This window comes from Ruegeria sp. BHSC026 (assembly GCF_059613065.1).
In genome coordinates this window covers 53,436-107,231 of the sequence record NZ_JBXWRV010000009.1, presented here as the reverse complement: position 1 = coordinate 107,231, position 53,796 = coordinate 53,436, and the positions used below count along the sequence as shown (strand labels likewise).

The 53,796-nt window shown below is 63.3% G+C and carries 63 protein-coding genes (2 of these 63 running past the window's edge); 36 read left to right on the top strand and 27 right to left on the bottom strand.

Features of this window, described 5'->3' with window-relative positions:
* The 8 genes from AC2FME_RS12795 to AC2FME_RS12760 form a co-directional block, all read left to right on the top strand.
* On the top strand, positions 1-350 hold the 3' portion of the coding sequence (locus AC2FME_RS12795) for a universal stress protein (protein ID WP_496800604.1). The gene continues 88 nt to the left of window position 1, outside the view; only the last 350 of its 438 coding nucleotides appear in the window; its start codon lies off the left edge, out of view; the stop codon is at positions 348-350.
* Positions 351-364: 14 nt separating this feature from the next.
* The gene (locus AC2FME_RS12790) at positions 365-1,918 is read left to right on the top strand and encodes an alanine/glycine:cation symporter family protein (protein ID WP_496800603.1); all 1,554 of its coding nucleotides are present in this window, start codon (positions 365-367) and stop codon (positions 1,916-1,918) included.
* A gap of 181 nt (positions 1,919-2,099) precedes the next feature.
* Positions 2,100-2,300, top strand: a complete 201-nt coding sequence (gene rpmI, locus AC2FME_RS12785) for a 50S ribosomal protein L35 (protein WP_039523697.1) — start codon at positions 2,100-2,102, stop codon at positions 2,298-2,300.
* A gap of 14 nt (positions 2,301-2,314) precedes the next feature.
* Positions 2,315-2,680 (top strand): 50S ribosomal protein L20, encoded by a 366-nt coding sequence (gene rplT / locus AC2FME_RS12780; protein WP_093965154.1) that lies wholly within the window; start codon positions 2,315-2,317, stop codon positions 2,678-2,680.
* A 329-nt stretch (positions 2,681-3,009) separates the two neighbouring features.
* Positions 3,010-3,960: an ABC transporter substrate-binding protein gene (locus tag AC2FME_RS12775; protein ID WP_496679430.1), complete on the top strand. Its 951-nt coding sequence runs from the start codon at positions 3,010-3,012 to the stop codon at positions 3,958-3,960.
* 84 nt (positions 3,961-4,044) lie between these two features.
* Positions 4,045-5,082, top strand: a complete 1,038-nt coding sequence (locus tag AC2FME_RS12770) for a quaternary amine ABC transporter ATP-binding protein (RefSeq protein ID WP_496679427.1) — start codon at positions 4,045-4,047, stop codon at positions 5,080-5,082.
* Positions 5,075-6,664, top strand: coding sequence for an ABC transporter permease (locus AC2FME_RS12765; RefSeq protein ID WP_496679425.1), 1,590 nt, complete (start codon positions 5,075-5,077; stop codon positions 6,662-6,664). The genes AC2FME_RS12770 and AC2FME_RS12765 overlap by 8 nt, the downstream gene beginning before the upstream one ends.
* Before the next feature lie 62 nt (positions 6,665-6,726).
* Positions 6,727-7,707, top strand: a complete 981-nt coding sequence (locus tag AC2FME_RS12760) for an arginase family protein (RefSeq protein WP_496800602.1) — start codon at positions 6,727-6,729, stop codon at positions 7,705-7,707.
* Here the strand turns inward: AC2FME_RS12760 and AC2FME_RS12755 are convergent.
* The gene (locus AC2FME_RS12755; protein ID WP_496800601.1) at positions 7,704-8,672 is read right to left on the bottom strand and encodes an agmatinase; all 969 of its coding nucleotides are present in this window, start codon (positions 8,670-8,672) and stop codon (positions 7,704-7,706) included. The genes AC2FME_RS12760 and AC2FME_RS12755 overlap by 4 nt on opposite strands.
* Positions 8,673-8,755: 83 nt before the next feature.
* Positions 8,756-10,273: a trimethylamine methyltransferase family protein gene (locus AC2FME_RS12750; RefSeq protein ID WP_496742025.1), complete on the bottom strand. Its 1,518-nt coding sequence runs from the start codon at positions 10,271-10,273 to the stop codon at positions 8,756-8,758.
* A gap of 185 nt (positions 10,274-10,458) precedes the next feature.
* On the opposite strand from AC2FME_RS12750, the gene AC2FME_RS12745 reads away from it, so the two are divergent.
* Together AC2FME_RS12745 and AC2FME_RS12740 are read left to right on the top strand one after the other, a co-directional pair.
* A complete protein-coding gene (locus AC2FME_RS12745; protein WP_496800600.1) occupies positions 10,459-12,894 on the top strand; it encodes a GcvT family protein in 2,436 nt (811 codons plus the stop codon).
* A 90-nt stretch (positions 12,895-12,984) separates the two neighbouring features.
* Positions 12,985-13,956: a LysR family transcriptional regulator gene (locus AC2FME_RS12740; protein WP_496679415.1), complete on the top strand. Its 972-nt coding sequence runs from the start codon at positions 12,985-12,987 to the stop codon at positions 13,954-13,956.
* 14 nt (positions 13,957-13,970) lie between these two features.
* Here AC2FME_RS12740 and AC2FME_RS12735 read toward each other — a convergent pair whose 3' ends face one another.
* Positions 13,971-14,996: a LacI family DNA-binding transcriptional regulator gene (locus tag AC2FME_RS12735; RefSeq protein WP_496800599.1), complete on the bottom strand. Its 1,026-nt coding sequence runs from the start codon at positions 14,994-14,996 to the stop codon at positions 13,971-13,973.
* A 135-nt stretch (positions 14,997-15,131) separates the two neighbouring features.
* On the opposite strand from AC2FME_RS12735, the gene AC2FME_RS12730 reads away from it, so the two are divergent.
* The 11 genes from AC2FME_RS12730 (at position 15,132) to AC2FME_RS12680 (ending at position 24,139) form a co-directional block, all read left to right on the top strand.
* Positions 15,132-15,314: a hypothetical protein gene (locus AC2FME_RS12730; protein ID WP_170365134.1), complete on the top strand. Its 183-nt coding sequence runs from the start codon at positions 15,132-15,134 to the stop codon at positions 15,312-15,314.
* Between the two features lie 24 nt (positions 15,315-15,338).
* A complete protein-coding gene (locus tag AC2FME_RS12725) occupies positions 15,339-16,484 on the top strand; it encodes a TRAP transporter substrate-binding protein (RefSeq protein ID WP_496679410.1) in 1,146 nt (381 codons plus the stop codon).
* Positions 16,485-16,583: 99 nt separating this feature from the next.
* The gene (locus AC2FME_RS12720) at positions 16,584-17,096 is read left to right on the top strand and encodes a TRAP transporter small permease (protein WP_496679409.1); all 513 of its coding nucleotides are present in this window, start codon (positions 16,584-16,586) and stop codon (positions 17,094-17,096) included.
* Between the two features lie 11 nt (positions 17,097-17,107).
* Complete coding sequence (locus AC2FME_RS12715; protein WP_496679407.1) at positions 17,108-18,436, top strand: TRAP transporter large permease; 1,329 nt, start codon at positions 17,108-17,110, stop codon at positions 18,434-18,436.
* A 12-nt stretch (positions 18,437-18,448) separates the two neighbouring features.
* Complete coding sequence (hisD, locus tag AC2FME_RS12710) at positions 18,449-19,756, top strand: histidinol dehydrogenase (protein WP_496688714.1); 1,308 nt, start codon at positions 18,449-18,451, stop codon at positions 19,754-19,756.
* Positions 19,749-20,510 carry an SDR family NAD(P)-dependent oxidoreductase gene (locus AC2FME_RS12705; RefSeq protein WP_496800598.1) on the top strand — a complete coding sequence of 254 codons (762 nt, stop codon included), beginning with the start codon at positions 19,749-19,751 and terminating at the stop codon, positions 20,508-20,510. The genes hisD and AC2FME_RS12705 overlap by 8 nt, the downstream gene beginning before the upstream one ends.
* The gene (locus tag AC2FME_RS12700; RefSeq protein WP_496800597.1) at positions 20,507-21,487 is read left to right on the top strand and encodes a zinc-dependent alcohol dehydrogenase; all 981 of its coding nucleotides are present in this window, start codon (positions 20,507-20,509) and stop codon (positions 21,485-21,487) included. Before AC2FME_RS12705 ends, AC2FME_RS12700 begins: the two co-directional genes overlap by 4 nt.
* A gap of 22 nt (positions 21,488-21,509) precedes the next feature.
* On the top strand, positions 21,510-21,920 hold the full coding sequence (locus AC2FME_RS12695) for a universal stress protein (protein WP_149776325.1): 411 nt from the start codon (positions 21,510-21,512) through the stop codon (positions 21,918-21,920).
* 49 nt (positions 21,921-21,969) lie between these two features.
* A complete protein-coding gene (gene comD / locus AC2FME_RS12690; protein WP_496679396.1) occupies positions 21,970-22,476 on the top strand; it encodes a sulfopyruvate decarboxylase subunit alpha in 507 nt (168 codons plus the stop codon).
* Positions 22,473-23,027, top strand: coding sequence for a sulfopyruvate decarboxylase subunit beta (gene comE, locus AC2FME_RS12685; protein WP_005981189.1), 555 nt, complete (start codon positions 22,473-22,475; stop codon positions 23,025-23,027). Before comD ends, comE begins: the two co-directional genes overlap by 4 nt.
* Positions 23,027-24,139 (top strand): alpha-hydroxy acid oxidase, encoded by a 1,113-nt coding sequence (locus AC2FME_RS12680; protein ID WP_496800596.1) that lies wholly within the window; start codon positions 23,027-23,029, stop codon positions 24,137-24,139. The genes comE and AC2FME_RS12680 overlap by 1 nt, the downstream gene beginning before the upstream one ends.
* Before the next feature lie 42 nt (positions 24,140-24,181).
* On the opposite strand, the gene AC2FME_RS12675 is transcribed toward AC2FME_RS12680, so the two are convergent.
* Positions 24,182-25,573: an aminotransferase family protein gene (locus AC2FME_RS12675; RefSeq protein ID WP_496679394.1), complete on the bottom strand. Its 1,392-nt coding sequence runs from the start codon at positions 25,571-25,573 to the stop codon at positions 24,182-24,184.
* 222 nt (positions 25,574-25,795) lie between these two features.
* On the opposite strand from AC2FME_RS12675, the gene AC2FME_RS12670 reads away from it, so the two are divergent.
* Entirely contained in the window at positions 25,796-27,424 is a 1,629-nt protein-coding gene (locus AC2FME_RS12670) for an acyl-CoA synthetase (RefSeq protein ID WP_496800595.1), read from the top strand.
* Here the strand turns inward: AC2FME_RS12670 and AC2FME_RS12665 are convergent.
* The 7 genes from AC2FME_RS12665 to hmgA form a co-directional block, all read right to left on the bottom strand.
* Entirely contained in the window at positions 27,421-27,762 is a 342-nt protein-coding gene (locus AC2FME_RS12665; RefSeq protein ID WP_496679392.1) for a DOPA 4,5-dioxygenase family protein, read from the bottom strand. The genes AC2FME_RS12670 and AC2FME_RS12665 overlap by 4 nt on opposite strands.
* A gap of 90 nt (positions 27,763-27,852) precedes the next feature.
* Complete coding sequence (gene maiA / locus AC2FME_RS12660) at positions 27,853-28,491, bottom strand: maleylacetoacetate isomerase (protein WP_496679391.1); 639 nt, start codon at positions 28,489-28,491, stop codon at positions 27,853-27,855.
* On the bottom strand, positions 28,488-28,679 hold the full coding sequence (locus AC2FME_RS12655) for a DUF2783 domain-containing protein (protein ID WP_149776332.1): 192 nt from the start codon (positions 28,677-28,679) through the stop codon (positions 28,488-28,490). Before AC2FME_RS12655 ends, maiA begins: the two co-directional genes overlap by 4 nt.
* 5 nt (positions 28,680-28,684) lie before the next feature.
* The gene (locus AC2FME_RS12650) at positions 28,685-30,295 is read right to left on the bottom strand and encodes an FAD-dependent oxidoreductase (protein WP_496679389.1); all 1,611 of its coding nucleotides are present in this window, start codon (positions 30,293-30,295) and stop codon (positions 28,685-28,687) included.
* Between the two features lie 134 nt (positions 30,296-30,429).
* Entirely contained in the window at positions 30,430-31,380 is a 951-nt protein-coding gene (locus AC2FME_RS12645; RefSeq protein ID WP_496688732.1) for an MBL fold metallo-hydrolase, read from the bottom strand.
* Positions 31,381-31,390: 10 nt separating this feature from the next.
* A complete protein-coding gene (gene fahA, locus AC2FME_RS12640; protein ID WP_496800594.1) occupies positions 31,391-32,647 on the bottom strand; it encodes a fumarylacetoacetase in 1,257 nt (418 codons plus the stop codon).
* Between the two features lie 42 nt (positions 32,648-32,689).
* Positions 32,690-34,045: a homogentisate 1,2-dioxygenase gene (hmgA, locus tag AC2FME_RS12635; RefSeq protein WP_149776335.1), complete on the bottom strand. Its 1,356-nt coding sequence runs from the start codon at positions 34,043-34,045 to the stop codon at positions 32,690-32,692.
* Between the two features lie 56 nt (positions 34,046-34,101).
* On the opposite strand from hmgA, the gene AC2FME_RS12630 reads away from it, so the two are divergent.
* Positions 34,102-34,554, top strand: coding sequence for a MarR family winged helix-turn-helix transcriptional regulator (locus AC2FME_RS12630; protein ID WP_496711197.1), 453 nt, complete (start codon positions 34,102-34,104; stop codon positions 34,552-34,554).
* Positions 34,555-34,614: 60 nt separating this feature from the next.
* Positions 34,615-35,847 (top strand): adenylate/guanylate cyclase domain-containing protein, encoded by a 1,233-nt coding sequence (locus AC2FME_RS12625; RefSeq protein WP_496688736.1) that lies wholly within the window; start codon positions 34,615-34,617, stop codon positions 35,845-35,847.
* On the opposite strand, the gene AC2FME_RS12620 is transcribed toward AC2FME_RS12625, so the two are convergent.
* On the bottom strand, positions 35,844-36,653 hold the full coding sequence (locus AC2FME_RS12620) for a division plane positioning ATPase MipZ (RefSeq protein ID WP_496800593.1): 810 nt from the start codon (positions 36,651-36,653) through the stop codon (positions 35,844-35,846). The genes AC2FME_RS12625 and AC2FME_RS12620 overlap by 4 nt on opposite strands.
* Positions 36,654-36,841: 188 nt before the next feature.
* Here AC2FME_RS12620 and AC2FME_RS12615 point away from each other — a divergent pair, with 188 nt between their 5' ends.
* Positions 36,842-37,159, top strand: a complete 318-nt coding sequence (locus AC2FME_RS12615; protein ID WP_496800592.1) for a Dabb family protein — start codon at positions 36,842-36,844, stop codon at positions 37,157-37,159.
* 59 nt (positions 37,160-37,218) lie between these two features.
* Here the strand turns inward: AC2FME_RS12615 and rpmE are convergent, their stop codons facing one another.
* Together rpmE and rplS are read right to left on the bottom strand one after the other, a co-directional pair.
* Positions 37,219-37,440, bottom strand: coding sequence for a 50S ribosomal protein L31 (rpmE, locus tag AC2FME_RS12610; RefSeq protein ID WP_496679373.1), 222 nt, complete (start codon positions 37,438-37,440; stop codon positions 37,219-37,221).
* A gap of 11 nt (positions 37,441-37,451) precedes the next feature.
* A complete protein-coding gene (rplS, locus tag AC2FME_RS12605) occupies positions 37,452-37,841 on the bottom strand; it encodes a 50S ribosomal protein L19 (protein WP_496679371.1) in 390 nt (129 codons plus the stop codon).
* 380 nt (positions 37,842-38,221) lie between these two features.
* Between rplS and AC2FME_RS12600 the strand changes: the two genes are divergently transcribed.
* A complete protein-coding gene (locus AC2FME_RS12600; protein ID WP_496711199.1) occupies positions 38,222-39,025 on the top strand; it encodes a glycoside hydrolase family 25 protein in 804 nt (267 codons plus the stop codon).
* Here the strand turns inward: AC2FME_RS12600 and trmD are convergent.
* The 10 genes from trmD to ffh all read right to left on the bottom strand — a co-directional run bounded on the left by trmD (position 39,022) and on the right by ffh (position 45,372).
* Positions 39,022-39,825, bottom strand: a complete 804-nt coding sequence (gene trmD / locus AC2FME_RS12595) for a tRNA (guanosine(37)-N1)-methyltransferase TrmD (protein ID WP_496800591.1) — start codon at positions 39,823-39,825, stop codon at positions 39,022-39,024. The two genes, AC2FME_RS12600 and trmD, sit on opposite strands and share 4 nt — an antisense overlap.
* Entirely contained in the window at positions 39,822-40,637 is an 816-nt protein-coding gene (locus tag AC2FME_RS12590) for a hypothetical protein (RefSeq protein ID WP_496711201.1), read from the bottom strand. Before AC2FME_RS12590 ends, trmD begins: the two co-directional genes overlap by 4 nt.
* The gene (gene rimM / locus AC2FME_RS12585) at positions 40,637-41,140 is read right to left on the bottom strand and encodes a ribosome maturation factor RimM (protein WP_496679364.1); all 504 of its coding nucleotides are present in this window, start codon (positions 41,138-41,140) and stop codon (positions 40,637-40,639) included. The genes AC2FME_RS12590 and rimM overlap by 1 nt, the downstream gene beginning before the upstream one ends.
* Positions 41,133-41,282 (bottom strand): hypothetical protein, encoded by a 150-nt coding sequence (locus AC2FME_RS12580; protein WP_496679363.1) that lies wholly within the window; start codon positions 41,280-41,282, stop codon positions 41,133-41,135. Before AC2FME_RS12580 ends, rimM begins: the two co-directional genes overlap by 8 nt.
* 6 nt (positions 41,283-41,288) lie before the next feature.
* Positions 41,289-41,924 (bottom strand): 5,6-dimethylbenzimidazole synthase, encoded by a 636-nt coding sequence (bluB, locus tag AC2FME_RS12575; RefSeq protein ID WP_496711202.1) that lies wholly within the window; start codon positions 41,922-41,924, stop codon positions 41,289-41,291.
* A 12-nt stretch (positions 41,925-41,936) separates the two neighbouring features.
* Entirely contained in the window at positions 41,937-42,314 is a 378-nt protein-coding gene (gene rpsP, locus AC2FME_RS12570; RefSeq protein ID WP_496679359.1) for a 30S ribosomal protein S16, read from the bottom strand.
* A gap of 99 nt (positions 42,315-42,413) precedes the next feature.
* Complete coding sequence (locus AC2FME_RS12565; RefSeq protein WP_496800590.1) at positions 42,414-42,710, bottom strand: chorismate mutase; 297 nt, start codon at positions 42,708-42,710, stop codon at positions 42,414-42,416.
* Positions 42,707-43,258: a GNAT family N-acetyltransferase gene (locus AC2FME_RS12560; RefSeq protein ID WP_496800589.1), complete on the bottom strand. Its 552-nt coding sequence runs from the start codon at positions 43,256-43,258 to the stop codon at positions 42,707-42,709. The genes AC2FME_RS12565 and AC2FME_RS12560 overlap by 4 nt, the downstream gene beginning before the upstream one ends.
* Positions 43,255-43,863 carry a GNAT family N-acetyltransferase gene (locus AC2FME_RS12555; RefSeq protein ID WP_496800588.1) on the bottom strand — a complete coding sequence of 203 codons (609 nt, stop codon included), beginning with the start codon at positions 43,861-43,863 and terminating at the stop codon, positions 43,255-43,257. Before AC2FME_RS12555 ends, AC2FME_RS12560 begins: the two co-directional genes overlap by 4 nt.
* Positions 43,864-45,372: a signal recognition particle protein gene (gene ffh, locus AC2FME_RS12550; RefSeq protein WP_496800587.1), complete on the bottom strand. Its 1,509-nt coding sequence runs from the start codon at positions 45,370-45,372 to the stop codon at positions 43,864-43,866.
* Positions 45,373-45,630: 258 nt separating this feature from the next.
* Between ffh and AC2FME_RS12545 the strand changes: the two genes are divergently transcribed.
* A complete protein-coding gene (locus AC2FME_RS12545) occupies positions 45,631-46,161 on the top strand; it encodes a prolyl-tRNA synthetase associated domain-containing protein (protein ID WP_496800586.1) in 531 nt (176 codons plus the stop codon).
* 70 nt (positions 46,162-46,231) lie between these two features.
* Here AC2FME_RS12545 and AC2FME_RS12540 read toward each other — a convergent pair whose 3' ends face one another.
* Positions 46,232-46,813, bottom strand: coding sequence for an FMN-dependent NADH-azoreductase (locus tag AC2FME_RS12540; RefSeq protein ID WP_496688756.1), 582 nt, complete (start codon positions 46,811-46,813; stop codon positions 46,232-46,234).
* A gap of 121 nt (positions 46,814-46,934) precedes the next feature.
* Between AC2FME_RS12540 and AC2FME_RS12535 the strand changes: the two genes are divergently transcribed.
* The 3 genes from AC2FME_RS12535 (at position 46,935) to AC2FME_RS12525 (ending at position 49,214) form a co-directional block, all read left to right on the top strand.
* Positions 46,935-47,813 (top strand): LysR family transcriptional regulator, encoded by an 879-nt coding sequence (locus AC2FME_RS12535; protein ID WP_496800585.1) that lies wholly within the window; start codon positions 46,935-46,937, stop codon positions 47,811-47,813.
* Positions 47,810-48,724: a DMT family transporter gene (locus AC2FME_RS12530; RefSeq protein ID WP_496688758.1), complete on the top strand. Its 915-nt coding sequence runs from the start codon at positions 47,810-47,812 to the stop codon at positions 48,722-48,724. The genes AC2FME_RS12535 and AC2FME_RS12530 overlap by 4 nt, the downstream gene beginning before the upstream one ends.
* 76 nt (positions 48,725-48,800) lie before the next feature.
* Positions 48,801-49,214 (top strand): universal stress protein, encoded by a 414-nt coding sequence (locus tag AC2FME_RS12525; RefSeq protein ID WP_496688760.1) that lies wholly within the window; start codon positions 48,801-48,803, stop codon positions 49,212-49,214.
* Here the strand turns inward: AC2FME_RS12525 and AC2FME_RS12520 are convergent.
* Positions 49,211-49,546, bottom strand: a complete 336-nt coding sequence (locus AC2FME_RS12520; protein WP_496679344.1) for an ArsR/SmtB family transcription factor — start codon at positions 49,544-49,546, stop codon at positions 49,211-49,213. The two genes, AC2FME_RS12525 and AC2FME_RS12520, sit on opposite strands and share 4 nt — an antisense overlap.
* Before the next feature lie 231 nt (positions 49,547-49,777).
* Between AC2FME_RS12520 and AC2FME_RS12515 the strand changes: the two genes are divergently transcribed.
* The 6 genes from AC2FME_RS12515 to AC2FME_RS12490 all read left to right on the top strand — a co-directional run bounded on the left by AC2FME_RS12515 (position 49,778) and on the right by AC2FME_RS12490 (position 53,427).
* On the top strand, positions 49,778-50,110 hold the full coding sequence (locus AC2FME_RS12515) for an AtpZ/AtpI family protein (protein WP_490359927.1): 333 nt from the start codon (positions 49,778-49,780) through the stop codon (positions 50,108-50,110).
* 2 nt (positions 50,111-50,112) lie between these two features.
* Positions 50,113-50,901, top strand: a complete 789-nt coding sequence (locus AC2FME_RS12510; protein WP_496679342.1) for a F0F1 ATP synthase subunit A — start codon at positions 50,113-50,115, stop codon at positions 50,899-50,901.
* A 69-nt stretch (positions 50,902-50,970) separates the two neighbouring features.
* On the top strand, positions 50,971-51,195 hold the full coding sequence (locus tag AC2FME_RS12505; RefSeq protein WP_005981269.1) for a F0F1 ATP synthase subunit C: 225 nt from the start codon (positions 50,971-50,973) through the stop codon (positions 51,193-51,195).
* 86 nt (positions 51,196-51,281) lie between these two features.
* Positions 51,282-51,827, top strand: a complete 546-nt coding sequence (locus AC2FME_RS12500; RefSeq protein WP_496679340.1) for a F0F1 ATP synthase subunit B' — start codon at positions 51,282-51,284, stop codon at positions 51,825-51,827.
* Between the two features lie 5 nt (positions 51,828-51,832).
* Positions 51,833-52,393 carry a F0F1 ATP synthase subunit B gene (locus AC2FME_RS12495; protein ID WP_496688765.1) on the top strand — a complete coding sequence of 187 codons (561 nt, stop codon included), beginning with the start codon at positions 51,833-51,835 and terminating at the stop codon, positions 52,391-52,393.
* A gap of 173 nt (positions 52,394-52,566) precedes the next feature.
* Positions 52,567-53,427, top strand: coding sequence for a glycosyltransferase family 2 protein (locus AC2FME_RS12490; RefSeq protein WP_496800584.1), 861 nt, complete (start codon positions 52,567-52,569; stop codon positions 53,425-53,427).
* Positions 53,428-53,437: 10 nt separating this feature from the next.
* Here AC2FME_RS12490 and AC2FME_RS12485 read toward each other — a convergent pair whose 3' ends face one another.
* Positions 53,438-53,796: the 3' portion of an FCD domain-containing protein gene (locus AC2FME_RS12485; protein WP_496711208.1), read on the bottom strand. 412 nt of this gene lie beyond the right edge of the window; only the last 359 of its 771 coding nucleotides appear in the window; its start codon lies off the right edge, out of view; it ends in the stop codon at positions 53,438-53,440.

Sequence of the window (53,796 nt, the reverse complement as noted above, 5' to 3'; positions counted from 1 at the left end):
ACGAGTGCGAGTTGATTGTCGCCTATGTCATCGAATGGTCGCCCTACACATTCCAGACGCCCGAGGAAAACGCCCTGCGGCACAAGCGGCGCGAGGAAGAAATCGCCCTTGCCAACAGCCGCGTGGTCGAACCCGCAGTGGCAGCGCTGAAGGCCGAAGGCTTCAACGCACGCGGCATCGTCCGGCATGGTGACGTGGCCGAAACGCTGAACGCGATCACCGTCAAGAACGGCGCATCGCAGATCGTTGTCGGCCGGTCATCCGCCGACGGGTTCAAGAAACGCATCTTCGGCAGCTCGACCCAGAATCTGGTCATGCATGCCGACGTCCCGGTCACGGTCGTAAACTGAGGGGAGGAGCAGACATGAAATTGATCAAAACTCTGGGCCTGTCCGGTGCGGCCGCGGCCCTGCTGGCCAACCCCGCACTTGCGCAGGAGGCCCCCGGTCTGGACGAAAAGATCAACCAGACCTTCTCAAATCTGACGGGCCCCTTCGTCAGCTTCATCTTCGCGCCGCTTCCGGGCACGAGCTTCCCGTGGATCGTGCTGTGGCTGGTCGTGGCCGCAACGGTGTTCACGCTGTACTTCGCCTTTGTGCAGATGCGGTTCTTCGGCCATGCGATCAGCCTTGTCAAAGGTGACTATTCCGACCCCAACGATGCGGGCGAGGTCAGTCACTTCCAGGCGCTGGCAACGGCGCTGTCGGGTACGGTCGGCTTGGGCAACATCGCGGGCGTCGCGGTGGCGATCGGCATCGGCGGACCCGGAGCGACCTTCTGGATGATCCTCGCCGGCCTTCTGGGCATGGCGTCGAAATTCACCGAATGTACGCTGGGCGTGAAGTACCGCAACGAGTACGAGGACGGCACCGTTTCGGGCGGCCCGATGTACTACATGTCCAAGGGCTTTGCCGAGCTGGGGCTGCCCGGGGGCAAGATCCTGGCGGTCCTGTTCTCGATCTTCTGTATCCTTGGCGCGCTGGGCGGGGGCAACATGTTCCAGGCCAACCAGGCGCACCAGCAGATCGCGGGTATCGTCGGCGACTATCCCGGCTGGATCACCGGCCTGGTCTTTGCGACCGTTGTCTTCATGGTCATCGTGGGCGGCCTGAAGTCGATCGCTCGCGTGACCGAGAAGGTCGTGCCGTTCATGGGCATCCTGTATGTTGTGACCGCGCTGGTCATCATTGGCATGAATGCCGACAAGATCGGCTGGGCCTTCGGTCAGATCTTCGCCGGTGCCTTCACCGGTCTGGGCGTGGCCGGCGGCATGGTCGGCGCCCTGATCCAAGGCTTCAAACGCGCTGCCTTCTCGAACGAGGCAGGAGTGGGTTCGGCGGCCATCGCGCACTCGGCCGTCCGCACCAAGGAGCCGATCACCGAAGGCTTCGTCTCGCTGCTCGAGCCGTTCATCGACACGGTGGTGATCTGTACCATGACCGCGCTGGTGATCATCATCACCCAGCAGCTGGTGATCGATCCGGCAACCGGCCTGTACATGCTGAACGAAGAGGGCACGGCGATCGCAACCGTGGATGGAAACGCGGGCGTCAGCCTGACCTCGGCCGCCTTCGGCAGCGCCTTCAGCTGGTTCCCCTACATCCTGGCCGTCGCGGTGATCCTGTTCGCCTTCTCGACCATGATCAGCTGGTCCTACTATGGCCTCAAGGCCTGGACCTATCTGTTCGGCGAAGGCCACACCAAGGAACTGGTGTTCAAGATCATCTTCTGCATCTTCGTAGTGATCGGGGCGGCGGCCAACCTGACGCCGGTCATCGATTTCTCGGATGCGGCGATCTTTGCAATGGCCGTGGTTAACGTCTTTGCACTCTACTTCCTGATGAAAGTGGTGCGCCAGGAACTGGCCTCGTACAGTGCGCGGCTGAAAAGCGGCGAAATCCGCAAGTTCGCCGACTGATGATACCAACCGGGGCGGCCCTGCCGCCCCGGTTCCCGACACCGGTGCGAAAAGGGAAAAACCGGGTCAAAAACCCCTTGCCAGCATGACCGAACTTGCGTAAACGGCGCATCTGATCGCGCGACCGGCCGATGTGGCATGCCGAGTCGCGTTTCGGACCGAACCCTGAAAGGAGACGGAAATGCCCAAGATGAAGACCAAATCGAGCGCCAAGAAGCGCTTCAAGGTGACCGCGACCGGTAAGGTCATGTCGGCTCAGGCCGGCAAGCGGCACGGCATGATCAAGCGGACCAAGAAGTTCATCCGCGACGCCCGTGGCACCACCACCCTGTCCGCCCCCGACGCCAAGATCGTCAAGGGCTACATGCCCTACGACCGCTAAGAGGAGATACCGATATGTCCCGCGTTAAAGGTGGAACCGTAACTCACGCCCGTCACAAGAAGGTCATCAAGGCCGCCAAAGGCTACTATGGCCGCCGCAAGAACACCTTCAAGGTTGCCCGTCAGGCCGTCGACAAGGCCAACCAGTACGCAACCCGCGACCGCAAGAACCGCAAGCGCAACTTCCGCGCTCTGTGGATCCAGCGCATCAACGCCGCTGTTCGTTCGCATGACGAAGCTCTGACCTATTCCCGCTTCATCAACGGCCTGAACTTGGCCGGCATCGAAGTGGACCGCAAAGTCCTGGCCGACCTGGCCGTGCACGAACCGGAAGCGTTCGGCGCGATCGTTGCCAAGGCACAGGCCGCTCTGGCTGCCTGATCTTCTTTCGAGAGACAGTGAAAGAAAGGCCGTCCCGCATGGGACGGCCTTTTTTGGTTTGCGCAACCGGCCAGACTGCCGGCGTCAAAAACGGCCGGGCATTATTTCGAAAAAGTCGGAACAGGTATTAGATAAAGCCGCACATGTGACCGCATCAGATCGTGGCGCTTGAAAGGGTTCGGGCCCGCGTGCTTCATTTTTCATGCAGCGGTCCTTTGAATGGCCGTGCGCGAAAACAACCGAGATGCTGGCATGCGCGCGGCGGTCCCAACCGGGCTGGGGGCGTGATGCAAGACCAGCACCGCAGATGACCAACACGGAGAAATGCCATGAAGAAATTGACCATGCTGCTTGGGGGCGCATCGATGGCGATTGCCATGCCTGCGGTTGCCGCGGATATCGTGATCGGCGTACCGAACTGGGCGTCGGTGAATGCCACCGCGCACATTCTTGAAGTTGTCATCGAAGACAACCTCGGCCTCGATGTCGAATTGCAGAACGGCACCAACCCCATCGTGTTCGAAGCGATGGATTCGGGTGCGATGCACGTCCACCCCGAAGTCTGGATGCCAAACCAGCAGAACCTGCACGACACCTATGTCAAAGAAAAAGGCACCGTCGTGATGAACGAGAACCCGGTCCAGGCCGAGCAGGGTATGTGCGTTCCGACCTACATTGCCGAGGAATATGACATCAAATCCATCGACGACCTGAGCGATCCGGACAAGATGGCGATCTTTGACACTGACGGAAACGGCACTCCCGAGGTTTGGATCGGCGCGCCCGGCTGGGCGTCGACCGTGGTCGAGAAGATCCGCGCCAAATCCTACGGCTATGACCAGATCTTTGAGCTGACCGAGTACGAGGAAACCATCGCCTATGCCAACCTGGCAAACGCGACCAAGGCCGGTGATCCGTGGATCGGGTTCTGCTACAGCCCGCACTACATCTTTGTGACGCAGGAACTGACCGTGCTGGAAGAGCCACCGCATGATCCGGCCACCTGGACGATCGTTCAGCCCACCGATGACCCGGATTGGCTGGACAAGTCCGAGGCCTCGACCGCGTGGAACGGGGCAACTCTGCACCTGCACTACGCCAAAGAGCTTGAGGAAAGCCACCCCGAGGTCGCGGCCCTGTTCCGCAACTACCAGATGCAGGGTGACGATCTGAGCGCGATGGGAAAGGCGCTGGCCGTGGACAACGTGGAAGCAGCCGATTTCGCCCGCCAGTGGGTGGCTGAAAACGAAGACACCGTTATCGGCTGGTTGACGAACTAAATCAGAAACGCAGGGGGCCGTCGCGACTGATCGCGGCGGCCCTTTGCCTGTTTGCCGGGATGCAACCCCGTAGATGAGGGGCAAATGGACGAACCTGTCGTAAAACTAGAAAATGTCTGGAAAATTTTCGGCGCACGGGCCGAAGAAGCCATGGCCGCAGTCCGAAATGAAGGTATTGGAAAACCTGAAGTTCTTGAAAGATTCAATTGCGTGGTCGGCGTTCAAGGCGCCACGTTCGAAGTGCCGCGTGGCGAGATTTTTTGCATCATGGGCCTGTCGGGTTCGGGCAAATCGACCCTTGTGCGCCATGTCAATCGCCTGATCGAGCCCACGGCCGGAAAGATCGAGATCATGGGGCAGGACGTGTCCAAGATCTCCGAGTCCGAACTGCGCCGCATCCGCGCCCAGCAGATCGGGATGGTGTTCCAGCACATGGCGCTGATGCCGCACCGCTCGGTGCGCGACAACGTGGCCTATCCGCTGGAGATCCGCAAAGTCTCGAAATCCAAGCGTTGGGCAGTGTCCGATCACGCGCTGGGCCTGGTGGATCTGACCGGCTATGAGGACCGGCTGCCCAAGGAACTGTCGGGCGGGATGCAGCAGCGCGTGGGCATCGCGCGCGCGCTGGCCTCGGACCCGGAAATCCTGCTGATGGACGAACCGTTCTCGGCACTGGACCCGCTGATCCGGCTGCAGTTGCAGGACCAGTTCAAGGCTCTGGTTGCGCAGCTGAAAAAGACCACGCTGTTCATCACCCATGACTTGGACGAGGCGATCCGAATCGGTCATCGCATCGCCATCATGAAGGACGGTGTGATCGTCCAGATCGGCACGCCCGAGGACATCGTGATGAACCCGGCCGATGACTATGTGCGCGAGTTCGTGCAGGGCATATCCAAGCTCAAACTGGTCAAGGCGCATTCGATCATGGAGTCGTTGGACAGTTACTCCGGCCCGCTGGATGGCGCGCCGCGCGCGGATGAGGGCGCAGACCTCGACCAACTGATCGATCTGGCCGTGAACACCGAGCTTCCGGTGGTGATCACCGACGGCGGTCAGGATGTGGGCGTCGTGACCAAACCACGCCTGCTGCGCGGAATTCAGGGGGGCAAAAATGACTGATGCAACCACGGAATTGAAAGTCACGGCCGCCTCCGACATCGAGGTGGACCGCGAGGCGCTGGATCGGTCGATCCACGAATTCGCAGGCCCTAATGGTGACTACTACGTCAAAGCCTTTCACAAGATCCATGATGCGACCAGTCCGATCCCGAACACGTTCAACTTGTGGGCGGCGGTGCTGGGGCCGTTCTGGTCCGCCTCGCGGGCGATCTGGGGGATGTTCTGGACCTTCCTGATCCTTGAGATCATCGCTTGGGTGCAGATCGGTCGCGGCGCTTGGGGCAACCCAGGGGCAGATCTGGCCGAACGCGCGGCCCGTCAGCAGGAACGCGCAAACGAGTTGCTGGCGCGCGCGGCGGATGCAACCGAGAAGGCAGACATCGACCGATTCAACAAACTGGCCGCAAATATCCAGAAAGCGGCGGACAGCAGCCTTGAGAAAGCGCAACTGGCGCAGTCCGAAGCCTTGGGGATCATGGTCACCGGTCTTCTGATGCTGCTGGTTTTCAAGCTGGTGCAGGGGTTCTACGCTGACCGGGTGTACGAAAAACAGTATTCGAACTGGCGGATCGACCCCGAAAGCACCGAAAGCGGCCGCTCGACCCGGAACACGGTTCTAGGCGCGGTTCTGGTGGCAGCGATCGGTCCGCTGATCGTGTACAAATTCACTGTGAACGCATCGCTGCCTCTGTTGGACGCTTTCCCTGAAAAGGCAGTGTCGGAAATGATCCTCGGGCCTGATCAGGGCACGCTGTTCTCGGCCCTAGCCAGTTGGATGGAGGCCCGGATCGACGCTGCAGCTGCCGCAGGCGGAGACATTTTCGACGGGATCGTTGCCGGTGTACGCTCGGTTCTGGACGGGCTGACCGTGGCCCTGATCGGGTCGCCGTGGCCGGTGGTCATGCTGGTGATCTGCGTGACCGCGTGGCGCGCGGCGGGACCGCGCGTGGCGATCTTCACTGCCGCGTCGTTGGCCTATATCGCGCTGCTGGGCTATTGGGACGTGGCGATGGAGACGGTGGCTTTGGTGGGCGCGGCCGTGCTGCTGTGCGTCACCTTCGGTATTCCGCTGGGCATCTGGTTCGGCAAATCAAAACGCGCCTATCGCGCGGCCGAGCCGGTGCTGGACCTGATGCAGACCCTGCCGGCCTTCGTGTATCTGATCCCGATCATCGCCTTCTTTGGCACCGGTAACCCGCCGGGCATCCTGGCCACGATCATCTTTGGTATGCCGCCGGTGATCCGCCTGACGGCGCTGGGCATGCGCGGGGTGCCTGAAAGCATCAAAGAGGCCGCCGTGGCCTTTGGTGCCTCGAAATGGCAGTTGCTGAAGGACGTGGAAATCCCGCTGGCGCTGCCGTCGATCATGACCGGCGTGAACCAGACCATCCTGATGTGTCTGTCGATGGTCGTGATCATCTCGCTGATCGGCGGCGGGGGTCTGGGCAAGGAAATCCTTGAGGCGCTGCAATACGCGGCCAAGGGGCCGGGCCTGCTGGGCGGTTTTGCGATCCTGTTCCTGGCCATGGTCATGGACCGCATCGTCCAGGGCGCCTTCCGACGCGAAGACGAAAAGATCTGACGCGACAGCCGCCCCCCCGGGTCACCAGTGGGGGCGGTTTCATTTCAGGGCGGGGAGACACGATGGCGGACCGCTACGAACAATCCATGATGGACAACCTGTACTGGTGGGGCGTGCCCACCCTGTTCCGGTGCCCCCATGTGGGGCCGCAGGATCAGGATATCGCCCTTGTGGGCGTGCCGCATTCCGCCGGCAACGGCACCACCGAGCGCGACCAGCATCTGGGCCCGCGTGCGCTGCGTCATGTCTCGGCCGTGCAGCGCCGGGTGCATTCGTTGTTCCAGATCGATCCGTGGTCAAACGCGCGCATTGCCGATGTGGGCGACGTGCCGTTCCCGCGCGCCAACGACAACGAGGACTGCATCGAGCGCATCACCGCCTTCTACCGTGGCATCGACGCCGCCGGGGCGCGGCCCGTTTCTGTGGGCGGCGATCACTCGATCACGGGCGGGATCGTACAGGCGCTGGGCCGAGGCAAACTGGCTGGCGGGCAACCAGTCAGTTTTCTGCATCTGGACGCGCATACGGATGTGTTCACCAAAGTCGATCATTTCCTGGGGGCCAAGAAGTCGGCTGCGCATTGGGGAGCTTACCTGGCCGATCAGGGGCAGGTGGACCCGACCCGGTCGATGCAGATCGGATTGCGGGGGCATCCGCGCAGCCTGGACTGGCTACAACCCTCGTATGACTATGGCTACAACATCGTCACCATGCGCGAGTTCCGCCAGCGTGGCTTGGCCGATGTGGTGGCCCAAACGCGCGAGGTTCTGGGCGACCGGCCGGTTTACATTACCTTCGATCTCGACTGCCTGGATCCGACCATCGCGCCGGGGGTGTCGAACCTGGAACCCGGCGAAAAGGGTTTTGACATCGACGAGGCCGTGGGCATCCTGCATGCCGCGCGGGGGCTCAACATCGTCGGCGGCGATGTGGTCTGCATGATGCCGACCAAGGATAGCCCCAACAACATCACCGCGCTGACGGCGGCTGCGGCGATGTTCGAGATGATCTCGATGATCGCCGAGAACGTCGCCCGGGCCTAGCGCCGCGCGTCGATCGCCTGGGCCAGCACGCACAGCAGTTCGAACATCAACGAAATGCCCAGCCATGCGGTGCCGCCCGATGGGTCGAAGGGCGGCGAGACCTCGACCAGATCCGCGCCCACAAGGTTCACCCCTTCCAGCTTGCGGATGACCTGCTGGGCTTGAAAGCTGTTGGGGCCGCCGATCTCGGGCGTGCCGGTGCCGGGGGCATGGGTGGGATCCACGAAATCGATGTCATATGTGCAATAGCAGGGCGCGTCACCGACGATGGAGCGGACCTCGGCCATGACATCGTCGATGCCGCGGTCGAACAGCTCTTCGATGCGGATGATGCGGATGCCCTGCGCTTCGCCCCATTCGATATCCTCGGTGTTGTAGGCGGTGCCGCGAATGCCCACCTGCACGAAGCGTTCGGGATCGACCAGCCCTTCCTCGACTGCGCGGCGGAACGGGGTGCCGTGGGTATATTTTTGCCCGCCGAAATAGCTGTCGAACAGGTCGGTATGGCTGTCGAACTGGATCAGTCCCAGCGGGCCCTCGCTGGCCAGCGCCCGCAGGACGGGCAGGGTGGTCAGGTGATCACCGCCCGCCGTCAGGGGTACTATGCCACGCAGCATCAGGTCGGTGTAGAAGCGGGTGATGCGGTCCAACGTATCCTCGATATCCACTGGGTTGGGGGGCACGTCGCCCAGGTCGGCACAGTTGACCAGTTCGAACGGGGCAACCCCGGTCACCGGGTTCATGGCGCGGATCATGGTGGACTGGTCGCGCAACTGCCGCGGCCCGTGCCGTGCGCCGGGTCGGTTGGTGGTGCCCCCGTCCCAGGGGATGCCGACCAGCCCAAGCTCGACCAGATCCATCCGATCGTCGTCCGCGGTCAGGGCCGGCAGGCGCATGAAAGTGGGGACACCGGCAAAGCGCGCCAGCTCCATCGCCGAGACGGGTTGAAAGAACGCATTTGCCATGAGGCCCCCTGTGTCGTCGTTTGCCCGAGCCTAGCGGCAAGCCCGCGCCAAAAACACCCGGTCCGCGACACAACGGCGTCGGATCAGGACAGAATCCGGAAATTGGTTCGGATCTCGGCCTCCTGTTCGGGGCTGAGGTATTGCGGGTGATGCGTGCGCAGGATTTCACGCGCGCGGTCGCGGGCGTTGGACCAGGCATCGCGTGCGCCGCTGTCCTGCCAGCTGCGCGGCTCGGCCCGATCGGCAAGGGCGGGGTAGAAATAGTCGCGCTCCATCGCTGCATGGGTGTGGGCACTGCCCAGGAAATGGCCCTCGCCTAGAACCGACTGGCAGATCGCGTCAAAGCCCAGGTTTTCTTCGGTCACCTCGATCCCGCGCAGGGCGCGATAGGTGTGCGAATGCATCTCGTCATCCAGCACGAACCCCTCGAAGCTGACCCCCAGCAGCGAGGCCGTCATGCCCGAGCTTTCGTAGATCAAATTGCCGCCGGCCAGTGCGGCGGCCAGCGAGGTGATGCCTTTTTCGGCGCCGTATTGCGCGTCGATGGCCTTGGCATCGGTCATCGAACAGGCGACGCCCGAGGGCAGCCCCAGCCAGTTGGTGATCTGGGCCGAGGCCGCGTTCAACACGGCGGTTTCGCCACTGCCGCCCGAAAAAGCGCCGGTGCGCAGATCGATGATGAACGGCCAGTTCGAAAACACCATGGGAAAGCCCGGCCGGATCGCGTTGACCATGACCAGGCTGGCCAGGGTTTCGGCCAGCGACTGGGCCAGAAACCCGGCCATGGTGGCGGGCGCGGTCGCCCCGGCCTGGGCTGCTGTGATGCAGGACATGGGGATGTTGTGCGCGATGCATTCATAGACCACGTCCACCGCATCTTCGCCGTACCGCAACGGCGAGATCACCGGGCTGATATGCGCCTTCAAAAACGGGCGTTCCGCAAAGGCGTCTTGGCCTCCGGCGGCGATGTCCAGCATCCGCACGATGGGCGCGACATGTTCGGCCAGCGTGAACGAGGTCGCTACCGGTTTGGTGGTGTTCCGGATCAGCGCATAGGCGGTATTCACGTCCAGATCGAAATTGTCCGGCACGTCGGTGGCGACGCAGCATCGGGTGAACCAGCTGACATTGGCCAGCGTGTCCTGAAGGCGGGTGAAATCATGCAGGTCGGCCAGGGTCGACGGGCGATAAAGCCCGCTGTCCAGGTCCAGCGTCTGGACCGCCGCTCCGCCGGTGCCGAAATGCACGCGGTCGCCGCCCACCTTGATCGACCGGGCCGGGTCGCGCCCGTGCAGGGTAAAGCGTTTGGCGGCCTGTCGGACCGCGCCTTCGACCATCGTGCGAGGAAAGACCAGCCGTCCCGGCGGGCCTGGCCGCGCACCTGCGGCGATCAGGTCTTGTGCCAGGCGGTCGGGCACCTCGCCCATGCCCAGCGTTTCCAGCAGGCGCAGGGCGGTGTCGTGGATCGCCGCGATCTCGGGCAAGGTCAGGGGTTTGTACTGCCCGCCGATCTGGCCGGGCGCGCAGGGGTCAAAGGCCGGTTTGGCCGCCCGTTGCGCCAGCCTCGCCCGCCGCCCGCCGCGTTTGCCCTGTTCTGGCATCTCCGAAGGCTCCTGATCCGATCCTGCCCTGCAGGTTACGCGGCAACGCGGGGTGCGGCCAAAGCGGAAATGCCGTTTTGAGAAATCTCAATCCCCGTTTCGATTTTTCGGGACCGGTGACTGCACCATTGCCCGCCCGCCGCGCCGTTCGGCAGGGTTTGGGGAACGTCAGAAGGAGCACACCCATGAAATCGCGCACCAAGGTCGTGGTGATCGGCGGCGGAATCGCCGGTTGTTCAACCCTGTATCACCTGACGCAAGAAGGCTGGAGCGACGTGGTTCTGGTAGAGCGCAACGAGCTGACATCCGGCACCACATGGCATTCGGCCGCACAGGTGACGAATTTCGGAATGAACCAGACGATGGTGGGGCTCAAGTCGCATTCGATCCGCCTGTACAAGGAACTGGCCGAGGACCCGGACTACCCGATCAACTACCACCATGGCGACGGCGGCATCCGGCTGGCCAACACCGAGGCGCAGATGCAGGGCTATCGCCATTTCGCTTCGATGGCGCGGGGGATGGACGTGCATTTCGAGGTGATCGACGCGCAGGAATGCGCCCGTCGCCACCCGCTTATTTCCACCGACAATCTGCTGGGCGGGTTGTGGGATCCGCTGGACGGGGACATCGACCCCGCCCAGCTGTGTCAGGCGCTGGCGCGGCGGGCGCGCAAGGCCGGGGCCGAAGTCTATCGCAACACGCCAGTCACGGCCCTGACCCAGCACAAAGACGACACCTGGACCGTTCATACCGAGCACGGCGACATCGACTGCGACATCGTGGTGAATGCCTGTGGCTACCGCGTGAACGAGGTTGGCGCGATGATGGGCGTGCACCATCCCGTGGCCTCGATGGAGCACCAGTATTTTTTGACCGAGGAAATCCCCGCGATCCGGGATGCCGGCCACCGCATGCCGCTGCTGCGCTGCCCGATCAGCGATTATTACTGCCGGCAGGAGAAGAACGGGCTGCTGCTGGGTTTCTACGAACAGGACTGCAAGACCTGGGGCATGGACGGGATCGACCCGAACTTCGTCAACGCGCTGTGCCCGGACGATCTGGACCGGGTGACCGATGTGCTGGAAGGCGCGTTTGCCCGCATGCCCGCCCTGATGGAGGCGGGGATCCACACGGTCGTCAACGGCCCGATCACCTACACGATCGACGGCGCTCCCCTAGTGGGACCGATCCCCGGCAAGCGTAACGCATTCTGCATCATCGGCCTGCGGGCCGGGCTAGGCGAGGGGGGCGGCCACGGCTGGCTGCTGGCCCAGCAGATCGTGCATGGCGAGGCCTGTTATGACACTTGGTGCCTCGACCCGCGCCGGTTCGCCGGGCACGCCAATGTCGAGCTGACCGCGCTGAAGGCGATCGAGGACTACCAGAACGAATTCCGCTTTCACTTTCCGCACGAACACCGTCCCGCCGGGCGGCCCGCCAAGACAACGCCGTTGACCCCGGTTCTGGCCGCCGAAGGCGCGGCGTTTACCGTGGTGAATGGTTGGGAGCGAGTCGAGTACATCAAGCCCACGCCCGATTTCACGCCGACGCTCAGTTTCGATTTTGACGAAACATTCGACGTGATCGCCGCCGAGGTCGCCAATGTACAGCAAAATGTCGGGCTGGCCGAGGTCAACGGGTTCAACCGGATCGAGATTACCGGTGCCGACCGGCATGCGTTCCTCGACCGGATGATCTGCGGCGCGCTGCCCCGTCGACCAGGGCGGGTGGGATTGGCCTATCTGCTGAACCACAAGGGCATGGTCAAGGCCGAGGCGACCATTGCCAATCTGCCCGCCAGCGACCGGGGGCCGGATCGCGTCTGGTACGGCTCGGCCGCCGCGGCCGAACTGCATGACATGGATTGGCTGTCCCGACACATCGAAGCTGGCGAGGACGTGCACCTGCGTAGCCTGACCAACGACCAGACCATCCTGGTTCTGGCCGGACCACGGGCGCGTGACGTGCTGTCGGCCTGTTCGCGCGGGGATTGGTCGCGGGACGCCTTCCCGTGGCTCAGCGTTCGCGAGTGCTTTGTCGGGATCGCGCCCGCCACCGTGATGGGCGTCAGTTTTTCGGGTGAGCTGGCCTATGAGATCCATGTACCCAACGCCTCGCTCTACGCGGCCTATCTTGCGCTGCGACAGGCCGGACAGGCCTTTGGCCTGCAATTGTTCGGCGCGCGGGCGGTCGAGTCGATGCGGATGGAGAAGACTTTCCTGCATTGGAAGGCGGATCTGATCACGGAGTTCGACCCGTTTGAAACCGGGCTGAACCGCTTTGTCCGGCTGGACAAGTCGGAGTTCATCGGGCGCGCGGCGCTGATCGAACGGCAGGCCAACGGGCCGTCGCGCAAGTTGGTTGCGCTGCAAGTGCAGGCCACGCACGCGCCCGCGCATCCCGGCGCGTCGCTGATGGCCGGGGATCGGGTGGTTGGAACGGTGACCTCGGGCGACTGGGGGCATCGCACCGGGCTGAACCTGGCACATGCCTTTGTCGAGCCGCACCTGTCCACCGAAGGCAGCGAGATGATGCTGGACCTGTGTGGTGACAGGGTTCCGGCGCGGGTGATCCCTGCCTGCCCCTACGATCCCGACTTCACCCACATGCGCAGCTAAAGCGGGTGGCCAACATTCACCATTGCCCGAAAGCCAAAACTCTGTTTCGCTAGTTTCGATGAAATCGAAATTGCGGGAGGGTTTTGCCCCGTGTCCAAACCGCTGAGCCTGCGTTGGCTGGAGGTGTTTCGCCTGGTAGCCAAGTCTGGGTCGATTCAACAGGTGGCCTCGGAAACTGGCCTGTCGATCAGCACCGTGTCCAACCATCTGCGCAGTCTCGAAGACGCTTTGGGCGTCGGCCTCGTCGATCACGGTCGCCGTCCGATGAGCCTGACACCGGCTGGCGAGGTATTTTCGCGTTATGTACGGGATGGCCTGACCGTGTTGAAGCGGGGCGAGGCCGAGATCCGGTCTGGCAACTGGCGCCACGCCACCGATCTGCGGCTGGCCCTGGTGGATGATTTCGACAACCAGATCGCGCCCGAACTGATCCGGTTCCTGGCTCATGCGCTGCCGCGCTGCAATTTCCGGCATTTCACACGGCCCAGCCACGAGATCATCGAGAAATTGCAGGAACACAAGCTGGACGCAGGTGTGGCGACCCGACCGCCGGGCGGCACGCAGGGGCTGATCGAGTACCCACTTCTGCGTGATCCGTTCATCGTGATCGTGCCCGAGAAGTTCAAGGGAGACATTCAGGACCTGTTCTCGCCCCATTCCGACCTGCCGCTGCTGCGGTATTCGCGTGACTACACGATCGGCAAGCAGATCGAGATCCAGCTGACGCGCAACAAGTACAACCTGCCCAACCGGTTCGAGTTGGAATGCAACCAGTCGATCATGGGGCTGGTGGCAGAAGGCAGCGGATGGGCGATCACCACCGCTGGATGCTTCCACCGGGCGCATCGCTATCATGACTCGGTCCGGGCAACGCCTTTTCCGGGTCGAAACTTTGTCAGGATCGTTTCCCTGTTCACGACCGAGGTCTATCCGGACACCACCTCAAAACTGATCCACAAGGCCCTCAGCAGCTTGATCCGGCAGTATTTTACCGAGCCGATGTGCAAACGGCATTTGTGGCTGAAGGGTGATTTCCGGACGATGGAAGACCAGGCCGCCTGATCCAGTCACACGGATCACACCGAGTTGGCAGGACCCAGGGACTGCCGTTTGACGATATGCGTGTAGAGGTGTTCACCGGCAGCGGGGGCCCTTTTTTCAACCATTTCGATCAATGCCTTGGCGGCCTTTCCACCCATTTCCCGATGCGGCACATGCACGGTCGTCAGCGCCGGGCGCAGGATCCGGGCCAGTTCGATGTCATCGAACCCGGTGATCGAGACATCCTGCGGCACTTTCAGCCCCATATCCTGAGCCCTGAGCATGGCGCCAGCGGCCAGAACATCGTTGCCGCACATGACAGCAGTCGGTGGCATGTCTTGCGACATGAGATCCGCGAACGCTTCGGCGCCGTTTTCGATCTCGTACGGGGTCTCGATGACCTGAAGCACCTGCGGGTCAAGCCCGTGCTGCCGAACAGCGTCGCGCACCCCGTCCAGTCGAAGGCGCGCGCGGTCGTTGCCGTGAGTGATGCCGGATATCACCGCAAGCCGAATGTGCCCGAGGTCGAGGACCCTTTTCGCCAGCTCGTACATGGCCGCCCGGTTGTCGAAACCGATGGAGGGCAGACGCCCGTCCGGGGAAAACGACCACGCAACCAGCGCCGGAATATCGCGGCCTTGAAGGAATTCGTAAATGTGCGGCGCCCGGTCGTGGCCAATCAGCAGCAGGCCATCGGCGCCGCGGGCGACCAGAGTTCGGATCTGCTCTTCTTCGGTTGCCGGTTTGTAGGCCGAACTTGACACCAGAAGCGTGTATCCATGTTGGTGCAGCTCTTCCTGAAAGGCCTGCAGACCGCGCGCAAAGATGGCGTTTTCCATTGTCGGGATGATCGCGCCGATGGTAAACGTGCGCTTGGCTGCCATGACCCGAGCCGCGAAATTCGGTGTATAGCCCAGGGCCTCGATCGCCGACTGCACGCGTTTGCGGGTCGCTTCGACCACCCTGTCCGGGGTGTTGATGCAACGCGAAACCGTAGCCGTGGAAACGCCCGCCTTTCTGGCAACGTCATCCAATGTCGGGGCGGCTTTCTGCTTTGGCATTTCCGAACCTGATCTTCGTTTTATTCAATTCTATCCGGTTCCATTTGGGGTTGAAAGTCGAAATGTAAACGCTTGCATTTTTCATGTAAGCGCTTACAAATGTAGCCAGAGCCGATTCCATTCAAGGTCCCGAACATGTTTCTTGCCGCATCCGCCATCGTCTTCGTCGTCTATTTCGCGAACGTGGCGCTGGGTGCGTTTGCAGGCCGCGCGTTTCTTGGGGATGTGGGTGAGATGCTGGTTCTGTTCGCGGCGTCGATCCTGTTCGTTGTCGCAATTCTGAAAAAAGAGGCCGAACGCGAGGAGAACGGCGGCTGAATTTTTCCAATGGGAGGGCAATCAATGAACAAAGATCAACTGGAACTGGCGTCAGCTGAACGCCGCAATTTCCTGAAACTCAGTGCCAGTGGCGCGTTCACGGCCGCACTGGTGGCGGGCGCAAGCGGCGTGTTGTGGTCATCCGAGGCTGCGGCGCAGACCGCGAAGGAGGAAAAGGAGCGCGAACAAGCTGCCGAGCATGTGATGACGGTGGCCACGGCCTATGTTCTGGGTGCCTCGCGCAGCTATCCAATCATGCAGCTGGATCTAAAGGAGAACATCCAGAACGCAACCAACGGCAAAGTCTATGTCAAGCTGGCCCCGGGCGGGCAGCTGGGCGCGGGCGGCGCGTTGGTGCAGAAGGTGCAGGGCGGAACCATCCAGGCCGCGCAGCATTCGCTGTCGAACTTCGCACCCTTCGCTTCGACCGTGGACCTGATCAACATGCCGTATCTGTGCGGCTCGAATCAGCGGTTCACCAATCTGGTGCATTCCGACACCTGGAAGAACGAAGTGCACCCCAAGGTCGAGGCCGCAGGCTTCAAGGCGCTGTTCTATGTCGTGATCGACCCGCGCGTTGTGGCTGTGCGCCAGGGCGGAAATGCCATCATTACCCCCTCGGACATGAGCGGCGTGAAATTCCGCGTGCCCGGGTCCAAGATGCTGCAGCAGTATTATCGCATGGTCGGTGCCAACCCGACGCCCGTTGCCTGGGGTGAGACCCCCTCGGCCATCAAGCAGGGTGTGGCGGATGCGCTCGACCCGTCGGTCGGTGCGCTCTATGTGTTTGGCTTCAAGGACATTCTGTCTCACGTCACCTTCACCCAGGCGGTGCCGGACAGCCAGGTCTATTCCTGCAACCTGGAATGGTTCAACTCGATGCCGGCCGATGTGCAAGAGGGCATCATGTGGGGCTCGGAGATGACCAGCCATCAGAACCTTGCCAAGGTCCCCTCGGCCCGCGCCTATGCCATGGCCGAGCTGAACAAGGCCGGGGTCGAGTTCCATTCTTTGACCGACGATCAACTGGCCGAGTGGCAGGAGGCCGGCGGTTATCAGCGGTCGGAATGGGACCCCTTCAAGACCGAGTTGGCCGGATCGATGGACGCCTTCGAAAAGCTGGTCGAAGCGGCCGGCACCCAAGGCAAATACTACGTCCACGACGCCTGATACGGACCGGGTGGGCGCCGGACGTGCGCCCGCCTTTTCCAGACCACCTGCACGGCCTGATCCATCAGGCCCATCCCCCCAGCCTTGCCGAGGGAAGCGATGTCGTTACTCAAAACCATAGACCGCAACGCCGAACGCTGGCTGCTGCTGGTGTTCTACGTAATGCTCGTCATCACGATGGCGATCGAGGTGCTGCGGCGCGAGATCTTCGCCTATTCCTCGATCTGGGGCGAGGAGATCGTCCGCTATTCCTTCATCTATCTGGCCTGGGTCGGCGCTGCGGCGGCGGTCAAGGAACGCGCCCATATCCGGATCGACGTGATCATGCATTACCTCGGCCCGCGGCCCAAGGCGGTGCTGTATATCTTCGGTGATCTGGTGATGTTCGCGGTGGCGGTCATCGCGCTCTACTGGTCCTACGAGGCGGTGCATGTCTCGGCCAAGTTCGGCTCGGTCACTGACGGGCTGCGGGTGTCGAAGGTTTGGTTCCTAATGGCGGTGCCTATGGGCTTTGCCCTGATGATCTGGCGCCTGATCCAATCGTTGATGAACGACATCAAAAGCCTTCGTGACGGCACGCCCGTCTTTGAAGGCGATAAGCTGTTTGACTGAGGAGAAACCGGATGCTGTGGAGTTCTCTCAACCAAACAGTCGAACTGGGCTGGGATTTCTACCTGCCCGTGATCCTGTTCGTTGGCCTGATCGCGCTGGCGGTTCCGGTCTGGGCCGCGATCGGCTCGGCCGCGATCGTGATGCTGATCATGTCGGGCGACCTGCCGCTGAGCCTTGTGGGCGAAAGCCTGTTCACGGGCATCGACGCCTTTGCCCTGACTGCGGTGCCGCTGTTCATCCTGACCGGTGACGTGCTGGTGCGCACAGGGCTGTCTCGCAAGTTTCTGGACGTGGCCGAGGCGCTGACCTGTTTTGCCAAGGGCGGGTTCGGTTCGGCCACGGTTCTGGTCTGCGGCATGTTCGCGGCCATTTCGGGGTCTGACGCGGCGGGGGCGGCGGCAGTGGGTCGGATGACGATCAACCGACTGGTCGAAAGCGGCTATCCGCGCCCCTATGCCTGTGCGCTGGTGGCGGCGGGGGCCTGTACCGGGATCCTGATCCCGCCCTCAATCGCCTATATCATCATCGGGCTCGTGCTGGGCATCTCGGCCTCGACCCTGTTCCTGGCCGCCCTGATCCCGGGGCTGGCGATCCTGATCTCGATCCTCGTGACCAACATCATCATGAACCGTCTCTATGGCTATGAGGGCGGCGGCATGATGACCATGGGCGAATGGCTGGCCAATCTGGGCAAGGCGCTGAAATCGGGCTGGTATGCCTTCATCGTGCCGGGCATCATCTTCTATGGCATCTTCTCGGGTCGCCTGACCCCGACCGAGGCGGGCGCGACTGCCGTTGTCGTCACCATCATCATGGGGTTCATCCTGCGGACGCTGACGCTGGCGGACTTCCCGTCGATGCTGGTCAGCTCGGCCAAGGTGAACGGGGTGATCCTGCCGATCATCGCTTTCTCGGCCCCGCTCGCCGAGGCGTTGGCGATCATGGGCGTGCCGCAGGGCTTCGTGGCCTCGGTGACCTCGCTGACCGAGGATCCCTTCCTGCTGATCCTGCTGATGATCGGCATTCTGATCGCGGCCGGCTGCGTCATGGAGACGACACCGAATATCGTCATCCTTGCCCCGATCCTGAAACCGCTGGCGGACAATATCGGCATGAACGAGATCCAGTTCTGCATCATGATGATCACCGCACTGGGCGTTGGCTTCATCACGCCGCCGCTGGGGCTGAACCTGTTTGTGGTGTCGGGGATCACGGGTGAATCCATCCTCAAGATCGCAGCCCGCGCCGTGCCCTTTGTGCTGACCATGCTGATCGTCGTCATCCTGATCGCCTACGTTCCGGCGCTGTCGACCACTTTGCTTCCTGAAATCTACCAATAGGATCTTCTGAACATGTCGCGTGAATACCTCAAGAAGGCCACCCTGACAGCACAATCCCACGCATCCGAGGTGCATGACACGGTCAAGACCATCCTGGCCGACATCGAGGCTGGCGGAGACGCCAAGGCGCTGGAATACGCGGCCAAATTCGACAAGTTCGAGGGCAACGTGCTGATGACGCCCGAGGAAATCGAAGCCGCCTGCGCCCGGGTGCCGGAAAAGCTCAAGGCCGATATCCGCTTTGCCCAGGACAACGTGCGCCGCTTTGCCGAGGCGCAGAAGGCCACCGTGTCGGATGTGCAGCTGGAAATCGTGCCGGGCTTTATCGCGGGTCAAAAGGCCATCCCGGTCGATGCGGCGGGCTGCTATGTGCCCGGCGGGCGGTATAGCCACATCGCCAGCGCCATCATGACCGTGACCACCGCCAAAGTGGCGGGGTGCCGTCACATCACCGCCTGTTCGCCGCCCCGCCCGGGTGAGGGCGTGGCCCCGGCGATCGTCTACGCTGCCCATATCAGCGGCGCTGACAGCATCCTGGCCATGGGGGGCGTGCAAGGTGTGGCCGCCATGACCTATGGCCTGTTCGGGCTGCCGCGCGCCAACATCCTTGTGGGGCCGGGCAACCAGTTCGTGGCCGAGGCCAAGCGCATTCTGTACGGCAAGGTCGGCATCGACATGATCGCCGGCCCGACCGACAGCCTGATCCTGGCGGATGCCACGGCCGATCCCTTCGTCGTGGCCACCGACTTGGTCAGCCAGGCCGAGCATGGCTACAACTCGCCCGTCTGGCTGGTGACCGATGACCGCGATCTGGCGACCCGGGTGATGGATCTGGTTCCGACCCTGATCGCCGATCTGCCCGAGCTGAACCGCGACAACGCTGCCGCCGCCTGGCGCGACTATGCCGAGGTGATCCTGTGCGCGGACCGCGAAGAGATGGCCGCGTGTTCAGACGACTACGCCCCCGAGCATCTGACCGTGCAGGCCGCGGATCTGGATTGGTGGCTGGATCGCCTGACCTGCTATGGCTCGTTGTTCCTGGGCGAAGAAACGACCGTGTCCTATGGCGACAAGGCCACCGGTACGAACCACGTCCTGCCCACCTCGGGCGCGGCCAGCTATACCGGCGGGCTGAGCGTGCACAAATACATGAAAATCGTCACCTGGCAGCGGGCCACGCGCGAGGGCTCGAAACCCATCGCCGAGGCGACCGCGCGGATCTCGCGGCTGGAAGGGATGGAGGGCCACGCCCGCGCCGCCGATGTGCGTCTGGCCAAGTATTTCCCGGACGAAAACTTTGACCTGACCGCAGATGAATGACCCCCGCGACCTGTTCAATCTGACCGGCCGGGTGGCCTGCGTCACGGGCGCCAGTTCGGGTCTGGGCCGGCGCGTTGCGCAGGTGCTGGCGGCTGCGGGCGCGCGGGTGGTGGGCGTTGCCCGCCGGGCCGAGGCACTGGCCGAGTTGCGGGCCGAGATCGGTTCAAGCGCTGCGGTGGTCGCAGGTGACGTAGCCGACCGAAGTGGCTTGCCATCACTGGTCGAACAAATCTCGGCCCCGTTCGGCGCGCCGGATATCGTGGTTCATGCCGCCGGGGTGAACACGCGACAGGCCGCCGATGATGTCACGCCGGAAGGCTGGGACGCGACGCTGGGCCTGAACCTTGGTGCGCCGTTCTTCCTCAGCCAAGCCATGGTGCCCGCGATGAAGGCGCGCGGTTGGGGTCGGATCGTGAATTTCGCCTCGCTGCAGACGACGCGGGCCTTTCCCGGCGGGATCGCCTACGGGGCCAGCAAGGGCGGGATCGCCCAGCTGACCCGCGCCATGGCCGAAGCCTGGTCGCCGCACGGGATCACCGCCAACGCCATCGGCCCGGGCTTCTTTCCGACCGAGCTGACGCAGGCGGTGTTCGATGACACCGCCCGCGCGGCCCGCAACGCGGCGCAGACCTGCATCGGTCGCAATGGCCGCATGGACGACATCGACGGGCCGATCCTTTTTCTGTGCGCGCAGGCATCTGACTATGTCACCGGGCAGATCCTGATGGTTGACGGGGGGTTCACGGCGAAATGAAGGCTCTGGTCTATGAAGGCGTCGAACACCTGGCCTACCGTGACGTACCGGACGCTGCGCCGCAACCCGGCGAGCAACTGATCCGGGTCGAGGCCGTCGGGATCTGCGGGTCCGACATGCATGCATATCTGGGCCATGATGCGCGCCGCCCGGCGCCCTTGATTCTGGGGCACGAGGCGGCGGGAACAGTGATCGGCGGCCCCAAGGCCGGAACGCGGGTCACGATCAATCCGCTGGTGACATGCGGGCAGTGTCCGGCCTGCCAAGCGGGACGAGAAAACCTGTGCCCCGACCGTCAGATCATCTCGATGCCCCCACGCGAAGGCGCCTTTGCCCAATATGTTTCGATGCCTTGGGGCAACCTGGTCGAGGTGCCTGATCACGTTCCCTTTGCCAAGGCCGCCCTGGCCGAGCCGCTGGCCGTCAGCTGGCACGCCGCACGCCTCGCGCTCGAGGCGCTGCACCCGGCAATGGAGCGTCGTGCGCTGGTGATCGGGGGTGGGGCGATTGGCCTTGCGGCGGCGCTGGCTTTGCGAGCGATGAATGTCGTGGATGTGACCGTGGTCGAACCCAACGACCTGCGGCGGACGTTCTTGCAAGGGCTGGATTGCGCCAAGGTCGTGCCCGAAGCGCAAGGCGATTTCCCGATCGTGGTCGACGCCGTGGGCTTTGCCGCCACCCGTGCGGTGGCATCGGAACGAGCCCGACCAGGCGGGGTGATCGCGCATGTGGGCCTGGGCGAGGACACCGGTGGGCTGGACGTGCGGCGCATGACCCTGCAAGAGATCACCTTCATCGGAACCTATACCTATACCGCGCAGGATTTCCGTCAGACCGCCCAGGCCATTTTTGACGGCGCGCTGGGTCCTCTGGACTGGATCGAAGAACGCGATCTGGCCGATGGCGCCCGGGCCTTTGCCCAGCTACGCTCGGGCGAGGTCGCGGTTCCGAAAATCGTGCTGTCCCCGTGGGCCTGACCGCCCGGAACTGGAGGTAACCATGTATAAAAAAATTCTTGTCCCCATGGCGCTTGATCACGGCATTTCGCCGCAAACGCTCGAGATCGCCCGTGCCTTGGGCGGCGGATCCGCCGAGATCGTGGCTCTGCATGTCTATGAGATGCCTCAGGGCTCGGTCAGCGTCTATCTGGACAAGGATGCCGTGGCCGAAGGCTTTGCCCGGGCCCGCGAAGTCCTGATGGAAAAGCTGAAAGGCCTGCCGGATGTAAAGCCCGAACTGGTCAAGGGCCACACCGCGCGCACGATCATCGACTATGCCAATGACCACGGGTTCGATTGCGTCGTCATCGGCTCGCACCGGCCCGGCCTGACCGACTATTTCCTTGGCTCCACCGCGTCGCGCGTGGTGCGGCATGCAAAATGTGCCGTCCACGTCCACCGCAGGGCCTGACCCGTCCATCGCGCCCTCGGCGCCCCAACCCAGGAACAGAAGATTGGACATGAACATAGACAAGAAGATCACCGAAGATCTGGTGGCCAACGACATCTCGTTCGTCACCACGGTGCCGTGCAAGCAACTGGCCGGCGTCATCGCCGAGATCGACGCCCATGACGCCATCTACCACATCCCCTCGAACAAAGAGGACGAGGGCATGGGCCTGTGCGCCGGGGCCTGGATGGGCGGCAAGCGACCCGCGATCATCATGCAGAACACCGCGATCGGGGTCACGATCAACACGTTGGCGACGCTGATCCAGTATTACCGGATGCCGCTGCCGATGCTGATCTCGTACCGGGGCGAACTGCGCGAGCCCATCGCCTGCCAGGTCGAGATGGCCGTTCACACCAAGGCCCTGCTGGCGCAGATGCACATCCCGACCTACCATTTCCACCATCAGGAAGACGTGGCCGAGCTGGATGCGATCCTGAAATACACCTTCATGTGCAACAAGCCCGTCGCGATCCTGACCGACGCCAATTTCTGGGGAGGCTATGGCGACCAATGATCCGTTCTGAAATCCTGAAGGAAATCGCCCCGATTCTGCGTGACCAACTGGTCGTGTGCAACATCGGCATCCCCAGCCAGGAACTGCATGCCATCGACGATCAGCCTACCAATTTCTACATGCTGGGCACGATGGGGCTGGCCTCGAGCATCGGTCTGGGGCTGGCGCTGGCCCAGCCAAAACCGGTGATCGTCATCGACGGCGACGGCTCGATCCTGACCAATCTGGGGACCCTGCCGACTATCGCCAACAACGTGGCCGACAACTATATCCTGCTGATCATCGACAACGGCTCCTACGGCTCGACCGGTGATCAGCCGACCTATGCGGGGCAGAAGACCTCGCTGGCCAAGATGGCCGAAGCGGCGGGCTGCGAGCGCGTGATCGAATGCCAGGCCGAAGAGACCGGCCGCGTGCTGCAAGAGGCGCTGGACGCCCGCCAGATGACCATCATCGTCAGCAAATGTGAAAGCGGAAACGCCAAGATGCCGCCGATCACGATGGACCCGGTCGTCATCCGCGACCGCTTCATGAAGGCCGTTCAGGCCTGATGGGCGCAAGCGCCATCCACAGCGCCGAAGATGCCCGCAGGTTGGCCCGGCGGCGTCTGCCGTGGATGGTGTTCGACTATATCGACGGGGCCGCCGGGTCCGAGGCCGGCGCCCGGCGCACCCGAGCGGCGCTGGACGCGATGACCCTGCGGCCCCGAATCCTGCGCGATGTCAGTACCCGGTCTCTGGCGACCCGCGTGTTCGGGCAACCGGCCAACAGGCCCTTCGGCATTGCGCCCATGGGCATGTGCAACCTGTCCGCACCGGGCGCCGACCTGATGCTGGCGCGGCTGGCGGCGCAATACCGGGTGCCGTTGGGCGTTTCCACGGTGGCCTCGACACCGATGGAGGTGCTGATCGAAGAGGCCCGGGGCCATGCCTGGTTTCAGCTGTATTTCAGCGGCGATGGCAGCGGCACGTTCAAGCTGGTCGATCGGGCAAAGGCCGCGGGCTACAAGACCCTGATCCTTACGGTTGACGTGCCCGAAGTCGGCCGCCGCCCGCGCGAACTGCGCCACGGCTTCCGCATGCCGTTCCGGATCGGGCCACGGCAGTTTCTGGATTTCGCGCTGCATCCGCGCTGGTCGATCTCGACCCTGCTGCAGGGCAAGCCGCAGATGGCGAATTTCCTGATGGAGGGGTTCGCGTTCGACCGCACCGAAAGCCGTGCAAAGGCCGATTGGGACACGCTGGCGCGGTTGCGGGACCGGTGGCCGGGCAAGCTGGTGGTCAAGGGCGTACTGGATGTTGAAGACGCGGTTGCGCTGAAGGCTGCCGGTGTCGACGCCATTCAGGTCTCGAGCCACGGCGCCCGTCAGTTGGAGAGCGCGCCCGCGCCGATCTCGGTCCTGCCGCAGATACGGGCGGCGGTCGGCGAAGACTATCCGCTGTTCTACGACAGCGGCCTGCGGTCGGGTGAAGATGCGCTCAAGGCGCTGATGGCTGGTGCCGATTTCCTGTTCTTTGGGCGTGTCCTGCAATTCGCCATCGCGGCGGGCGGCGAGGCCGCCCTGCACCGTTTGTGGGAGGTACTGTCCGAGGAGATGGACATCGCCATGGCCCAGATCGGCGTCACCTCGCTGCGCGGGGTTCGAGGTGGCCGGGGCGAGTGAAAGACCGGCGCGCCGAACGCGCCGGTCGGCCGTCAAACGCCGTCAGCCGAACACGCGACCCAACGCGCCATCCACGGCGTCGGTGATCTGGTCAATGTCGTCTGCCGTTGCGATCAGGGCCGGCGAGAAGCACAGCGTGTTGTTCTTGCCCGGAACCGAGCGGTTGGTGACGCCGATGATCACGCCCTGCGCCATGCAGTCGGCCACGACCGCCTGGGCCAGTTTCTCGTTCACCGGTTCCTTGGTCGCACGATCCGCCACCAGTTCGGCCCCCAGAAACAGGCCCTTGCCGCGCACGTCGCCGATGACCTTGTGCTTGTCCATCAGCGCCCGCAGGTTGCCCATCATGCGATCCCCCATCGCGGCGCAGTTGGCCAGCAGGTTCTCGTCTTCGATGATGCGCATGTTCTCGATCGCCGCCGCCGGCCCTGCGGTGCAGCCGCCAAAGGTCGAGATGTCGCGGAAGTAGTTCATCGGATCGTCGGCATTGTCCTTGAACATGTCAAAGACCTCTTCGGTGGTCACCATGCAGGCAATCGCCGCATAGCCCGAGGCCACGCCTTTGGCCATGGTCACGAAATCGGGTTTCACGCCATATTGCTGGTACCCGAACCAGGTGCCGGTGCGACCCACGCCGCAGACGACCTCGTCGATATGCAGCAGGATGTCGTATTTCTTGCAGATCTCCTGCACGCGCTGCCAATAGCCCTCGGGCGCTTCGATCACGCCGCCGCCGGCGGTTACCGGCTCAAGGCACAGCGCGCCCACGGTGTCGGGGCCTTCGCGCAGGATTACGGCTTCGATCTGATCGGCGGCCCATTCGCCAAAGTTCTCGTCAGGTGCGCCGTCCAGTTCGTGCTTGCGGTATTCCATGCAGTGCGGAACGCGTACGAAATCTGGCGCGAAGGGGCCGTATTGCGCATTTCGCTCGTCCTGGCCGCCCGCCGACATCGCGGCCAAGGTCGAGCCGTGATAGTCGCGGTCGCGATACAGGATCTTGGTCTTCTTGCCGTCGTATTTCTTGTGGGCGATCTGACGGACCATCTTGAACGCCTTCTCGTTCGCCTCGCTGCCCGAGTTCGTGTAGTAGACCCGGCTCATGCCCGGCATCTTCTCGATCAGCTTTTCGGCAAAGATCGCGCCAGGGATCGAGCCCGCCGACTGGGCGAAATAGCACAGCTTCATCAACTGGTCGTAGACGGCCTTGCAGATGGATTCGCGGCCATAGCCCACATTCACCGTCCAGACGCCGCCCGAGACGGCATCCAGGTGTTCCTTGCCCTTTTGATCCCAGACGCGCATGCCCTTGCCTTCGACGATAATGCGCGGATCGTTCGTCTCAAACGGCTTGTGCTGGATCAGGTGGTGCCAGATATGGGCGCGGTCGGCCTCGACCACGCGGGAAAGATCGTTTTCGTTGAACGTGCCGTCCATGACATGTCCTTTCACTAAGATGCGACGCGCAGGAATCACGAGACCCGGCGGGCGCGGATGAACCAGATACCGCAGATCAGCCCGAAAGCCCGGTACGCAGTAGGGCCAGATTACCCGATCGCGTAGCTCCAGTATATTCGCCGCACGTAGTTTTACGGGTTTGTTTTGCGGCAACCTTTGTGCTCAATACGAAAAATCCGACGATTTGGGGAGGAGAGGCGGATGGCGACCCACAACATCTATCAGCGCGATCTTGACAAGTGCCCGGCCAATTTCACGGCCCTGTCCCCGCTCAGCTATATCGAGCGGACGGCAGCCGTTTACCCTGACTATCCGGCCGTGGTTTATGGCGACCGACGCTACAGCTGGGCGCAGACCTATGCGCGTTGCCGCCGGTTGGCCAGCGCGCTGGCCGCGCGTGGGGTGGGCACGGGCGATACGGTATCGATCATCGCCGCCAACATCCCCGAAATGTACGAGGCCCATTTCGGCGTGCCAATGGCAGGCGCGGTGTTGAACGCGATCAACACAAGGCTGGACGCACCGATCATCGCCTTCATCCTGAACCACGCCGAATCCAAGGTTCTGCTGGTCGATCCCGAGTTCTCGGGCGTGGTGAAACAGGCGCTGGAGCAGGTGGATCACGACATTCTGGTCATCGACATCGAGGATTCGAGTTTCGATGGCGGTGAGAAACTGGGCGCGCTGACCTATGACACCCTACTGGCCGAGGGCGACCCGGAATTCGACTGGTCGCTGCCGCAGGACGAGTGGGACGCTATCACGCTGAACTATACCTCGGGCACCACTGGCAACCCCAAGGGTGTCGTCTATCACCACCGTGGCGCGGCGCTGAACGCCACCTCGAACATCCTGACCTGGGGCATGCCGCAGCATTCGGTCTATCTGTGGACGCTGCCGATGTTCCACTGCAACGGCTGGTGTTTCCCCTGGACCATGGCCGCGAATGCGGGCACGTCCGTGTGCCTACGTGCCGTGCGGGATGAGCCGATCTACAAGGCCTTCCGGGACGAGAAGGTCACCCATTTCTGCGGCGCGCCGATCGTGCTGAACATGCTGGCCAACGCGCCCGATCACCTCAAGGACTTCGATCATGAGATCAAGGTGATGACCGCAGGCGCCCCGCCCCCCGCCGCGGTGATCGCCGCGATGGAGGGGATGGGCATCGAGGTCACCCATGTCTATGGCCTGACCGAAACCTACGGGCCGTCGGTCGTCTGCGCGTGGAAGGACGAATGGAATGACAAGCCCGCCGAAGAACGGGCCGCGCTCAAGGTGCGGCAGGGGGTGAAATACGTCGCCCTGTCCGGGCTGATGGTGGCCGATCCGGAAACGCTCGAACCGGTGCCGGCCGATGGCGAGACCTTGGGCGAGATCTTCATGCAGGGCAACATCGTGATGAAAGGGTATCTCAAGAACCCCGAGGCCACGCAGAAAGCGTTCCGCGGCGGCTGGTTCGCCTCGGGCGATCTGGGGGTAATGCATCCCGACGGCTATATCGCGCTGAAGGATCGGTCAAAGGACATCATCATTTCGGGGGGCGAAAACATCTCGTCGGTCGAGGTCGAGGATATCCTCTACAAGCACCCCGCGGTGATGGAGGCCGCCGTGGTCGCCAAACCGGACGAGAAATGGGGCGAGACGCCTTGCGCCTTTGTCGAACTGAAGCCGGGCGCCGAGGCGACCGAGGCCGATCTGATCGCGTTCTGCCGCGACCACATGGCCCATTTCAAAGCGCCCAAGACGGTGATGTTCGGGCCGCTGCCCAAGACATCGACGGGCAAGATCCAGAAATTCAAGCTCAGGGAACAGGCGCGGGTGCTGGGCTAGGCGCCCAGCCGGTCAAAGATCGACAGGTCCAGGTCCAGCATCTCGCCCATCCAGATCGCCCGATCGCGGTGGTCGGGCAGGTGTTCGCCGGTTTCGGGGTGGGTGAACACGGTCAGCCCCTGCCGGTTCAGCATCAGCCACGGGATCACTTTGTCGAAGGCTTCGGCGGCAAAGCTCAACTGGCAGCTCCAGCGCGGGTGGGGGCCGACATTGCGGCTGTGCATGTGGCCCATCTGGGCGGGGAACAGGCGTGCAGCCTCCTCGCAGACACGGCGGGCGGTGTCCTGCGTTTCGGCGTCGAAATAGACATGGGCGTGATAGCCGGTGATCTGTGGCATCGGGGGTCTCGTGCGGTGATTTCCGGCACAAGGCTAGGCCCGATCGGCGCCGGTGCACAGACGCATCGGCACACAGACCCTGTGCGCGGCTCAGCCTGGCGCGTGGGCGTCCGGGTGGGCCGCTGCAAAGGCGGGGTGGTCGGCACAGGTCGCCTCGACCGCCAGAATGCGCGGCATGTCCGACAGATCGACCTGCCAGCGCCGGGCGTTGTACATCTGCGGGATCAGGCACAGATCGGCCAGCCCGGGCGCCGGTCCCGTGCAATAGGGGGCTTGTTCGAACTCGGCCAGCATCGCCTCAAAGGCCATCAGGCCGGGGCGGATGAAATGGCGCATCCAGTCGCCGGGCATGTCGCCCCGTCCGCCGCTCAACTGCGTGGCGTGGCGGGCGACCTTCAGGTTGCAGACCGGGTGCAGATCCACTGCAATGGATTGGGCCAGCGCCTGCGCCTTGGCCCGGGCAACCGGTTCGTCCGGCAGCAGGTTCAGGGCCCGCGTCCGGTCGAGATAGTCCAGAATGGCCAGCGACTGGGTCAGCTGCACGCCGTCGATTTCGAGCACCGGCACAAAGCCCTGCGGGTTGCGGGCCAGATGTGCGGGCGCGGTCTGCTCGCCCTTGACCAGATCGACGGTCTGCGCGCGATAGGCGATCCCGGCCAGGTTCAACGCGATGCGCACCCGGTAGCTGGCCGAGGACCGCCAGTAGTCATACAGGACGACGTCACTCATCGGGCTTTGGCCGCGTCGATTGCCTGTTTCAGGATGGTCCGGTCACCGATGTGATTGGCCAGCACCAGCACCAGCCGCGCATTCAGCGCATCGCTTTCGGCCTTGTCCAGACCGTCGTGCGCGGCCAGTAGATCGGCATAGAAATCATCCGCGCCGTCGATATTCGGGGTGAGGATCAGTTCATCCATTGTGCCTACTCCTTGCCGATGGCCCGGCGGATCGCCTGCCGGAACGCGTTGTCTTCATAGCTGTCGCGCCGCGCCGCCACATGCTGGTCGGGCCGGATCAGATAGACCGCGCCTGCCGCGTCGCCCAGATACCGCCGCTTCAGCGCCAGCGTCCGGTCATCCTTGACCGACAGCGCCAGCCGCTCGACCATCACGCCCTCTTCCTCGATCCTGTCTGGGGCGTCGGCGTCGATGGTCAACAGGGTGAACTTGCCCGCCAGCTTGGGCAACAGGAACGCATCCCCCAGCGGAGCATCGGGGCAGGGCGAGCCGGGGCGCGTTTCGGCCGGACCATTCAGCGCATCGGCCGAATTCAGCGGCGAGCCGTCATAAGTGCAGGGCACGCTCAGCCGGCCGGAATTCACCAGCGGGCGGGCGAACTCGTAATGTTCGCTCAGGTCCAGAACCGCGTCGCGCAGGATGCGTGACATTTCCGATTTCGGCGTGATGAAATCGGTCGAGCGGGTCGAGTTCAGGATGTTCTCGTCCGCGCCATGGATGCGCTCGACATCATAGCTGTCCAGCAGTCTGTCGGGCGCGGTGCCGTCAAGGACCATCTTCAGCTTCCAACACAGGTTGTCGGTGTCCTGCAGGCCCGAATTGGCCCCACGCGCGCCGAAGGGGCTGACCTGATGGGCGCTGTCGCCAGCAAACAGGACGCGGCCGTGGCGGAATTTTTCCATCCGGCGGCACTGGAAGGTATAGATGCTGACCCATTCCAGCTCGAACTGGACATCCTCGCCCAGCATCGCCTTGAGGCGCGGGATCACGTTTTCGGGGCGCTTTTCCCGTTCCTTGTCGATGTCCCAGCCCAGTTGCAGGTCGATGCGCCAGACGTTGTCGGGCTGTTTGTGCAGCAGCGCCGACTGGCCGCGGTTGAAGGGCGGGTCGAACCAGAACCAGCGCTCGGACGGGAAATCGGCCTCCATGACCACATCGGCGATCAGGAAGTTGTCCTCGAACACGCGGCCCACGAAATCCAGCCCCAGCATCCGGCGGGTGGGTGAGTTTGCCCCGTCACAGGCGATCAGCCAGTCCGCCTCGACGGTGTACGACCCCTCGGGCGTTTCCACCTCGAGCTTGACGTGGTCGTCATGGGTGCCGATCGCCTCGACCTTGTTGCGGCCACGGATCTCGATCGGTACGCCCTGGGCCTGTAACTCGCGGACCCGTTCGACCATGAACTGCTCAAAGTAGTATTGCTGAAGGTTGATGAAGGCCGGATGGGCATAGCCCTCATCGGGCTGCAGGTTGAATTCATAGACCTTGCGGTCGTCGAAAAACACCTTGCCCGTGTTCCACAGCACGCCCTTGTCCACCATCGGGCGGGCGCAACCCAGCCGGTCGGCGATTTCCAGCGTGCGCTGGGCGAAACAGATTGCGCGGCTGCCGAAACTGACCTTGTCGTTGTCGTCCAGCACCACCACCTCGACGCCCTGCTGGGCCAGATCGATGGCGGCAGCCAGCCCGACCGGGCCCGCGCCGATCACGATCACCTGATGCCGCACCGGGGTGGGGGCATCCTGATCGGGGCTGCGGGCATAGGCATAGAGCGGCTGTTCAAAAATCTTGTTCATGGGCTCTCTCCCCAAGTTCTGTGCGCCGGGCGCACAACCTCCGCCCACCGGCGCGGGGCGCCGATGGCTCTCCTCCATGGTTGCATCGTTTTCAGGCCGGCGACACGATCTGGATCAAGTCGCCGGGCCATTTCTTAGCCCTGCAGGGCCTCCCACATCTCCAGATCGCGCTGGGCGGTCCAGATGCGCGGGGTGTCGATGCCGCGCGCCTCGTCATAGGCACGGGCCACGTTGAAGGGCAGGCAGTGCTCGTAGATGGCATAGTCCGAGAATTTCGGATCGCACTCCGCCCGCACTGCGTCCCAGGCCTCTTTCAGGCTGCCGCCGCGCGCGGCCACCTTTGCCGCCGGGCGATAGGTGCTTTCGACGAAGTCGCGGGTGTTCTCGATGGCGGCATTCACCATTTCCTTGCCGACCAGCGCATCGCCGCGCCCCGGCGCGATGGCATCCACGTCGAACCACTGGATCTGATCCAGCGTGTCGCCCCAGTCGCCGAAATGCCCGTCGCCGCAATAGCAGGCCGAGTGATATTCGACGATGTCGCCGGTGAACATCACGTTCTGGTCGGGCACGTGGATCACGATGTCGCCAGCTGTATGCGCCCGCCCCAGATGCATCAGATCGACCCGGCGGTTGCCCAGATAGACCGTCATCGTATCGCTGAACGTGGTGGTGGGCCAGGTCAGGCCGGGGATGCTTTCATGCCCTTCGAACAGGCGCGGAAAGCGCTGGAACTCGCTGTCCCAGTCCTCTTGACCGCGCTCGACGACCATGGCGCGGGCCATGTCCGACATGATGATCTGTTGCGCGCCGAAGGCGCTGGCGCCCAGCACGCGGACCGCGTGGTAATGGGTCAGCGCCACATGGGTGATCGGCTTGTCGGTTACGGACCGGATGCAGTCGATCACCTTCTGCGCCAGGCGCGGCGTGGCCTGGGCCTCGACCACCATCACGCTGTCATCGCCGATGATCACGCCCGAGTTCGGGTCGCCCTCGGCGGTGAAGGCGTACAGACCTTCACCCACCTCGGTGAACGAGATTTTCTTTTCGGTCATGTCCCCCTGGGACGCGAATGCCTTGGCCATGTGGCGCTCCTTATCGTGCGTATGGGTCTTCAAGGGCGGGCAGCACCGTGCCGGTGCAGTCGCCGAAGCCGATCGTATAGCCGTCGCCCCGGGCGGCGCCTTTGAGGGTCAGTGTGTCGCCGTCCTCGATGAAGCTGCGGGTTTCTCCGGTCTCCAGCGTGATCGGCTCCTTGCCGCCCCAGCTAAGTTCCAGCAATGAGCCGCGGCTGTCCTTCGTCGGCCCCGAGATGGTGCCCGAGCCGAGCAGGTCGCCCACGTTCATCGGGCAGCCCGAAGTGGTGTGGTGCGCCAGTTGCTGCGCCGAGGAATAATACATTTCCTTGTAGTTGGTGCGGGCGATGGTGGTCGCCGGTTTGCCCGCGGGCGCCATCGTCACCTCCAGCTCGATGTCATAGAGCATCGGGCCACAATCCTTGAGGTGGTCCAGCAGTTCGACCTCACGCGCGGGTGTGTCGCAGCGGAAGGGGTCCAGCGCGGCCTTGGTCACGATCCAAGGCGAAATCGAGGTGGCGGTGGCCTTGGCCTGGAACGGGCCAAGCGGCTGGTATTCCCAGGCCTGGATGTCGCGCGCCGACCAGTCGTTCAGCAGGACATAGCCAAAGATGTGGTCGTCGGCCTCCTGCACGGTGATCGGGCCGTCGGACGGGGTGCCGACGATGGCCCCCATCTCCAGTTCGATGTCGAAACGGCGGCTGGGCAGGAAGGCGGGGCGATCGTGGTCGGGCGATTTCAACTGCCCCCAGGGGCGGCGGATATCGGTGCCCGAAACCACCACCGACGAGGCCCGGCCGTTGTAGCCGATGGGGATGTGCAGCCAGTTGGGCGGCAGCGCGTTTTCCGGGCCGCGGAACATGGTGCCGACGTTCATGGCGTGGTGCTTGCCCGCGTAGAAATCGGTGTATTCGCTGACGGCAAAGGGCATGTGCAGTTGGGCCTCGGCTTGCGGAACCAGCAGCGGTTCGACCTTGTCCTGTTCTTTCGATCCCTTCGCCAGCATGGCGGTCAGCCGCTCGCGCAGCGCGGCCCAGACGGCCGGCCCCTGTTCCATCAGCGGGTTCCAGAAGGGCAGATCGAACAGCGGCTCGTCGCCCAGCGTGATCAGCCCTTCGGCCTCGGCGGCGGACACGTCAAGGATCATGTCCCCGATGGCCACACCGCAGCGCGGCTCGGACCCTGCGGTCGAAAAGACGCCATAAGGCAGGTTGTTCAGCGGAAAAGGGTGGTTCGCGTCATTGGCCGAGGCCACCCAAGATTTCATCAAAGGCATTGCGTTTCCTTGTGCGGTGCGGTGGCCGTGGGGCCACCGGTGTCATTTCTTGCCGGGCGTACCGTCGAATTTCTTTTCCAGGTCCGTCCAGCAATCGATGTAGTCATCCTGCAGCGGCGCCTCGTTCGCGGCAAAGGCGGTCAGGTGCTGCGGAAAGCGGGTCTCGAACATGAAGGACATGGTGTTGTCCAACTTGTCCGGCCCCAGATTGGCGTTGGACGCCTTTTCAAAGGCTTCCTTGTCGGGGCCATGCGGGATCATCATATTGTGCAGGCTCATGCCGCCCGGCACGAAGCCCTGCGGCTTGGCGTCGTACTGGCCATAAATATTGCCCATCAGCTCGGACATGATGTTCTTGTGGTACCACGGCGGGCGGAACGTGTCCTCCATCACCATCCAGCGTTCGCGGAACAGGACGAAATCGATATTGGCCGTGCCCGGTACGCCCGAGGGCGCGGTCAGCACGGTAAAGATTGACGGATCGGGGTGGTCGAACAGGATGGCTCCGACCGGGCAATAGGTCCGCAGGTCGTATTTGTACGGCGCGTAGTTGCCGTGCCAGGCCACCACGTCCAGCGGGCTGTGGCCGATCTTGGTGGTGTGGAACTGGCCGCACCACTTGATCGTCACGGTCGAGGGCACTTCGCGATCTTCGAACGCGGCCACGGGCGCCTTGAAGTCGCGCGGGTTGGCCATGCAGTTTGCGCCGATCGGGCCGCGGCCCGGCAGCTCGAATTTCTGGCCGTAGTTCTCGCAGACGAAGCCGCGGCAGGGGCCTTCCAGCACCTCGACCCGGTACACCAGCCCGCGCGGGATGATGGCGATCTCCTTGGGTTCCAGGTCGATGATGCCCAGCTCGGTCGCAAAGCGCAGGCGGCCTTCCTGCGGCACCACCAGCAGCTCGGAATCGGCCGAGAAGAAATAGTCGTCCACCATCGATTCGGTGACCAGATAGATATGGCTGGCCATGCCGACCTGGGTGTTCACGTCCCCGGCGGTGGTCATGGTGCGCATGCCAGTCAGCCAGGTCAGTGGTTGGTCGGAATGGGGCACCGCGTCCCAGCGGTACTGGCCCAGGCTGATCACGTCCGGATCGACATTCGGGGCGCTTTTCCAATAGGGCAGGTCGATCTTTTCATAGCGGTGCGAATGCTTGACCGACGGCCGGATGCGATAGCACCAGGTGCGCTCGGGCGGGTTGGCGGTGAAGGCGGTGCCGCTGAGCTGTTCGCCGTAAAGGCCATAGTTGCATTTTTGCGGGCTGTTCATGCCCTGCGGTAGTGCGCCCGGCAGCGCCTCGGTTTCAAAGTCATTTCCAAAGCCGGGCATATAGCCTGCGTGGGTGCCAACGGGCGTGCTGGCTTGGGTCAGAGCGTGCGGGTCAGTCGGACGATTCATCTGGGTTCCTCCGTTTGCTGCTTGTCGGATAATAGTTGATTTTGTAACTAACAACCATGACACAGCCAGATTCCTCCGAAAAAGATGACTTCGACCTGCGAAATTTCCTGCCCTTCCTGCTCAACCAGGCGGCCGAGGAAAGCTCGTTGGATTTCCAGAAGGTCTACAAGAACCGCTATGGGATGCTGCGCACCGAATGGCGCGTGTTATTCCACCTGGGCAACTACGGAGAGATGACCGCCAAGCAGATCGGGGAACGTGCCAAGATGCACAAGACCAAGATCAGTCGCGCGGTGCATAAGCTGGAACAGCGCCGATACCTGCGGCGCACCCGCGACGAAAACGACCGCCGGATGGAGCGGCTGACCCTGACCCCCGCCGGTCTGGCGGTGTACCGCGAATTGCGCGACATCGCCCGCGACTATGACGCCCGGCTGGCGGGCATGTTCACCACGGGCGAGGCGGCGCTGTTGCGGATGATGCTGCGGCGGCTGGCCGGGATGGACTGACCTCTGGTATTCTGGCCCCATAACCCCCAAGTGGGGGGTCAGACCAGACGGAGCCCCAAGATGCCATCCACCGACCCCAAAGCCCGCGCCGATGACCTGATTGGATGGTTGCTGGACCGGGGGCTGGAAGGGGCCGAACAGTCGGAAATACTCGAAGGCTATTGCCTGCGGCTTGTGGATGCGGGCGTTCCCCTGATGCGGTTTCACGCCGCCCAGAGCGCCTATCACCCCATTTATGGCGGCACCGGTTTCAACTGGTACCGGGACGAAGGGGGCAGCGTCGAGAATTACGAGCACCGCGAGGAATTGCCCGATCAGTGGGTTTCAAGCCCGCTCTACGCGATGCTGCAGAGCGGGGCGAAGGAGCTGCGTGAAAGGTTGAAAGACCAGAACGAACCCAGCCGATTTCCGTTTCTGAACGAGTTGCATCAGAAAGGTGCCACCGATTACTTTGCATCCGGTCTGGTTCTGCAGAAGGTCGAGCCCGAAAACCGGATTGCCCTGGACCAGATGCCCGAGGGCGTTCTGATGTCCTGGACGACGGACCATGCCGAGGGGTTCGAGGAAATTCACCTGGATCTGATCCGATATGCCCTGCCGCATCTGGGGCTGGCCTTGAAATCGGCCTCGAACCGAAAAATGGCGCAGGATCTGCTGCGCGTCTATTTGGGGGGGGATGCGGGTCGGCGCGTGTTGTCGGGGGAAATCCGGCGCGGATCGTTGCAGCAGATCGACGCCGTGATCTGGAATTTCGACCTGGAGGGCTTTACCGGCCTCGCCGAACGCCTTCCCGGGTCGGACATCATCGCAATGCTGAACGACTATCTGGCCGTGGCGGTCGAGGTCGTTCAGGGCTGTGGCGGCAATATCCTGAAATTCATGGGCGACGGTCTGATGGCCATGTTCGACGTGGGCGAGATTGACGAGGACGCCCGCGCCGCGCTGGCCGCTGTGACTGTTCTGCAAGAGCGCATTGCGGTGCTCAACGCGGAACGGGCCGCCGCCGGCTTACCGATCGCCAATTTCACCCTTGCCCTGCATTCGGGCGAAATCCTGTATGGCAATATCGGCGCTGAAAGCCGGCTGGATTTCACCGTGATCGGACCAGCAGTGAACCAGGCTGCGCGCATCGCAGGCATGCACCGGTCGCTAGACCGGCGTATCTTGATCTCGGATGACGTTGCCCGCGCCGCTCAGCCCTGCGAACAGGAACTGATCTCGGTCGGGCGCTACATGCTGCGCGGCGTTCCCGAGCCCAAAGAGCTGTTCACGATCTACGCGCCGACGGCTTAGAAATCGATCTCGACCCCTGGCAGGTTCAGCTCGCGCATCATGTCGCGCAACTCCTGCCGGGCGGCGATATTCGAGATGTTGAGCTGTTTCACCCCGACATCCTTGAGGTCCAGCAGAGTCAGCCCGCGCGGGAACAGTTCGCGAAAGATCACACGCTCGGAAAAGCCCGAGGCAACGCGGAAGCCGATCCGTTTCGACAGCATCTCGATGGCGCGCTGCATCTTTTCCTTGTTGACCATGCGCTGGGTGCCCACGCGGTTGCGCACCACGACCCAGTCTATGGGCTTCAGCCCTGCCTGCGCCCGAAGTTGCCGGGCGTTCCACACCATCTCGGAATAGACCGAGGGGCCGAGGATCTTTTCGCCCTTCGAGTCGATCCGCGCCAGAAGGTCGAAATCAATGAAACTGTCGTTCAGCGGCGTGATCAGCGTGTCGGCCAGCGAATGGGCCACCTGGCTCAGCCTTGTGTGTGACCCGGGGCAGTCGATCAGGATAAAATCGCTGTCGCTTTCCAGCTCGGCCACGGCGGCGGACAGGCGGTGGTCATAGATATTCTCGCCGGGTTTGAGCTTGCTTGCGTCGATCTCGGGCAGGTCGTGGTGGCGCGGGCTGGGCAGGTCCAGATGCTCGTGGGCCATAAAATTGCGCCGGTTCTCGAAATACCGGCCCAGGCTGCGCTGCCGCAGATCCAGATCCAGCGTGCTGACCTTGTGTCCCAGCCGCGCCAGCGCGGTGGCAACATGCATGGAGACGGTCGATTTGCCTGCGCCGCCCTTTTCGTTCCCCACCACGATGATATGTGCCATGCCAGTGTTCCCCGGTTCCGTCGTGTTTGACTACACGTTGTTTGCAGCCACTATATGTTGTGTGTGCGCCAAAGGAAAGCGGTCGAATCGGCTTCCTGCGTCAAGATCAGGCACTGTCATTTGGAGGCGGACGCCTTGGACCACCGAAGACGACCCGACCACCCGCGCGTCAGAGAAAGGGACGGCCGATGATCCTGCACTGCGTTTTCTTCACCTTTCGCACCGACGCGCCGCAGCAGGCGCGTCGGGATGTGGTGCAACGGCTCTCGGATTTGTGCGCCGAGTTGGCCGGCGCGATTGGGTTCGACTATGGCCCCAACCGCGATTTTGAGGGAAAGTCGCAGGCCTGGCGCGACGGCTTCGTGATCCGGTTTGCCGATGCCGAGGCGCTGCGTGTCTATGCAGAACATCCGGTGCATCGGCAATTGGGCGGCCAACTGTGTGCATTGTGCGAGAATGGAGCCGAGGGGATCATCGTGTTCGATCTGGACGTGCCCGACAATTGAGCCACACAAACAAAAAAGGCCGTCCCGACGGGACGGCCTTGAAACGCGATAGCGTGGGATCAGAAGCCCAGACCTTCGTATTTCTTCTTGAATTTCGACACACGGCCGCCCGCGTCCATCAAGCGCGACGAACCGCCGGTCCAAGCCGGGTGCGAGGACGGGTCGATTTCCAGGGCCAGCTGGTCGCCCTCGGCGCCCCAGGTGGATTTCATCTGAACCACGGTGCCGTCGGTCATCTTAACGTCGATGATGTGGTAATCGGGGTGGATGTCTTTTTTCATGGGTCCGCTCCTTACGCTTCGGCCTCGGCGTCAGCCTTGGGCTTGTAGTTGGTGACCTCTGCGATCCGGGCCGATTTGCCGCGGCGCGAGCGCAGGTAGTACAGTTTGGCGCGGCGGACGCGGCCGCGGCGGACAACGGTGATGCTGTCGATGTTGGTCGAATACAGCGGGAACACGCGTTCCACGCCTTCGCCGAACGAAATCTTGCGGACGGTGAACGAACCGGCAATGCCATTGCCGTTCTTGCGCGCGATGCAGACGCCTTCGTAGTTCTGCACGCGGGTGCGCGAGCCTTCGGTCACCTTGTAGCCGACACGGATGGTGTCACCGGCTTTGAAATCGGGGATCTCTTTCCCCAAGGCGGCAATCTGTTCCGCCTCAAGCTGTGCGATCAGGTCCATCGCAGGTACTCCTATCTGCTCGTGGTTGGTCCACGAAGTTGGCACGGCCCGAGAGCTCTTGGTCTTCCCCGGGTCCCGCTTGCGCAGCCCGCCAGAGATCAGGTCGACTGTTCCTTCCGTGCGGTTTCGTGTGCAGCTTCCCCGATCCGAAGAAAGCCGGGTGCGATCCTGCGACACAAACCAAAACACCGGAGTCGCCGCAGGGCGCCACCGGATTGCGCTCGTTTAGGCAATTCGCGGAGGTAGATCAAGCCCGATTCACCGGGTTTAACTGGCGCAGCGGTGAAAATCCGCCGCCGTGGAACGCAAATGTTGCGATATTCGGGCACTCAGGCATGCTGGTGATAATCGGGCAACGTTATCTGAGGCAGGACGATAGGATGCGCAAAGTCATACTCGGTGTGGCCATCGGCCTGTTGCTGCTGTCTTGCGGACGCCGCACGCCCGCGCCGCAGGTGACCGACCTGCCGGCCGGGTACGACCGCTCGGCGCCGCAGGCCCTGTATCCAGCCTTTGCCGATGCCGACCCGCATGACTGGGACCGCCGCCGACCAGAGCATTATCCCGTTCACGGGCTGGACGTGTCGCGCTGGCAGGGCCAGATCGACTGGCGCCAAGCCAAGGCCGCGGGCATCAGCTTTGTCTTCATCAAGGCGACCGAGGGCGGCGACGTGGCCGACCCGATGTTCGAAAACCACAGCAGCGGCGCGGCGGCGGCGGGTGTGCCCTGGGGCGCCTATCACTACTACTATTTCTGTCGTCCGGCGGCCGAGCAGGCCCGATGGTTCATCCGCAACGTGCCGCGTGGGGCCGACCTGCCGCATGTGCTCGACATGGAGTGGACGCCGCATTCGAAAACCTGCACCTTGCGCCCCGACGGCAAGACCGTCCGGGCCGAGGCGCAGCGGTTCCTTGATATCCTCGAACGTCACTACGGCCGCCGGCCGATCGTCTACACCACGGTCGATTTCTACGCGGACACTAGCATTGGCCGACTGCCCAAGACCGAGTTTTGGCTGCGCTCGGTCGCGGGGCATCCGCGCAATGTCTATCCCCGGGCGGTCTGGCGGTTCTGGCAGTACACGGGCACCGGGCTTGTGCCGGGCGTGCAGGGGCGGGTGGACATCAACGCCTTCAACGGCTCGCCCGATCTGTGGACGCGGTGGAAGGCCGGCGGGCCCTAGTCCTCGCCCTGTTCCTTGCGATAGGAAGCCCAAAGATCGGGGCGGCGTTCGCGGGTGATCTGTTCCGACATCTGCTGCCGCCATTCGGCGATGCGGCCGTGATGGCCCGACATCAGGACCTCGGGGATCGGGCGGCCTTTCCATTCGGCCGGGCGGGTATATTGCGGGTGTTCCAGCAGCCCCGAGGCAAAGCTCTCCTCCTCGGCCGAGGCCTGGTTGCCCAGAACGCCGGGAAGCAGCCGGACGGTGGCGTCGATCAGCGCCTGCGCGGCGATCTCGCCGCCGGTCATCACGAAATCGCCCAGCGAGACCTCTTGGATGCCGTAGTGCTCCAGCACCCGTTCATCCACGCCTTCGAACCGGCCGCACAGCAGGGTCAGGCCGTCGCAGCGGGCGAAATTCTGCATCATGCGCTGGTCCATCCGGCGGCCGCGCGGGCTGAGATAGACCAACGGCCAGTTGCCCCGCACGCCGTCCATCGTGTGTTCGATCGCCGCGCCCAGCACGTCGGCGCGCAGCACCATGCCGGCGCCGCCGCCAGCGGGCGTGTCGTCGACATTGCGATGCTTGCCGATGCCGAACTGTCGCAAATCGACGGTTTCCAGCTGCCAAAGCCCGTCTTGCAGGGCCTTGCCGGTCAGGCTTTCGCCCAGAACACCGGGAAAGGCCGAGGGGAACAGCGTGATCACCTTGGCCTTCCACACGCCGTACAGGTCCGGCGTGGGCGTCAACAGCTCGCGCGGCTTCAGGGTGGGGCGGATGGCCTTGCGGCCGTGGGATTTGGCGGGTTTGTCCGTCATGGCTGAGGGGTCAGGCTGTTCCGGGCGTCTTCGACGATGCGGGCCTTCTGCCGGACCAGCGCCGCCTCGTCCAGCCCCGATCGGTTCAGATCCAGCATCGCCTTCAACGTGGCCTCGGGCAGGGCGGGGTTGGACCGGGTCGGCGTGATCAGCTGCGCGGCCTTTTCGCGCGGCAGGTTCAGGAATTCGGCGAAGGGCGTGCCGGGGCCAAACGGGCGTTCGCGCAGTTCTTCCAGCCATTCCGTCTGCACGCGGACCGAAGGCAGCCGGTCGCGGATCGCTTCGGCGGTCTGCTGGGGCGAGGGCAGGTCGGCCAGCTTGTCGCGGAAGGCGTCGAAATCCAGAACCAGCCGGGTGCGCTGAAGGTCGTGTGCCCACAGGCTGCGCAACCAGCTGCCGCGCTGGCGCAGCGACAGATAGACGGTGATGTCCAGCGGATCCCCCGCCAGCCGGTTGCGCACCATGTCCACGATGCAGGCCGCCAGTTCGGGCGCCGCGTCATAGCCCACCGCCGGATTGCGACTAGGCCGAAGCCCGGCGAAATTCTCCTCGCTCAGCACCAGCCCGCGCTTTTCGCCGAAATCCAGCGAGTCGAGAAGGGCATGAAACTGCGAACCGAACTCGGCCAGCGTGCCCACCGTGCCATAGAGCGAATGGCGGGTGGCCGCCTCGGACAACCCGCGCTTGCGGGTGACATAGGGCAGCACCAACGCGTGGTGTGGCCAGATGAGTTCGCGGTTTTCGAACAGAAACGACTGGGCCGCCGTGGTGCCCGTCTTGTGCAGGCCCAGATGCAGCAGGATGCGCCGCATCACAGCAGCCCTTCGGGCGGGTCGGCGACGATGCGGCCGGCCTCAAGGTCAACCGTGGGTACTGCCGCCTTTGTGAAGGGCAGCAGAACGGTGGTTTTCAGCCCCGGCCCGTGCAGTTCCAGCAGGTCGTCGGCGCCGTGGTTCTGCACTGACTTGACCTTGCCCAGCAGGGTGCCGCCGGTGTCATAGACCTCAAGCCCGATCAGGTCGGCGTGATAGAATTCGTCATCCGGCAGCGACGGCAACTGATCGCGCCGGGCAAAAAGGCGCAGCCCCTTCAGGGCGTCAGCCTGCTCCTTGGTCTCGACCCCGCCCAGGCGCGCGGCAAACCCGTTCTTGATTGCGCGCGTGATGATCAGCGGATAGCGCTCGGTGCCGGTCTCGTCGGTCAGGGGGGAGTAGTTCTCAATATCCTCGGGAACCGCGCAATAGCTTTTCAGGCGGACCTCGCCGCGTACGCCGAAGGACCCGGCGATGCTGCCGACACAGATCAGATCAGTCATTGGGCATTTCCGTCGTCACACAAGTTCCGTTCATCCACCGGCCGATTTCGGCGCAGACTTCGCGTTGATTGCTGCGTTCAAAGAACACGCCCACAATAAAGGCGATCAGCAACAGGATGGGAAGGCGTATCAATCCGAACATGGCATCCTACCGCACGTCCACCGGCAGGCTGCCGCGGCGGGCTTCCCAGCCCAGAGTTTCCAACTCGGGCGTGTCCGAGCTTTCCTCGGGCCAGCCCACGCAGAAATAGCCGATCAGCCGCCAGTCGTCGGGCACCGACAGGTCGCGGGCCAGCCGGTCGGGATCGAGGATCGAAACCCAGCCCAACCCCATCCCATGCGCGCGCAGCGCCAGCCAAAACAAAGTGACGGCCGAGACCACCGAATAGCGGCGCATTTCGGGCATGGTGCCCGCGCCCAGCCCCTGGCCCTTGTCGGTGGCGTCATCGCAGAACACCGCCAGCTGCACCGGAGCCTCTTGCATACCCGATAGCTTCAACTGGCTGTACAGATGCGCCCGGTCGCCGAAATAGCCCGCAAGCGCGGCGTCATTGGCGGCCTTGAAATTCTCCAGCGCCGCGGTACGGGCCGCGTCGCTTTCGACGCGGATCACGCGCCAGGGTTCGCTCAGACCCACCGAAGGGGCCAGCTGAAACGCGTCGAGGCAGCGCGTCAGCACTGCCTCGTCCACCGCGTCGGTGCGGAACCGGCGCACGTCGCGCCGGAGCCGCATCAACAGATCGAACTGCGTGCGGAATTCGTCGGTAAAGGCCTGATCCTGCACGCGCCCGCCTGTTTATTCTTCTGCAGCGGCTTCTTCTGCCGGAGCAGCGGCTTCGGCTGCCTTTGCGGCCTTTTCTTCGGCGCGCTCCTGGGCTTTCTTGCCCGGGGTGCCCTTCTTGGGGTTGTTGCGCTCGGTCTTCTCCTTGGCGCCGGCGGCTTCCAGCATGCGGGCGATCCGGTCGGTCGGTTGCGCGCCCTGGTCCAGCCAGTACTGGATGCGCTCCATGTTCATCTTCACGCGCTCTTCGCTGTCTTTCGGCAGCAGCGGGTTGTAGGTGCCCAGCTTCTCGATGAAGCGGCCGTCACGCGGCATGCGGCTGTCCGCTGCAACGATGCGGTAGAAGGGGCGCTTTTTCGAGCCGCCACGAGCCAGACGAATTTTCATTGCCATTGTGGTATCTCCTTTGGATGGCGTTGGCCGGATTGCTCCGGCTATTTCTGGTGTTTGCTGAACCTCGGGTTCACTTCTGGTGTTTGTTGAACCTCGGGTTCACTTCTGGTGTTTCTTGTGGTGTCGAATGACTTCCTGAATTATGAAATTCAGGAAAGCCTTGGCAAAATCGGGGTCCAGATCCGCCTCTTTCGCCAGTTCTTCAAGCCGTGCGATCTGCGCGGCCTCGCGCGAGGGATCGGACGGGGGAAGGTCGTGTTCGGCCTTGAGCTTGCCAACGGCCTGGGTGTGCTTGAACCGCTCGGCCAGCGTATAGACCAGGATCGCGTCCAGCCGGTCGATGCTTTCGCGGTGGTCTTTCAGCAAGGCCGCGGCCCGCGTCACGGGATTGTTCATTGGCCGGTCCTTTCGGTGTTCAGATCGGTCGTTGACGTGTCGAGTTTCGGGTGCCGCCAGATCTGTGCGGACTTGCCCAGCACTTCGCCCTCGCGCTCGTAGGTCGCGCCGAGGCGCTGTGCCAGAGCGCGCGAGCGGTTATTGGCTTGGGCGATATAGCTGATGACGCCGTTCAGTCCCTGATGGCGCGCCGCGTGGTCGCGGGCGGCCTGCGCGGCCTCAAAGCCCAGCCCCTTGCCCTCGGCCTGTTCCATCAGGGTCCAGCCCAGCTCGGGTTCGTCCCAGCCGGGTACATAGATCATGCCGGTCCAGCCCACGAAAGCGCCGCTGGACTTTTCGGTCAGGTGCCACAGGCCATAGCCACGCAGCGCCCAGTGGCCCAGACGGTTCGCCAGCACGCTCCAGCAGTCTGCCGCATCCCTTGGCCCGCCCACCATGCGGCTGCGCTCGGTCTCGTAGAAGGCGGTCATGGCCGGCAGGTCGTCCAGATGCGGCGCCCGCAGGATCAGGCGCTCGGTCTCAAGGGTCGGGATGGCGAAGGTCGTCATGCGTAGGCCTCCATCCCGCCATCGCCGTCGCCGGGCAGGTGGCGATAGACCAGAACCGGCTCGCCGAACCCGGCCTCGGCCTGCAGGTCGCGCTGGGCGCCCAGACGCTCGGCCACGCGGGCCGAGGCCGCGTTGTCGAGGTCTACATAGCTGACCAGTGACGGCAGGGCCTGCGGACCCAGTGCAAAGTCGCGGGCGGCTTCGGCCGCTTCGGTTGCGATGCCACGCCCTTTGGCGGCTTCGGTCAGCAAATAGCCCAACACGTGCTCGCGGTCGCCGAATTCCATGCCGATCGACACGAAGCCCAGCACCTGACCGCCTGCACGGTCCTCGATGGCCCACATTCCCGCGCCACGCAGCAGCCAGCCCGCGACGTATTGCGAGAAATCCAGCCAGGCCGCCTGCCGGTCAAACGGGCCGTCCATGTGTTCGGCGCGGTTCGACGTCAGGATGTCGGCATAGGTGTCGAAATCCCCGATCCGCGGCGCGCGCAGCACAAGCCGCGCGGTCTCCAGCTGCGGCAAGTCCGCCGCCAGCCGCGCCGACAGGGCGGCAGCGGGGCCGGAGGCCGGAGCCTCCCAGGGATATGCGACGGGCGCGGTCACTTACTTCTTCTTTCCGAATCCGCTCAGGCCGGGGGGCAGGGCCATGCCGCCGCCCATGCCGGGCATGCCGCCGGGCACCTTGCCGCCCATCGCCTTGGCCGCGGCTTCCAGCGCCTTGGGGTCCATGCCGGCGGCCATTTCCTCGGGGCTGGGCCCGCCTTTGCCGAACATGCCCTTCATGGCCTGTTTCAGCATCTTGCCTTTGCCCATCTTGCCCATCTTCTTCATCATGTCCGACATCTGTCGGTGCATCTTGAGCAGCTTGTTGACGTCGCTGACCTCCATGCCCGAACCAGCCGCGATGCGTTTCTTGCGGCTGGCCTGCAGCAGCGCGGGGTTGGCGCGTTCCTTCTTGGTCATCGACTGGATCATGGCGATCTGCTGGCGCAGGATCCGGTCGTCCAACCCGGCCTGATCCATCTGCTTGGCCATCTTGCCCATGCCCGGCATCATGCCCATCATGCCTTGCATGCCGCCCATCTGGATCATCTGTTCCAGCTGCATCTTCAGGTCGTTCATGTTGAACTGACCCTTCATCATGCGCTTCATCATGCGCTCGGTCTGCTCGAGCTCCATGGTCTCCTGGGCTTTTTCGACCAGGGCCACGATGTCGCCCATGCCCAGGATCCGGCCCGCGATGCGGTCGGGCTCGAAGGTTTCCAGCGCATCCATCTTCTCGCCCAGACCGACGAAGCGGATGGGCTTGCCGGTCACTGCGCGCATCGACAGCGCCGCGCCGCCGCGGCCGTCACCGTCCATCCGGGTCAGGACCACGCCCGTGATGCCGACCTTGGCGTCGAACTCCTCGGCGACCTCTACGGCGACCTGACCGGTCAGACCGTCGACCACCAGCAGGGTCTCGCGCGGGTCGACCACGTTGCGGACCTGCTCGACCTCGTCCATCAGGACTTCGTCGATATGCAGACGGCCCGCGGTATCCAGCATGTAGACGTCATAGCCGCCCAGCGTGGCCTGCTGTTTGGCGCGCTTGGCGATATCCACCGGCTTCTGCCCCGGCACGATCGGCAGGGTGTCCACCCCGATCTGGGTGCCCAGCACCGCCAGCTGGTCCATCGCCGCCGGGCGGTAGACGTCCAGCGAGGCCATCAGGACCTTCTTGCCCTCTTTCTCTTTCAGGCGCTTCGCCAGCTTACCGGTGGTGGTGGTTTTACCCGAGCCCTGCAGGCCGACCATCAGGATCGGGGCGGGCGGGTTGTCGATTTTCAGCTTGCCGGGGTCTTCCTCGCCGCGCAGGGTATCGACCAGCGCATCATGCACAATCTTGACGACCTGCTGGCCCGGCGTAATCGACTTGGTCACCGCCTGGCCGGTCGCCTGTTCCTGCACCCTCTTGACGAACGCACGCGCCACCGGCAGCGACACGTCGGCCTCGAGCAGCGCCACGCGAACCTCGCGCAGGGCGGTCTTGACGTCTTCCTCGGACAGGGCGCCCTGTTTGGTCAGCCGGTCAAAGACGCCAGAGAGGCGTTCGGATAGATTTTCAAACATGCCTTCGGCCTCCTTCGCCGGTTGTCGGTTGGCGCCCCATAGATAGGGGCGGACGAGTCAATGCACAAACGCCCCCACGGGCGAAACTCGCTGGTGGGGGGCGATCCCTGAACGACTCAAGGGACCGGAAGAACAGACGCTTCCGGATGTTGCGTTGGCGTTTAGGCCCATTGGCTGCCTGAGTCAACCATCCGCGCTTGCCGGGTTGCATCGTCTTGCCCCGTCGGCCATGACTGGCGCGATATTCGGGAGAAGACCATGGACGCCTCATCCGCCTTTCAGGACACATTGCCACTCAGTTCCGATGCACTGCTGGCGCAGTTGGACGATTGGGGGCTGCCCTATCGCCTGCACAGCCACGTCCCGCTACGGACGGTCGAAGAGTCGAAGGCGGTCGAGGACCAGTTCATGGTGCCGGGTGAAAACGCGTTGCGGCTCAAGAACATGTATCTGCGCGACAAGAAAAAGCGGAACTACCTGGTGACGCTGGAACAGAGCCGCGAGATCGACCTCAAGGCGCTGGGCGCCGAACTGGGGGTGGGCAACCTGTCCTTCGGGTCGGCGGATCGGCTGATGCAGAACCTTGGCATCCGTCCCGGCGCGGTCAGCCCGCTGGCGATGATCAACGGTGTGGGCAACGGTGTACGGTTCTTCATGGACGACGCGGCGCGGCGCGCGGACGTGATCTATATGCATCCATTGGTCAACGACCGGACGGTGGCCATGGCGCGCGACGACCTGATGGCCTTCTTCGACCGTATCGGGTGCGAGGTCACCTGGCTGCCCTGAAAGGCGCGCCCGTCCGAGCGCGCCTCACGGAGAGTGGAATACCGGGCGCCACCGGCGGCGCCCGGTTGCATCATGCGGCCAGTTCGGCGACGGCTTTCTGCGCGTTGCTCAGCGCGGCTTCCGGGTCCAGGGCCATGCGGTCGGCGGCCACCACATCCACGTCGTGGATGCCGATGAAGCCCAGAACATGGCGGGCGTATCCGGTTGCAAAGTCGATCTCGGACCCCACGGCGGTTCCGCCCGAAGCGATGGCGAGGATGGCGCGCTTGCCCTCCAGCAGGCCCTTGGGGCCGTTCTCGGTATATGAAAACGTCAGCCCCGCGCGGGCGACCAGGTCGATCCAGGCCTTGAAGGCGGCGGGGACCGAGAAATTGTAGATCGGCAGCCCGATCACCACCGTGTCGGCCTGCTGCAGTTCCTTGACCAACTCGTCCGACAGGGCCAGCAGGTCGCGCTGGGTGGCGTCGCGTTGATCGGCGGGGGTGAAGTTTGCGGTGATCCAGTCCTCGGTCAGCAAGGGCAGGGGGGTGGCCAGGTCGCGGCGGATGATGCGGTTGGCGCCCAGGTGCTGGACGATGCGGGCCGACAGGTCGCGGGTGGCCGAGCCGGTGCGGCGGGCCGAGGCGTCGATGTGCAGGATGGTCTTTGTCATGGTGTGTGTCCTTCTCAGGCTTCGGATTTTGCGTCTGAACCCAATATGAGTATTGCGTGAGCGAACGAAACTGGGATAATTCAACAGGCATTGTTGGAAATTGCACAGAATTGGTTTTGTCATGGACAATTGGGACGAGGTCCGCACCGCCTATCAGGTTGCGCGTATGGGCACGGTCAGCGGCGCGGCCGAGGTTCTGGGGGTGCACCACGCCACGGTGATCCGCCATATCGACGCGATCGAGGCCCGGCTGAAGGTCAAGCTGTTCCAACGCCACGCGCGCGGCTACACCCCGACCGAGGCGGGCGAGGATCTGCTGCGTGTGGCCCAGGCCACCGAGGATCAGTTCAACCAGCTGGTCGGGCGGCTGAAGGGGCGCGGAGACGATGTCTCGGGCGAGCTGGTGGTGACTTCGCTCGCCTCGCTGGCGCCGCTGGTGGTGCCCACGCTGACCGCGTTCCAGCAGGACCATCCCGACCTGATCGTGCGCTATCTGACCGGCGACCGCCTGTTCCGCCTGGAATATGGCGAGGCGCATGTGGCCATCCGTGCCGGTGCGGCCCCCGACCAGCCGGACAATGTTGTGCAGCCCTTCATGACGCAAGAGGTGGGGCTGTATGCCAGTCAGGACTACATCGCGCGGCACGGCCTGCCTGCGGGCGTCGAGGATTTCCCCAACCACGCCTTCGTCGGGGCGGATGACGAGAACAGCCGCGCGCCCTTTTCGCGCTGGCTGCGCGCCAATGTCCCGGCCGAGGCGATCACCTTCCGCTGCTCCAACAACTTCACCGTGGCCGAGGCGGTACTGGCCGGGGCGGGGATCGGCTTCATGGCCCGCTGGGAGGCCGCCCGCCATCCGCAGTTGCAGGAGGTGATGGAGCCGCTGCCGGAATGGGCCGGAAATCTGTGGCTGGTGACCCATGTGGATCTGCACCGCACCAACAAGGTGCAGACCTTCTTGAAATTCCTCAAGGAGCAGGCCAAGGACTGGCTGCCATGAGCCCGCAGGCGCGTGGCCATCTGGCCATGCTGGTGTTCTCGGCGCTGGTGGCGGGCAGTTTCTCGCTAGGCTCGATGATTGCCAACGAGATCGCGCCGGCGGCGCTGAACGCCGCGCGGTTCGCGATTGCCGGCGTGGTGATCGGCATCGCGGCGCTGATGACGACCGGCCTGCCGCGCAGCGCGGCGCGCGCGCCTTGGCGGTATCTGGTGCTGGGCGGGCTGTTCTCGGCCTATTTCGTGCTGATGTTCTACGGGCTGAAAACCGCGCCGCCGGTCAGCGCGGCGGCGGTGTTCACCCTGACGCCGATCCTGTCGGCGGTGGCGGGTTGGGTGTTGCTGCGTCAGATCACCACCCCGCACATGGCCCTGGCGTTGAGCGTGGGCGCGGTTGGCGCGCTGTGGGTGGTGTTCCGCGCCGATTGGCTGGCCTTTCGCGCCTTCGAGATCGGGCAGGGCGAGATCATCTATTTCTGGGGCTGCGTGGCCCATGCGATCTATACGCCCATGGTGCGCAAGCTGAACCGGGGCGAGCCGCCGGTCGTGTTCACTTTCGGCACGTTGTTGGCCGGGTGCGCGGTGCTGACGGTGTTCGGCTGGTCCGACATCCGCGCGACCGACTGGGCCAACCTGCCGGCGATCGTCTGGATCGGCCTGCTCTATGTCGCCATCTGCGCCAGCGCGGCCACCTTCGTTCTGTTGCAATATGCAACGCTGCTGCTGCCATCGGCCAAGGTCATGGCCTATACCTACCTGACGCCAAGCTGGGTGATCATCTGGCAGATCGCGCTGGGCCAGCCGGCGCCGGACCTTTTGGTGCTGGTGGGAATCGGGCTGACGATCCTGGCCCTTGTGCTGCTGCTGAAGGGCGACGATCTGCGACGCGCCGACCGGCAGCCCGTGGCGCGCTGACGCCTACCTGTTGAGGCAGATCAAGGGGCAGACCGCGCGGCTCGGCTAGGCTGATACAAGGTCAAGGAGGTGTCCCATGTTCAAGCACATCATGTTTCCCGTCGATCTGCACTTGCCGCCCGAAGTGCGCAAAGCCGCCGAGGTTGCGGCCCAAGTCGCCCGATGGCAGGGGGCCCGGATCACCATCGTCAGTGTCACCAGCAACCAGCCCGGTGACCCGACCCAGACCGAAAGCGCGATCCACGATCATCTGTCCGATCTGGCGGACGAGCTGTCCCAAGCCAGCGGCGGCGGGGTCGATTTCCGCAATATCCATTCGGTGGACGTGGCGGCCGAGGTCGATGGCGATCTGGCCCGCACCGCCGAAGAGATCGGCGCCGACCTGATCGTAATCGGCACCCATGCGCCGCGGATCACCGATTTCATCCTGTCCAGCCATGCCGGATACCTGGCCAAACATGCCAGCATGTCGGTCTTCGTGGTGCGCTAGGCCTCGTCACCCGCGGACAACTGGTTTTCCAGGAACCGCTCGAACGCGTCCAGATTGACCGGTTCGAACTGCCCGAACCCTTGCATCCAGACCGAGGCCGCGCGCAGGGAGTCGGGTTCCAGCTTGCACCATTTCACCCGGCCGCGCTTCTCCTGGCTGATCAGCCCGGCCCGGGTCAGAATCGTCAGGTGTTTCGAGATCGCCGCCAGCGACATCTCGAACGGCTCGGCCACGTCGGTGACGGCCATGTCATCCTCGAGCAGCATCGCCAGAATTGCGCGCCGCGTGGGGTCGGCCAGGGCCGCAAAGACGGTATCGAGGTCATCGGACATGACCCCGCTGAACCACAGCGGGAAAGTTTGGTCAACCATTTGGTTGAATATGCGGATTCAGGGCTTTTGGGGCTGACGCGGACCCGATGCTCGGACGGTGAGACTGGCAGATGCGAGAAAAGTTATGAAAAAACAAAGTCTTGAGCTGCGGCGATTGGGTCCATCAAGGCCGTTGACTCTGCGCCGCGTGCCGCTTAGCAACTGCGCCAAGACTGTGCGAGGAAACCGCCCGTGACCGATGACGACCCAAAGCAGCGCCTGACGCAGCTTGAGGCGCGGATCGAAGCGGCGAAAAAGGCCAAGCAACCGCAGGCCCGCGCAGACGCCGACATATCCGGGGGCGAACTGGCCTGGCGGATGGTCATCGAGATGGTATCCGGTCTGGGGATCGGATTTGGCATCGGGTACGGGCTGGACAGCCTGTTCGGGACGATCCCGATCTTCCTGGTGCTGTTTACATTGCTGGGTCTCGTCGCCGGGGTGAAGGTCATGCTCCGCAGCGCACAGGAGGCCCAAGAGAAACAAGCGGCCGCGACAAGGGCCGAGAAGGACGAGAGGGACTGAACGTGGCAAGCGAGACCACCGCAGCACACGGCGCCGCAGGCGCAGAACACGCAGCAGAAGGCAGCAGCCTGGTGTTCCATCCCATGGACCAGTTCATCGTCAAGCCGCTGTTCGGCGGCGACACGATCGCTTGGTACACGCCCACCAACGTGACCCTGTGGCTGTTCTTCGCGGTTCTGGCCATCATCGGTCTGCTGGTGCTGAGCACTTCGAAGCGCGCCATCGTCCCGACCCGCATGCAGTCGATCGCCGAACTGGCTTATGGCTTCATCTACAAGATGCTGGAAGACATCTGCGGTAAGGAAGGCGTCAAGTTCTTCCCCTATGTCATGACCCTGTTCATGTTCATCGTCACCGCGAACTTCCTGGGCCTGCTGCCCATGTCGTTCACAACCACCTCGCATTTCGCTGTGACCGTGGTGCTCGCGCTGGCGGTGTTCCTGACCGTGACCGTGCTGGGCTTTGTCAAGAACGGCGCCGGGTTCCTCAGCCTGTTCTGGGTGTCGAGCGCACCGCTGGCCCTCCGCCCAATCCTGGCGATCATCGAACTGATCTCGTATTTCGTGCGTCCGGTCAGCCACTCGATCCGTCTTGCGGGCAACGTCATGGCGGGCCACGCCGTGATCAAGGTTTTCGCCGGTTTCGCCGCGATTGCCGCGATCTCGCCTGTGTCGGTTCTGGCGATCACCGCGATGTATGGCCTCGAGGTCCTGGTGGCCTTCATCCAGGCCTACGTATTCACCATTCTGACCTGTGTTTACCTGAAGGACGCTCTGCATCCGCATCACTGATCGGGGCGTGACCCCGGCACAGGAACGATAACCCAAAATCGAAACTTCCAATTCGTAAGGAGATACATCATGGAAGGCGATCTCGCACACATCGGCGCAGGCCTGGCAGCAATCGGTTCCGGCGCGGCCGCAATCGGGGTGGGCAACGTGGCTGGCAACTTCCTGGCCGGCGCTCTGCGCAACCCCTCGGCGGCTGCTTCGCAGACCGCAACCCTGTTCATCGGTATCGCATTCGCAGAAGCCCTGGGGATCTTCGCATTCCTGGTCTCGCTGCTGCTGATGTTCGCCGTATAATCTGCGGAACCTGATCCTTACGCGCAGGTGGGCCCAAGCCATAGCGGCCCACCTGTTGTAAAGACAACGTTCCGACGGAGGACATCATGGCGACTGAAACAACCGGAGCAGTAGGAACCTGCGTCGACTCTCATGGCTCTGCCATCGGGATGCCGCAGCTTTGCTTCGACTGGTTCCCGAACCAGATCTTCTGGCTCGTCGTTACGCTGGTCGTCATCTTTCTGGTTCTGTCCCGCGTGGCCCTGCCGCGCATCGCGGCGATCCTGGCCGAGCGTCAGGGGACCATTACCAACGACCTGGCCGCGGCCGAAGACCTGAAGGCCAAAGCGGTCGAGGCCGAAGAAGCCTATAACAAGGCGCTGGCCGATGCCCGTGCCGAGGCGCAGCGGATTGCGGCCGAAGCCCGCGCCGAAATCCAGGCGGATCTGGATGACGCGATCGCCAAGGCTGACGCGGAAATCGCGGCCAAGGCGGCCGAGTCCGAAAAGGCGATTGCCGAGATCCAGGCCGGAGCGCTGGAAAGCATTCAAGTGGTTGCCAAGGACGTGGCGGCCGAGCTGGTCACCGCACTGGGCGGCAAGGCGGATGCCGATGCCATCGCAGGTGCCGTAGAAGCACAGCTGAAAGGATAAGTGACATGCGGAACATCCTTGCCCTTGTCCTGACTGCGGGCGCCGCCAGCCCGGCCTTTGCCGCAAGCGGCCCGTTCTTCTCGCTGGGCAACACCGACTTCGTGGTGTTGCTGGGCTTCATCGTCTTCATCGCGGTGCTGTTCTACTTCAAGGTGCCCGGCATGATCGGCGGGGCGCTGGACAATCGCGCCCAGGGCATCCAGGCCGAACTGGACGAAGCCCGCGCCTTGCACGAAGAAGCGCGCGGCCTGCTGGCCTCGTACGAGCGCAAGCAGCGCGAGGTGCAGGCCCAGGCTGATGCCATCGTGGCCGCGGCCAAGGAAGACGCGGTTCTGGCGGCCGAGCAGGCCAAGGCCGACCTTGAGAAGTCGATTGCCCGTCGCCTTGCGGCTGCTCAGGATCAGATCGCCTCGGCTGAGGCCGCAGCGGTCAAAGAGGTTCGCGATCAGGCCGTCGCAGCGGCTGTCGTCGCCGCACAGTCGGTACTGGCCAAGCAGATGACCGCGGCCCAGGCCAACAAACTGATCGACGAGGCCATCGCGACCGTGGCGCAGAAACTGCATTGATCCGGCGCAGGTAGCTGCCATCGGCAGCTGTTTGCTGACGCATTGCAGAGCTTCACGACGGTTGCACAATGTTCGGTGAGGGCAGATTTTGCCCTCACCGTTTTTTTTGTCTATGCTAAATCAGAACCATTTTGTTCGTTTCACGGCTTGCCCAGCCAAACCCGTGGTAAGATATGACGCAGCTGCCTCTGATCAGCGTTGTGATCCCGAATCTCAATTGCGCCGAGTTTCTCGAACGCACGATTCGGTCTGTCATCGATCAGAATTATCCAGACCTCGAACTGATCCTTTCGGATGGCGGCAGTACGGATGGGTCCCTCGAAGTCGTCGAGAGGTACCGCAATTTCTTCTCTACGGTTCTGTCCGAACCGGATGACGGACAAGCCCACGCAATAAATCGGGGCTTTGCGGTGTCGACCGGAGATGTGATGGGATGGATCAACTCGGACGATGTCCTGTTGCCCGGAAGCCTGTCACTTGTGGGCTCGATATTTGCGTTCAATTCCTCGGTAGAATGGTTGACCGGTCGGGTGACCTGTATCGACGAGGCCGATCAGGTTTTGAGCATCCACCGCCCGCGACTTGTGACCCATACGCGGTTTCTTGCGGCCGACTATCAATGGATTCAGCAGGAATCGACTTTCTGGCGCCGCAGCCTGTGGGAAGTCGCAGGCGGTAGGTTGAACGAGTCGCTCCGCCTTGCCGTGGACGGAGAACTGTGGCTGAGGTTTTCGAAGCATACAACGATGTTGTCCGTTCATGACCAAATTGGCGCGTTCAGGTTCCGCAACGGACAACGGTCGGAAGATATCGAAGCCTACCATGCCGAAATGCTCGAGGTGATCGATGCCGAGCGCGCTTCGGTCGTGCCGCAGGATGATCTGGTCCGCCGTATCCTCGACGAACCACTAAAGTTGCGGACCCGCAAAGAGGCCGAAGCGACCTTTCCCGATCTGCGTAAATGCGACCCCAAGCCTTTTGCGCGACCCCAGCTGTGGAAGCACAGACTGATGCGAAAGTTGCATCGGATCTGACAACTGGCGCTTAACGCCCGGCGGTTTCGTGTTCCAGGCGCTGGCGCGCGATACGTTCGTTGCGCTGCGCTTTCTGCTGGTCCTGCATACAGCGTTCGACGAAGCTCAGGTGCTGTTCCACTGCCTGTCGGGCGGCCTCGGGGTCGCGGGCCTGAAGGGCTGTGTTGATTGCCCTGTGCTGGTTCAGGATTGCGTCGCGCGTGGTGCGCTGGTGGAACATGATCTGGCGGTTGTAGAACACGCCTTGCCGCAACAGATCGAACATCGACCGCATCATGTGCAGCATCACCACGTTGTGGCTGGCTTCGATGATCGCCATGTGGAACTGCGCGTCCAGATGGGCCTCGTCATCGGCCGCGTTGCGGGCAT

Bases quoted from the DNA above. Each gene is read 5' to 3' on its own strand.
- AC2FME_RS12790 (WP_496800603.1), top strand. From the start codon at position 365: ATGAAATTGATCAAAACTCTGGGCCTGTCCGGTGCGGCCGCGGCCCTG.
- rpmI (WP_039523697.1), top strand. From the start codon at position 2,100: ATGCCCAAGATGAAGACCAAATCGAGCGCCAAGAAGCGCTTCAAGGTG.
- rplT (WP_093965154.1), top strand. From the start codon at position 2,315: ATGTCCCGCGTTAAAGGTGGAACCGTAACTCACGCCCGTCACAAGAAG.
- AC2FME_RS12775 (WP_496679430.1), top strand. From the start codon at position 3,010: ATGAAGAAATTGACCATGCTGCTTGGGGGCGCATCGATGGCGATTGCC.
- AC2FME_RS12770 (WP_496679427.1), top strand. From the start codon at position 4,045: ATGGACGAACCTGTCGTAAAACTAGAAAATGTCTGGAAAATTTTCGGC.
- AC2FME_RS12765 (WP_496679425.1), top strand. From the start codon at position 5,075: ATGACTGATGCAACCACGGAATTGAAAGTCACGGCCGCCTCCGACATC.
- AC2FME_RS12760 (WP_496800602.1), top strand. From the start codon at position 6,727: ATGGCGGACCGCTACGAACAATCCATGATGGACAACCTGTACTGGTGG.
- AC2FME_RS12755 (WP_496800601.1), bottom strand. From the start codon at position 8,672: ATGGCAAATGCGTTCTTTCAACCCGTCTCGGCGATGGAGCTGGCGCGC.
- AC2FME_RS12750 (WP_496742025.1), bottom strand. From the start codon at position 10,273: ATGCCAGAACAGGGCAAACGCGGCGGGCGGCGGGCGAGGCTGGCGCAA.
- AC2FME_RS12745 (WP_496800600.1), top strand. From the start codon at position 10,459: ATGAAATCGCGCACCAAGGTCGTGGTGATCGGCGGCGGAATCGCCGGT.
- AC2FME_RS12735 (WP_496800599.1), bottom strand. From the start codon at position 14,996: ATGCCAAAGCAGAAAGCCGCCCCGACATTGGATGACGTTGCCAGAAAG.
- AC2FME_RS12730 (WP_170365134.1), top strand. From the start codon at position 15,132: ATGTTTCTTGCCGCATCCGCCATCGTCTTCGTCGTCTATTTCGCGAAC.
- AC2FME_RS12725 (WP_496679410.1), top strand. From the start codon at position 15,339: ATGAACAAAGATCAACTGGAACTGGCGTCAGCTGAACGCCGCAATTTC.
- AC2FME_RS12720 (WP_496679409.1), top strand. From the start codon at position 16,584: ATGTCGTTACTCAAAACCATAGACCGCAACGCCGAACGCTGGCTGCTG.
- AC2FME_RS12715 (WP_496679407.1), top strand. From the start codon at position 17,108: ATGCTGTGGAGTTCTCTCAACCAAACAGTCGAACTGGGCTGGGATTTC.
- hisD (WP_496688714.1), top strand. From the start codon at position 18,449: ATGTCGCGTGAATACCTCAAGAAGGCCACCCTGACAGCACAATCCCAC.
- AC2FME_RS12705 (WP_496800598.1), top strand. From the start codon at position 19,749: ATGAATGACCCCCGCGACCTGTTCAATCTGACCGGCCGGGTGGCCTGC.
- AC2FME_RS12700 (WP_496800597.1), top strand. From the start codon at position 20,507: ATGAAGGCTCTGGTCTATGAAGGCGTCGAACACCTGGCCTACCGTGAC.
- AC2FME_RS12695 (WP_149776325.1), top strand. From the start codon at position 21,510: ATGTATAAAAAAATTCTTGTCCCCATGGCGCTTGATCACGGCATTTCG.
- comD (WP_496679396.1), top strand. From the start codon at position 21,970: ATGAACATAGACAAGAAGATCACCGAAGATCTGGTGGCCAACGACATC.
- comE (WP_005981189.1), top strand. From the start codon at position 22,473: ATGATCCGTTCTGAAATCCTGAAGGAAATCGCCCCGATTCTGCGTGAC.
- AC2FME_RS12680 (WP_496800596.1), top strand. From the start codon at position 23,027: ATGGGCGCAAGCGCCATCCACAGCGCCGAAGATGCCCGCAGGTTGGCC.
- AC2FME_RS12675 (WP_496679394.1), bottom strand. From the start codon at position 25,573: ATGGACGGCACGTTCAACGAAAACGATCTTTCCCGCGTGGTCGAGGCC.
- AC2FME_RS12670 (WP_496800595.1), top strand. From the start codon at position 25,796: ATGGCGACCCACAACATCTATCAGCGCGATCTTGACAAGTGCCCGGCC.
- AC2FME_RS12665 (WP_496679392.1), bottom strand. From the start codon at position 27,762: ATGCCACAGATCACCGGCTATCACGCCCATGTCTATTTCGACGCCGAA.
- maiA (WP_496679391.1), bottom strand. From the start codon at position 28,491: ATGAGTGACGTCGTCCTGTATGACTACTGGCGGTCCTCGGCCAGCTAC.
- AC2FME_RS12655 (WP_149776332.1), bottom strand. From the start codon at position 28,679: ATGGATGAACTGATCCTCACCCCGAATATCGACGGCGCGGATGATTTC.
- AC2FME_RS12650 (WP_496679389.1), bottom strand. From the start codon at position 30,295: ATGAACAAGATTTTTGAACAGCCGCTCTATGCCTATGCCCGCAGCCCC.
- AC2FME_RS12645 (WP_496688732.1), bottom strand. From the start codon at position 31,380: ATGGCCAAGGCATTCGCGTCCCAGGGGGACATGACCGAAAAGAAAATC.
- fahA (WP_496800594.1), bottom strand. From the start codon at position 32,647: ATGCCTTTGATGAAATCTTGGGTGGCCTCGGCCAATGACGCGAACCAC.
- hmgA (WP_149776335.1), bottom strand. From the start codon at position 34,045: ATGAATCGTCCGACTGACCCGCACGCTCTGACCCAAGCCAGCACGCCC.
- AC2FME_RS12630 (WP_496711197.1), top strand. From the start codon at position 34,102: ATGACACAGCCAGATTCCTCCGAAAAAGATGACTTCGACCTGCGAAAT.
- AC2FME_RS12625 (WP_496688736.1), top strand. From the start codon at position 34,615: ATGCCATCCACCGACCCCAAAGCCCGCGCCGATGACCTGATTGGATGG.
- AC2FME_RS12620 (WP_496800593.1), bottom strand. From the start codon at position 36,653: ATGGCACATATCATCGTGGTGGGGAACGAAAAGGGCGGCGCAGGCAAA.
- AC2FME_RS12615 (WP_496800592.1), top strand. From the start codon at position 36,842: ATGATCCTGCACTGCGTTTTCTTCACCTTTCGCACCGACGCGCCGCAG.
- rpmE (WP_496679373.1), bottom strand. From the start codon at position 37,440: ATGAAAAAAGACATCCACCCCGATTACCACATCATCGACGTTAAGATG.
- rplS (WP_496679371.1), bottom strand. From the start codon at position 37,841: ATGGACCTGATCGCACAGCTTGAGGCGGAACAGATTGCCGCCTTGGGG.
- AC2FME_RS12600 (WP_496711199.1), top strand. From the start codon at position 38,222: ATGCGCAAAGTCATACTCGGTGTGGCCATCGGCCTGTTGCTGCTGTCT.
- trmD (WP_496800591.1), bottom strand. From the start codon at position 39,825: ATGACGGACAAACCCGCCAAATCCCACGGCCGCAAGGCCATCCGCCCC.
- AC2FME_RS12590 (WP_496711201.1), bottom strand. From the start codon at position 40,637: ATGCGGCGCATCCTGCTGCATCTGGGCCTGCACAAGACGGGCACCACG.
- rimM (WP_496679364.1), bottom strand. From the start codon at position 41,140: ATGACTGATCTGATCTGTGTCGGCAGCATCGCCGGGTCCTTCGGCGTA.
- AC2FME_RS12580 (WP_496679363.1), bottom strand. From the start codon at position 41,282: ATGTTCGGATTGATACGCCTTCCCATCCTGTTGCTGATCGCCTTTATT.
- rpsP (WP_496679359.1), bottom strand. From the start codon at position 42,314: ATGGCAATGAAAATTCGTCTGGCTCGTGGCGGCTCGAAAAAGCGCCCC.
- AC2FME_RS12565 (WP_496800590.1), bottom strand. From the start codon at position 42,710: ATGAACAATCCCGTGACGCGGGCCGCGGCCTTGCTGAAAGACCACCGC.
- AC2FME_RS12560 (WP_496800589.1), bottom strand. From the start codon at position 43,258: ATGACGACCTTCGCCATCCCGACCCTTGAGACCGAGCGCCTGATCCTG.
- ffh (WP_496800587.1), bottom strand. From the start codon at position 45,372: ATGTTTGAAAATCTATCCGAACGCCTCTCTGGCGTCTTTGACCGGCTG.
- AC2FME_RS12545 (WP_496800586.1), top strand. From the start codon at position 45,631: ATGGACGCCTCATCCGCCTTTCAGGACACATTGCCACTCAGTTCCGAT.
- AC2FME_RS12540 (WP_496688756.1), bottom strand. From the start codon at position 46,813: ATGACAAAGACCATCCTGCACATCGACGCCTCGGCCCGCCGCACCGGC.
- AC2FME_RS12535 (WP_496800585.1), top strand. From the start codon at position 46,935: ATGGACAATTGGGACGAGGTCCGCACCGCCTATCAGGTTGCGCGTATG.
- AC2FME_RS12530 (WP_496688758.1), top strand. From the start codon at position 47,810: ATGAGCCCGCAGGCGCGTGGCCATCTGGCCATGCTGGTGTTCTCGGCG.
- AC2FME_RS12525 (WP_496688760.1), top strand. From the start codon at position 48,801: ATGTTCAAGCACATCATGTTTCCCGTCGATCTGCACTTGCCGCCCGAA.
- AC2FME_RS12520 (WP_496679344.1), bottom strand. From the start codon at position 49,546: ATGTCCGATGACCTCGATACCGTCTTTGCGGCCCTGGCCGACCCCACG.
- AC2FME_RS12505 (WP_005981269.1), top strand. From the start codon at position 50,971: ATGGAAGGCGATCTCGCACACATCGGCGCAGGCCTGGCAGCAATCGGT.
- AC2FME_RS12500 (WP_496679340.1), top strand. From the start codon at position 51,282: ATGGCGACTGAAACAACCGGAGCAGTAGGAACCTGCGTCGACTCTCAT.
- AC2FME_RS12495 (WP_496688765.1), top strand. From the start codon at position 51,833: ATGCGGAACATCCTTGCCCTTGTCCTGACTGCGGGCGCCGCCAGCCCG.
- AC2FME_RS12490 (WP_496800584.1), top strand. From the start codon at position 52,567: ATGACGCAGCTGCCTCTGATCAGCGTTGTGATCCCGAATCTCAATTGC.